47 protein-coding genes and 1 pseudogene (1 of these 48 running past the window's edge) are annotated in these 57521 nt (G+C 72.2%); 15 read left to right on the plus strand and 33 right to left on the minus strand.

The features are described from left to right. The 7 genes from ACWDYJ_RS13490 to ACWDYJ_RS13520 all read right to left on the minus strand — a co-directional run. Positions 1–152, minus strand: a 152-nt coding sequence (locus ACWDYJ_RS13490; RefSeq protein ID WP_451565729.1) for an adenosylhomocysteinase, incomplete at its 3' end; no start/stop codon positions are given. 257 nt (positions 153–409) lie between these two features. Beyond that, positions 410–1339, minus strand: coding sequence for a cation diffusion facilitator family transporter (locus ACWDYJ_RS13495; protein ID WP_451565664.1), 930 nt, complete (start codon positions 1337–1339; stop codon positions 410–412). A gap of 75 nt (positions 1340–1414) precedes the next feature. Continuing rightward, on the minus strand, positions 1415–2572 hold the full coding sequence (gene manA, locus ACWDYJ_RS13500; RefSeq protein WP_451565665.1) for a mannose-6-phosphate isomerase, class I: 1158 nt from the start codon (positions 2570–2572) through the stop codon (positions 1415–1417). Between the two features lie 45 nt (positions 2573–2617). Further along, the gene (locus tag ACWDYJ_RS13505; protein WP_451565666.1) at positions 2618–3751 is read right to left on the minus strand and encodes an SIS domain-containing protein; all 1134 of its coding nucleotides are present in this window, start codon (positions 3749–3751) and stop codon (positions 2618–2620) included. A 74-nt stretch (positions 3752–3825) separates the two neighbouring features. Beyond that, positions 3826–4011, minus strand: coding sequence for a Trm112 family protein (locus ACWDYJ_RS13510; protein ID WP_362883080.1), 186 nt, complete (start codon positions 4009–4011; stop codon positions 3826–3828). Positions 4012–4381: 370 nt separating this feature from the next. Further along, entirely contained in the window at positions 4382–5752 is a 1371-nt protein-coding gene (locus ACWDYJ_RS13515; RefSeq protein WP_451565667.1) for a phosphomannomutase/phosphoglucomutase, read from the minus strand. A 78-nt stretch (positions 5753–5830) separates the two neighbouring features. Then, positions 5831–6205, minus strand: a complete 375-nt coding sequence (locus tag ACWDYJ_RS13520) for a DUF3499 domain-containing protein (RefSeq protein ID WP_451565668.1) — start codon at positions 6203–6205, stop codon at positions 5831–5833. 219 nt (positions 6206–6424) lie between these two features. On the opposite strand from ACWDYJ_RS13520, the gene ACWDYJ_RS13525 reads away from it, so the two are divergent. Beyond that, complete coding sequence (locus tag ACWDYJ_RS13525; RefSeq protein WP_451565669.1) at positions 6425–6925, plus strand: metallopeptidase family protein; 501 nt, start codon at positions 6425–6427, stop codon at positions 6923–6925. On the opposite strand, the gene ACWDYJ_RS13530 is transcribed toward ACWDYJ_RS13525, so the two are convergent. From ACWDYJ_RS13530 to ACWDYJ_RS13540, 3 genes are all read right to left on the minus strand, one after another. Beyond that, a complete protein-coding gene (locus ACWDYJ_RS13530) occupies positions 6922–8403 on the minus strand; it encodes a DUF5719 family protein (RefSeq protein WP_451565670.1) in 1482 nt (493 codons plus the stop codon). The two genes, ACWDYJ_RS13525 and ACWDYJ_RS13530, sit on opposite strands and share 4 nt — an antisense overlap. Next, positions 8400–11990: a glycosyltransferase gene (locus ACWDYJ_RS13535; RefSeq protein WP_451565671.1), complete on the minus strand. Its 3591-nt coding sequence runs from the start codon at positions 11988–11990 to the stop codon at positions 8400–8402. Before ACWDYJ_RS13535 ends, ACWDYJ_RS13530 begins: the two co-directional genes overlap by 4 nt. Positions 11991–12220: 230 nt before the next feature. Beyond that, positions 12221–12484, minus strand: coding sequence for a WhiB family transcriptional regulator (locus ACWDYJ_RS13540; RefSeq protein ID WP_003983763.1), 264 nt, complete (start codon positions 12482–12484; stop codon positions 12221–12223). A 641-nt stretch (positions 12485–13125) separates the two neighbouring features. Between ACWDYJ_RS13540 and ACWDYJ_RS13545 the strand changes: the two genes are divergently transcribed. From ACWDYJ_RS13545 to ACWDYJ_RS13555, 3 genes are read left to right on the plus strand one after another with little or no spacing between them, the layout of a single operon-like run. Beyond that, entirely contained in the window at positions 13126–13692 is a 567-nt protein-coding gene (locus tag ACWDYJ_RS13545) for a cysteine dioxygenase (RefSeq protein WP_451565672.1), read from the plus strand. Positions 13693–13705: 13 nt separating this feature from the next. Next, positions 13706–14665 carry a 2-phospho-L-lactate transferase gene (gene cofD, locus ACWDYJ_RS13550; protein WP_451565673.1) on the plus strand — a complete coding sequence of 320 codons (960 nt, stop codon included), beginning with the start codon at positions 13706–13708 and terminating at the stop codon, positions 14663–14665. Further along, positions 14662–15966: a coenzyme F420-0:L-glutamate ligase gene (locus ACWDYJ_RS13555; RefSeq protein ID WP_451565674.1), complete on the plus strand. Its 1305-nt coding sequence runs from the start codon at positions 14662–14664 to the stop codon at positions 15964–15966. The genes cofD and ACWDYJ_RS13555 overlap by 4 nt, the downstream gene beginning before the upstream one ends. Positions 15967–16003: 37 nt before the next feature. Here ACWDYJ_RS13555 and ACWDYJ_RS13560 read toward each other — a convergent pair whose 3' ends face one another. Both ACWDYJ_RS13560 and ACWDYJ_RS13565 read right to left on the minus strand, forming a co-directional pair. Further along, complete coding sequence (locus tag ACWDYJ_RS13560; protein ID WP_451565675.1) at positions 16004–16939, minus strand: DNA-3-methyladenine glycosylase family protein; 936 nt, start codon at positions 16937–16939, stop codon at positions 16004–16006. Positions 16940–17130: 191 nt separating this feature from the next. Beyond that, positions 17131–18558 carry a peptidoglycan recognition protein family protein gene (locus tag ACWDYJ_RS13565; protein WP_451565676.1) on the minus strand — a complete coding sequence of 476 codons (1428 nt, stop codon included), beginning with the start codon at positions 18556–18558 and terminating at the stop codon, positions 17131–17133. Positions 18559–18697: 139 nt separating this feature from the next. Here ACWDYJ_RS13565 and ACWDYJ_RS13570 point away from each other — a divergent pair, with 139 nt between their 5' ends. From ACWDYJ_RS13570 to ACWDYJ_RS13585, 4 genes are all read left to right on the plus strand, one after another. Further along, a complete protein-coding gene (locus ACWDYJ_RS13570) occupies positions 18698–19447 on the plus strand; it encodes a TIGR03089 family protein (protein ID WP_451565677.1) in 750 nt (249 codons plus the stop codon). A gap of 142 nt (positions 19448–19589) precedes the next feature. Next, positions 19590–20822, plus strand: a complete 1233-nt coding sequence (locus tag ACWDYJ_RS13575; RefSeq protein WP_451565678.1) for an LCP family protein — start codon at positions 19590–19592, stop codon at positions 20820–20822. 222 nt (positions 20823–21044) lie between these two features. Then, complete coding sequence (locus ACWDYJ_RS13580; protein WP_451565679.1) at positions 21045–22778, plus strand: LCP family protein; 1734 nt, start codon at positions 21045–21047, stop codon at positions 22776–22778. 122 nt (positions 22779–22900) lie between these two features. After that, on the plus strand, positions 22901–24595 hold the full coding sequence (locus ACWDYJ_RS13585; protein WP_451565680.1) for an LCP family protein: 1695 nt from the start codon (positions 22901–22903) through the stop codon (positions 24593–24595). 69 nt (positions 24596–24664) lie between these two features. Here the strand turns inward: ACWDYJ_RS13585 and ACWDYJ_RS13590 are convergent, their stop codons facing one another. Further along, positions 24665–25705: a glycosyltransferase family 2 protein gene (locus tag ACWDYJ_RS13590; RefSeq protein WP_451565681.1), complete on the minus strand. Its 1041-nt coding sequence runs from the start codon at positions 25703–25705 to the stop codon at positions 24665–24667. Between the two features lie 186 nt (positions 25706–25891). Between ACWDYJ_RS13590 and ACWDYJ_RS13595 the strand changes: the two genes are divergently transcribed. Next, positions 25892–27379, plus strand: coding sequence for an LCP family protein (locus ACWDYJ_RS13595; RefSeq protein ID WP_451565682.1), 1488 nt, complete (start codon positions 25892–25894; stop codon positions 27377–27379). Between the two features lie 42 nt (positions 27380–27421). Here the strand turns inward: ACWDYJ_RS13595 and ACWDYJ_RS13600 are convergent, their stop codons facing one another. The 3 genes from ACWDYJ_RS13600 to ACWDYJ_RS13610 all read right to left on the minus strand — a co-directional run bounded on the left by ACWDYJ_RS13600 (position 27422) and on the right by ACWDYJ_RS13610 (position 30944). Next, a complete protein-coding gene (locus tag ACWDYJ_RS13600) occupies positions 27422–28945 on the minus strand; it encodes a glycosyltransferase family 39 protein (RefSeq protein ID WP_451565683.1) in 1524 nt (507 codons plus the stop codon). Between the two features lie 142 nt (positions 28946–29087). After that, positions 29088–30257 carry an acyltransferase family protein gene (locus ACWDYJ_RS13605; protein ID WP_451565684.1) on the minus strand — a complete coding sequence of 390 codons (1170 nt, stop codon included), beginning with the start codon at positions 30255–30257 and terminating at the stop codon, positions 29088–29090. Positions 30258–30407: 150 nt separating this feature from the next. Continuing rightward, positions 30408–30944: an acyl-CoA thioesterase gene (locus ACWDYJ_RS13610; RefSeq protein ID WP_451565685.1), complete on the minus strand. Its 537-nt coding sequence runs from the start codon at positions 30942–30944 to the stop codon at positions 30408–30410. Between the two features lie 106 nt (positions 30945–31050). On the opposite strand from ACWDYJ_RS13610, the gene ACWDYJ_RS13615 reads away from it, so the two are divergent. Then, the gene (locus ACWDYJ_RS13615) at positions 31051–32382 is read left to right on the plus strand and encodes an LCP family protein (RefSeq protein ID WP_451565686.1); all 1332 of its coding nucleotides are present in this window, start codon (positions 31051–31053) and stop codon (positions 32380–32382) included. Positions 32383–32451: 69 nt separating this feature from the next. On the opposite strand, the gene ACWDYJ_RS13620 is transcribed toward ACWDYJ_RS13615, so the two are convergent. After that, a complete protein-coding gene (locus tag ACWDYJ_RS13620; RefSeq protein WP_451565687.1) occupies positions 32452–33261 on the minus strand; it encodes a polyprenol monophosphomannose synthase in 810 nt (269 codons plus the stop codon). 24 nt (positions 33262–33285) lie between these two features. Then, a complete protein-coding gene (locus ACWDYJ_RS13625; protein WP_451565688.1) occupies positions 33286–34368 on the minus strand; it encodes a sugar phosphate nucleotidyltransferase in 1083 nt (360 codons plus the stop codon). Between the two features lie 187 nt (positions 34369–34555). Between ACWDYJ_RS13625 and ACWDYJ_RS13630 the strand changes: the two are divergent. Next, a pseudogene (locus ACWDYJ_RS13630) lies at positions 34556–34633 on the plus strand (DUF6879 family protein); the annotation flags it as partial. A gap of 263 nt (positions 34634–34896) precedes the next feature. Here ACWDYJ_RS13630 and ACWDYJ_RS13635 read toward each other — a convergent pair. Further along, complete coding sequence (locus ACWDYJ_RS13635; RefSeq protein ID WP_451565689.1) at positions 34897–36054, minus strand: acyl-CoA dehydrogenase family protein; 1158 nt, start codon at positions 36052–36054, stop codon at positions 34897–34899. Positions 36055–36258: 204 nt separating this feature from the next. On the opposite strand from ACWDYJ_RS13635, the gene ACWDYJ_RS13640 reads away from it, so the two are divergent. Both ACWDYJ_RS13640 and ACWDYJ_RS13645 read left to right on the plus strand, forming a co-directional pair. Continuing rightward, positions 36259–37608, plus strand: coding sequence for a UDP-glucose dehydrogenase family protein (locus ACWDYJ_RS13640; RefSeq protein WP_451565690.1), 1350 nt, complete (start codon positions 36259–36261; stop codon positions 37606–37608). Positions 37609–37963: 355 nt separating this feature from the next. Continuing rightward, positions 37964–39292 (plus strand): glycosyltransferase 87 family protein, encoded by a 1329-nt coding sequence (locus tag ACWDYJ_RS13645; protein WP_451565691.1) that lies wholly within the window; start codon positions 37964–37966, stop codon positions 39290–39292. On the opposite strand, the gene ACWDYJ_RS13650 is transcribed toward ACWDYJ_RS13645, so the two are convergent. The 4 genes from ACWDYJ_RS13650 to ACWDYJ_RS13665 form a co-directional block, all read right to left on the minus strand. Beyond that, positions 39289–40377 (minus strand): membrane dipeptidase, encoded by a 1089-nt coding sequence (locus ACWDYJ_RS13650; RefSeq protein WP_451565692.1) that lies wholly within the window; start codon positions 40375–40377, stop codon positions 39289–39291. The two genes, ACWDYJ_RS13645 and ACWDYJ_RS13650, sit on opposite strands and share 4 nt — an antisense overlap. 299 nt (positions 40378–40676) lie before the next feature. Then, complete coding sequence (locus tag ACWDYJ_RS13655; RefSeq protein WP_451565693.1) at positions 40677–41882, minus strand: dipeptidase; 1206 nt, start codon at positions 41880–41882, stop codon at positions 40677–40679. Then, positions 41879–42415 (minus strand): 5-(carboxyamino)imidazole ribonucleotide mutase, encoded by a 537-nt coding sequence (gene purE / locus ACWDYJ_RS13660; RefSeq protein WP_451565694.1) that lies wholly within the window; start codon positions 42413–42415, stop codon positions 41879–41881. The genes ACWDYJ_RS13655 and purE overlap by 4 nt, the downstream gene beginning before the upstream one ends. Next, the gene (locus ACWDYJ_RS13665; protein ID WP_451565695.1) at positions 42412–43665 is read right to left on the minus strand and encodes a 5-(carboxyamino)imidazole ribonucleotide synthase; all 1254 of its coding nucleotides are present in this window, start codon (positions 43663–43665) and stop codon (positions 42412–42414) included. The genes purE and ACWDYJ_RS13665 overlap by 4 nt, the downstream gene beginning before the upstream one ends. 41 nt (positions 43666–43706) lie before the next feature. Here ACWDYJ_RS13665 and ACWDYJ_RS13670 point away from each other — a divergent pair, with 41 nt between their 5' ends. Continuing rightward, a complete protein-coding gene (locus tag ACWDYJ_RS13670) occupies positions 43707–44252 on the plus strand; it encodes a GtrA family protein (RefSeq protein WP_451565696.1) in 546 nt (181 codons plus the stop codon). Between the two features lie 57 nt (positions 44253–44309). On the opposite strand, the gene ACWDYJ_RS13675 is transcribed toward ACWDYJ_RS13670, so the two are convergent. Together ACWDYJ_RS13675 and ACWDYJ_RS13680 are read right to left on the minus strand one after the other, a co-directional pair. After that, positions 44310–45575 carry an ATP-binding protein gene (locus ACWDYJ_RS13675; protein WP_451565697.1) on the minus strand — a complete coding sequence of 422 codons (1266 nt, stop codon included), beginning with the start codon at positions 45573–45575 and terminating at the stop codon, positions 44310–44312. Between the two features lie 34 nt (positions 45576–45609). Further along, positions 45610–46287 (minus strand): response regulator transcription factor, encoded by a 678-nt coding sequence (locus tag ACWDYJ_RS13680; protein ID WP_451565698.1) that lies wholly within the window; start codon positions 46285–46287, stop codon positions 45610–45612. A 458-nt stretch (positions 46288–46745) separates the two neighbouring features. Here ACWDYJ_RS13680 and ACWDYJ_RS13685 point away from each other — a divergent pair, with 458 nt between their 5' ends. After that, a complete protein-coding gene (locus tag ACWDYJ_RS13685) occupies positions 46746–48236 on the plus strand; it encodes a peptide MFS transporter (protein ID WP_451565699.1) in 1491 nt (496 codons plus the stop codon). A gap of 74 nt (positions 48237–48310) precedes the next feature. Here the strand turns inward: ACWDYJ_RS13685 and ACWDYJ_RS13690 are convergent, their stop codons facing one another. The 8 genes from ACWDYJ_RS13690 to hutU all read right to left on the minus strand — a co-directional run. After that, complete coding sequence (locus ACWDYJ_RS13690; RefSeq protein WP_451565700.1) at positions 48311–49627, minus strand: hypothetical protein; 1317 nt, start codon at positions 49625–49627, stop codon at positions 48311–48313. 14 nt (positions 49628–49641) lie between these two features. Next, on the minus strand, positions 49642–50679 hold the full coding sequence (locus ACWDYJ_RS13695) for a hypothetical protein (RefSeq protein ID WP_451565701.1): 1038 nt from the start codon (positions 50677–50679) through the stop codon (positions 49642–49644). Then, on the minus strand, positions 50676–51656 hold the full coding sequence (locus tag ACWDYJ_RS13700; RefSeq protein WP_451565702.1) for a COG1470 family protein: 981 nt from the start codon (positions 51654–51656) through the stop codon (positions 50676–50678). The genes ACWDYJ_RS13695 and ACWDYJ_RS13700 overlap by 4 nt, the downstream gene beginning before the upstream one ends. Before the next feature lie 18 nt (positions 51657–51674). Beyond that, positions 51675–52367 (minus strand): LPXTG cell wall anchor domain-containing protein, encoded by a 693-nt coding sequence (locus ACWDYJ_RS13705; protein WP_451565703.1) that lies wholly within the window; start codon positions 52365–52367, stop codon positions 51675–51677. Between the two features lie 138 nt (positions 52368–52505). Then, the gene (gene hutI / locus ACWDYJ_RS13710; protein WP_451565704.1) at positions 52506–53690 is read right to left on the minus strand and encodes an imidazolonepropionase; all 1185 of its coding nucleotides are present in this window, start codon (positions 53688–53690) and stop codon (positions 52506–52508) included. Between the two features lie 17 nt (positions 53691–53707). After that, a complete protein-coding gene (locus ACWDYJ_RS13715; protein WP_451565705.1) occupies positions 53708–55048 on the minus strand; it encodes a formimidoylglutamate deiminase in 1341 nt (446 codons plus the stop codon). Beyond that, entirely contained in the window at positions 55039–56229 is a 1191-nt protein-coding gene (locus tag ACWDYJ_RS13720; RefSeq protein WP_451565730.1) for an allantoate amidohydrolase, read from the minus strand. Before ACWDYJ_RS13720 ends, ACWDYJ_RS13715 begins: the two co-directional genes overlap by 10 nt. A 23-nt stretch (positions 56230–56252) precedes the next feature. After that, on the minus strand, positions 56253–57521 hold the 3' portion of the coding sequence (gene hutU, locus ACWDYJ_RS13725) for a urocanate hydratase (RefSeq protein WP_451565706.1). 414 nt of this gene lie beyond the right edge of the window; the window shows 1269 of its 1683 coding nt (coding positions 415–1683); the start codon falls outside the window, past its right edge; its stop codon occupies positions 56253–56255.

The following is a 57521-nucleotide window of genomic DNA, read 5'->3' on the forward strand; positions in this document are numbered from 1 at the left end:
TGCAGGGAGCCGGTGATGCGGGCGCCGGCCAGCGGCTGGGTCGCCGCGTACTCCTCGCGGATCGACATCAGGCCCGGCATCTCGTGCTCGGCCAGGGTGATCTCCTTGCGGCCGAACGCGGCAAGGGAAAGGTCTGCGACCTTGAAGTCCATGGGTGCTGCTCCTCATGGTTCGAGAGGGTGGGTACGGCTGAGCCGTGCACGGGCGGAACCCGTGCACCGAGCACAGTCCGTCGGGGGCCCTCTCTCCCCTCGGCCGGTCCAAAGGACCGCCCGACCGCCATCAGCAGCGACGCCTGACACTGAGGTCGAATCTACACCGATCGGCCCAGCGGGCCCCAGTCGGCAGGGAGACGAGTCTGGCTCGGTTTCGGCCTTCCGGCGGAACGGTCCGGGGCTTTGCGGCCCGGTCAGAGGGTCTTGGCGGCCTCGGGGTCGAAGATGTCCGGTTCCAGGTAGATCACGCGGGCGATCGGGACCGCCTCGCGGATGCGGATCTCCGCGGCGTTGATGGCGTTCGCCACGTCGACCGCCGTGTCCTCGTGGCGGATGGCGATCTTGGCAGCGACGAGCAGCTCTTCCGGACCGAGGTGGAGGGTCCGCATGTGGATGATGCGGGTGACGCTCTCCCCGTCGACGACAGCGGCCTTGATCTTCTCGACCTCGTCGATGTCCGCGGCCTCGCCCAGCAGCAGGGACTTGGTCTCCAGGGCCAGCACGACGGCGATGACGATCAGCAGGACGCCGATGCACAGGGTGCCGATGCCGTCCCAGACGCCGTTGCCGGTCACCAGGGCGATGCTGACGCCCGCGAGGGCAAGCACGAGGCCGACGAGCGCGCCGAGGTCCTCAAGCAGCACGACCGGGAGTTCGGGGGCCTTGGCCCGCTTGATGAACTGGCCCCAGGTCTGGTTGCCGCGGATCTCGTTCGACTCCCTGATGGCCGTACGGAACGAGAAGGACTCGGCGATGATCGCGAAGACCAGGACGCCGACGGGCCAGTACCAGTGCGAGATCTCGTGCGGGTGGTGGATCTTCTCGTAGCCCTCGTAGATGGCGAACATGCCACCGACGGTGAAGAGCACGATGGAGACGAGGAAGGCGTAGATGTAGCGTTCCCGCCCGTACCCGAAGGGGTGTTGGGGGGTCGCCTCGCGCTGGGCCTTCTTCCCGCCCAACAGCAGCAGACCCTGGTTGCCGGAGTCCGCGAGCGAGTGGACGCTTTCCGCGAGCATCGACGAGGATCCGCTGAAGAGGAACGCCACGAATTTGGCTACAGCGATGGCGAGGTTGGCGGCGAGTGCCGCCACGATCGCCTTGGTACCGCCCGACGCGCTCATGGGTGCTGGATGTCCCTTCCTAGCCACTGACTACGGCCGCACATTGTTGCAGGTGCCGGTGCGGTCGACGCTACGTCAGACCACTACGGTGGCGCGGAAGACGGTGCCGGTACCGGACAGTTCGGCCTTTTCGCCCGCCGGGACGAACACGGACTCGCCGGGGGCCAGGGTCAGTTCGCCGATGTGCGGAGCGCCCGCGGTGCAGAGCAGGATCTGCGGGGTGGTGTCCGGCAGGACGCGGGGGGCGCCGCCGGGGGCCAGGAGGAAGCGGGAGAGCCGGAATTCGTCGATGGGGGTCTCGTAGACCTCTTCGCCGTCGCCCTCGGGGCGCTGCACGGCCGGGTCGCCCGACTCGAACTTCACGATCTTCAGCAGCTCGGGCACGTCCACGTGCTTGGGGGTGAGCCCGGCGCGCAGCACGTTGTCGGAGTTGGCCAGCAGTTCGACGCCGAGGCCGTCGAGGTAGGCGTGCGGGACCCCCGCGCCGAGGAACATGGCCTCGCCGGGCTGGAGTCGTACGTGGTTGAGCAGCATGGCCGCGATCACCCCGGGGTCGCCCGGGTAGTCGTGGACGAGGGCGGCGTACGGCTCGTACGGGCCGCCCAGGCGCTCGGCGGCGGCCGCGGCCTCGGCGACGGTGTGCGCCATCTCCGTGCGGTCGGCGGTCAGTACGGCGGTGAGCACCTCGCGCAGGGCGGCCTCTTCGGGATGCGCGTGCAGCAGGTCGACGTACGGCTTGAGGGAGTCCACGTCCAGGCCGGCGAGCAGCTCGGCGGCCGCCAGCGGGGAACGGAATCCGCACAGCCCGTCGAAGGGGGTGAGCGCGCAGATCATCTCCGGCTTGTGGTTGGGGTCCTTGTAGTTGCGGTGGCCCGCGTCGATCGGGACGCCCCGGCGCTCCTCGTCCTCGAAGCCCTCCTTGGCCTGGGCCAGGTCGGGGTGGACCTGGAGGGAGAGCGGGGCGCCGGCGGCGAGCAGCTTGAGGAGGAAGGGCAGGCGGGGGCCGAACTTGGCGACGGTGGCGGAGCCGAGCTCGGCCACCGGGTCCGCGGCGATGACCTCCGCGAGGGTGGTCTCGCCGGCGCCGCGGTCGAGACGGGAGGGGGCACCCGGGTGGGCGCCCATCCACATCTCGGCCTGGGGCTCACCCGTGGGCTCGACCCCGAGGAGGGCGGGGATCGCGGTGGTGGATCCCCACGCGTAGGGGCGGATCGTGTTCGTCAGGCGGTCCATCGTCGTCTTCCTGGATCTGAATGAGGGCGGGCACGGGTGTGTGCCTCAGCTGTGTCCGCGGGAGGCCAGCGCCAGATATGCGGTGGCGAAGTCCGTGACGGCGAGGAGTTCGGCGAGCTGCTCCAGCTCTCCGCCCTCCTCCGGTTCGAGTTCGCTGACGGCCGTGTCGTGGCTCAGGGCGAGTTCGCGCGCCGCCGGGGCGGCGGAGAGGCCGCCGGTGGGCCGGTCGCGCAGCAGGACGATACGGGCGCGCAGGGCCTGGAGCTCCTCGACGCGGTCGCGGAAGAAGTCCTCGGGGTCGGCTCCGGCGGCGAGGGACCCGGCGAGCAGGACGCCGTGGGCGGGCAGCGCCTCGGGGAGTTCGGCCGCCAGCGCGGGGCGGCCGGCCAGCTCGGCGAGGGTGGCGGCGAAGCGGCGGCCGGCCGGGCCCGCGGCGGCGCCCTCGGTCCAGATGAGCGGGAGGGAGTCGGCGAGTTCGGCGGCGAGGGTCTTGGCCGGGTTGGAGTACGTGGCGATGGCGGGTCCGCAGCGCTCGGCGGTGCGGTCGAGCCGGTCGGCGACCCGCTGGAGGGAGTCGTGTGCGGCGACGACCAGCCCCAGCTTGTCGAGGAGGACCAGCAGCGGGGTCAGCAGGGCCCAGAGGGCGCCGGGCCCGGCCGCGGCGGACTCGTCGTACTCCTGGTACGGAGCCTTCGCCATCGGTACGAGCACCCCGTGCGCGCCGTCCACCGCTTCGCTCAGCGGTGAGCGCTCGGGCGCGACGGCGACCACCGTGCAGCCGCGCCGGTAGGCCTGCTCGGCGAGGAGCGCGAGGCCCGGTTCGGTGCCGTCGGTGGTGGCGATCAGCAGCAGGTCGACGGGGCCGGCCCAGCCGGGCAGCCCCCAGCGCAGCGCCCCGGCGGCGTGCGCGACGCCGGTGGGATGCAGGCGGGTGACCGGGGCGGCGGCCCCGGCGAGGGCGCCGAGGAGGTCGGCGACGCCGGTGGCGGCGGTGCCGGAACCCGCGATGAGCACGGCGCGGGGGCGCCCGTCGGGGCGCAGGTCGGCGAGACCCGCCTCGGTCGCGTGCCGGGCGGCGGTGCGGACTCTGGCCCCCGCCTCGGCGGCGCCGCGGAGCAGCCCGCGGCGGTCGGCACGGGCGAGATCGTCCGGTGCGTCGAGGAGTGACTCGTCGAGCATGGCGGCCTCCGGCGGTGTTGACGGACCCAGGGCGGTGGAATCGGTCTCAGCAGGTGTTGCGGGCGGAGCGGCGATCAGGCGGGGCGCCGGGCCTCGTCCACGAGGAGGACCGGGATGCCGTCGCGCACCGGGTACGCGAGGCCGCAGTCCTGGCCCGTGCAGATCAGCTCGGGTGCCGATTCGTCCGCCGACTTGTCCTCGAGGGGCGAGTGGCAGGCGGGGCAGGCGAGGATCTCCAGGAGGCCGGCTTCGAGCGGCATGGGGCGGTTCCCTTCGGGCATGCGGATTGGGCGTGGTCAGCGTACCGCCGAGTCACCTGCGGTGCGGCTTCGTGGAGCCGGTGGTGCCGCGGGTCGGGGCCCGGACCCGGTGGCGGGGCTCCGCCCCGGGACCCCCGGCTGCGCCGGGCACCGGGCTCCGCCCGGACCCGCGCCTCGAACTCCCCCAGCTACCTCCCCCAGACTCCGTCCGGGGGGACCCCCTCGGAGGGGCCCCCTGGCGGGGCTGGAAGGGGTCTGTGGGGCTGGAGGGAGCTGGCGGGGCGGTAGCCCCCTGCCGGCACTGCGCGGAGCGCGGGGGGCTGGGCCTGCGGGCCGGGATCGCGGGGCGACTGCGGCCCGGCGCGGTGGGTCAGGCGCGGATGAGGGTGAGGACCTCGTCGCGGATCTTGGTGAGGGTGGGCCGGTCGCGGGCCTCGACGTTGAGGCGGAGCAGCGGCTCGGTGTTGGAGGGGCGCAGGTTGAACCACCAGTCGGCGGTGGTCACGGTCAGGCCGTCGAGCTCGTCGACGGTGACGCCGTCCTGGGCGCCGTAGACGGCCTTGACCTCGGCGGTGCGGGCGGCCTGGTCGGCGACGGTCGAGTTGATCTCGCCGGAGCCGACGTAGCGGTCGTAGGAGGAGACCAGGTCGGACAGGGTGCCCTCCTGGCCGCCGAGGGCCGCGAGGACGTGGAGCGCGGCCAGCATGCCGGTGTCCGCGTTCCAGAAGTCCTTGAAGTAGTAGTGCGCGGAGTGCTCGCCGCCGAAGATGGCGCCGGACTTGGCCATCTCCTCCTTGATGAAGGAGTGGCCGACGCGGGTGCGCACGGGGGTGCCGCCGTGTTCCTTGACGACCTCCGGGACGGACCAGGAGGTGATCAGGTTGTGGATGACGACGCCGGAGCCGCCGTTGCGCTCCAGCTCGCGGGCCGCGACCAGGGCGGTGATGGCGGACGGGGAGACGCCCTCGCCGCGCTCGTCGACGACGAAGCAGCGGTCGGCGTCGCCGTCGAAGGCGAGGCCGAGGTCGGCGCCTTCGGCCTTCACCCGGGCCTGGAGGTCGACGATGTTCTTCGGGTCGAGGGGGTTGGCCTCGTGGTTGGGGAAGGTCCCGTCCAGCTCGAAGTACATGGGGACGAGGTCCAGCGGGAGGCCCTCGAAGACGGTGGGGACGGTGTGGCCGCCCATGCCGTTGCCCGCGTCGACGACGACCTTGAGCGGGCGGATGGCGGTGAGGTCGACCAGGCCCTTGAGGTGCTCCGCGTAGCCGGTCAGGGTGTCCTGCTCGGTGATCGTGCCGGGGACGGTACCGGCGGGGATCGCCGGAGCGCCCTCGTCGGTCCACTTCTCGGCGAGTTCGCGGATCGTGGAGAGGCCGGTGTCCTGGCCCACGGGGGCGGCGCCGGCGCGGCAGAGCTTGATGCCGTTGTACTGGGCCGGGTTGTGCGAGGCCGTGAACATCGCACCGGGCAGGTCGAACTTGCCGGAGGCGTAGTAGAGCTGGTCCGTGGAGCACAGGCCGATGAGGGTGACGTCGACGCCACGGGCGGCGGCGCCGCGGGCGAAGGCCGCGGACAGGCCCGGGGAGGAGGGGCGCATGTCGTGGCCGACCACGATCGCCTTGGCGCCGGTGACCTCCACGAACGCAGCACCGAACAGCACGGCCAGGGGCTCGTCCCACTCGTCGGGTACGACGCCACGTACGTCGTATGCCTTGACGATGTTCGAAAGATCTGCGGCCACTGCCTGCCCTCCTGAAGGTCCTGTGCGGTGGAGCAAACCTACCTTGTACGGAGAGCCGCTTTTCAGACGATCCGCGTGTCAGGAGTCCGGCGAACGCAGGACCCGCAGGTGTCCGCGACGCGTCTCGCCGGTCGTCTGCGCCCCGGAGCGGCCCCGGCCGGCCTCGGCGGCGCGCTCGGGCGGACGGGCGGCCTCACGCACGGCGTTGGCCAAGGCTTCGAGGTCATCGCCGCTGGGGCGTGACGGGCCGGAACCGTCCGACAGGCGTACGACGTCCCAGCCGCGCGGGGCGGTCAGGCGCTCCGAGTGCTCGGCGCACAGGTCGTAGCAGTGGGGTTCGGCGTAGGTGGCGAGCGGGCCGAGAACTGCGGTCGAGTCGGCGTAGACGTACGTCAGTGTGGCGACGGCAGGGCGGCCGCACGCGGTGCGCGAACAGCGACGTACAAGGCTCACGACGTTGGACGGTACCGCACTCTTGACCGGGCCGCGACGACTCTCCCGCTGGTCACTCCCCCGTGTCGTACTCCCCGGCGGTTGGCGGCGGGGGCGGCCGAGTCCGGAACGGTGCCCAACCTTGGCCGGATCGTTCAAGGTGTGACACCGGTGCGACACCAGGTCGTGACCGGATCGAGGCCCTGCCGGGCACCGGGCGGTGAGAGCTACCCTGCGAAGGTGACGGACAGCCCGCTTCCCCCCCGCCCCACACCCGCCCAGAGCTCCGGGAACACCACCGGCGCCGAGACCCCGCAGGAGCCCCGGACGCGGCGGCGCGACCGCCACGGGCGGGGGATGCGCGGCCCCCTGGCGCCGCCTCAGGTGCCGCTGTCGGCGAGCCGGGCGGAGTTGTTCGGGGACCTCGTACGGGATTCCGTGGAGCGGCTGGAGCGGCGATGGCCGCAGCTGGCCGAGGTGGAGTTCGTCATCGCGGACGTGCCCGGCCCGCCGGGCGGGCCGGACAGCGGCTGGAACGACGAGGCCGTCCCGCTGGGCGGGTTGGCGGAGGCACGCGACGGACGCGGGCCGCGGATCGTGGTGTTCCGGCGCCCGGTGGAGATCCGCGCCAAGACGCGGGACGAAAAAGCCCTGTTGGTGCACGAGATCGTGGTGGAGCAGGTGGCGGAGCTGCTCGGCCTCTCACCCGAAACGGTCGACCCCCGGTACGGGCAGGACTAACGGGTCAGGATCGAGGGGTCCTCGACGGCCTTGGGGACGGAGACGGTCGAGCGGTCGTCCGAGAAGGCCTGGACCGTGAACATCGGGATCCCCTCGTGCGGCAGGCCCAGGGTGCGGGCCGCGTGGACCGGGCCGCCGGACAGGGTCTCCACCGTCAGGGCGTACGCGCCCTTGCCGCCCGCCGGAGCGGGTGGCGGGGACACCGCGAGGGTGGTGCCCGCCTTGACGGTGAACTCCGAGGCCGCCGGTTCGCCGCCCTCGGTGCCCGGGGAGGCGGTGACGCGGACCTTCGCGTCGGCGCCGCCCGCTGCCGTGAGGGCCAGTGTGGTCGCCTTGGCGTCGATCCGGTTGTCCGCGATCGTCGCCCGCTCCCCCACCGGGGCGCTCGCCGGGATGAAGCCCAGCTCCTGCTTCGTGCCGGTGCCCCGGACCACCCGCAGGGCGGCGACGACCGGGACGGCCTTCTTGCCTTCCACCGGGGTCAGCAGGAGCGAGCCCGCCTCGCCGCGCGTCACGTCCTTGAGGTCCACGCTCGCCGTCATACCGGCCTTGACGTGCAGTTGTTCGTTGCCGGCCGGGCTGATCGAGCCGGTCGGGCCGGCGAGCCGCAGGGTGAGGTCGGCGTCGTCCTCGGCGGGGGTGAAGGCCACCAGCCGTACGGAGGTGGCGTCGGACGGGATGCCGGGCAGGACGAGGGATCCCGCCGGGCCGGTGGAGGCGGGCAGCCAGTCGGCGCCGATCCCCTCCTCGGCGATCTGCACGGAGGCTCCGACCCGGCCCGAAATGGTCGTCACATGGGCGGTGACGTCCGCGAGCTGGGCGTCGCGGGCCAGGTACGACAGCAGCACCTTCTCGCTGGAGCGGGGGCCGACGCTGATGACGGTGTCGACGGTTCCCGGCTTGTGCTTGACCAGGCCGTCCGGGCCGTAGAGCTTGACGGCCACCTCCGCCACGCTGTCGTCCGGGTTGGTGAGGTGGACGTAGTCCTGGCGGCCCTTGGCGGTACTGACGCCGGGGAACCAGAAGTCGGTGCCGGGCGCCGTGCAGGCCACTCCGAGCAGGCCCCGCGCCTGGCCGACCGAGACTTTGGTGGTCTGCTGGGCGGTCCAGCCGGCGGCCAGGATCCCGTCGGCGGTGCCCGTCAGCGCGGGCGCCTCGGCGCCGGAGGCGGTGGCCGTGACCGGCTTGCCGGGCTCCTTCGGCTCCAGGACCGCCTTGCCGTCCTTGGTCACCAGCCGGGCGGTGCCCTTGCCGGCGGTCTTGCCGGGCGTGAGGGAGGTGTACGTGGTCTCGGCGATGTCCGACGTACTGGGCGCCGGGCACACCAGCACCGACCGCTCCACCGGCAGCCGGGCGGCGGCCGCCTTCTTCGCGTCGGCGTCCGGGGCGGCGGCGGGGGCGGTGAGGAAGGCCAGGCCGGTGACGGCGGCCAGCGCCACCGTCACGGCCGCGAGCGAGAGGGGGGCGCGCTGCTTCACTGCTGGGGGCTCCCGTCCGGACGGCGCGGGTCGTGCTGTCCGTAGGCGTCGTAACTCTGCTGCTCGTGGTCGTACGGATAGGGCTGCTGCTGCGGGAACGGGGGCTGCCGCGGGTACGGGTAGGGGTCGGCGTACTCCGGGTAGGGCGGCTGCTGGTGCTGCTCGTACACCTGGGGCGCCGGGTAGGCGTACGCCTCCTCCCCGTACACCTGCTGCGCCGGGATCTGCGCGTACGGGTCGACGACCGCCTCGGCCGGTGCCGGCTCGGGCGCGGTCTCGGCGCGCAGCCTGCGGGCGCGGCGGCCCTGGCCGGCGTCGCCCGGTCCGGGCTCGCCCGGCTGGTCCCCGGAGGAGGCCGCGGCCTCCTCCTCGGGGAGATCGTCGTCGAGCCGGGCGCGGCGGCCCGGCAGGGCCATCACGAGCAGCACCAGGGCGAGCAGTCCCTGCGCCCAGTGCCAGGCGTCGCGGGTCAGCGAGTCCTGGTGGACGAGGTCGAGGCGCCCGCCCTCCTCGGGCAGTTCGAAGCCCTGCGCCCAGCCGTCCAGGGTGGTGGGGGTGAGCGGCTTGCCGTCGAGGGTGGCGCGCCAGCCGGGGTCGGCCCGGTCGGCGACGCGCAGGGTGCGGCCCTCTTCGCCCGCCGGGATCTTGGCGTGGGCCTCGACGGGGCCCGCGTCGACGGCGATCGGGGCCTGTCCCGGCGCGCCGGGGACGATGGCCACGCGGGCGGGCAGGCGCTGGACCTCCCAGACGGCGGTGCCGTCCTCCTGGTGGTGCTGCTTGAGGCCGGGGGTGCCGTCCAGGGTCTGGCGCATCGGGCGGGGGCCGCCGGGCGGGATCATCACGTAGCGGACGGCGAACGCGGCGAGCTGCTCGGACTGGTTGGCCCCGGAGCCGGAGACCAGGCTGGCGACCGTCTTGTCGAGGCCGGGCTCGCTGCCGGTGTGGGCGAGGAGTTCGGCGTCGCCGAGGCGTACGCCGGAGCCGCGGACCAGGGTGTAGGAGACGGTGGCGGGCGAGTCGCCGCCGAGGACGAGGGTGCGGGTGCGGTTGCTGTCGTCGGACTGGTCCGCGACGAAGGCCGGGACCTGGACGGGGTCTCGCCGTCCCAGCGGTCCGTCGGCCCCGGCGGCCATCCACGCGGCGGCGCCGAGCAGCGGTCCGACGGCGGCGGCGAGCGCGACGAGGGCGGCGAGCGGCTGGCGCCAGCCGAAGCTGCGGGCGGCGACCCGCTCCTTGGCGCCGTCCGCGCCGAGCACGGCGGCCGCGAGGAGGGCGAGTCCGTAGACGAGGCCGGCGGGTCCGGCCCAGCCCGTTCGGTTGAGCAGGACGGCGAGGAGCAGGCCGGCCAGGGCGGCGGTCCAGGCGGCGCGGACGGCGAACCGCCGGTCGGCGCGCAGCAGGGCGGCCAGGGCGGCGAGGACGGTGCCGGCCAGCAGCAGTCCGCCGAAGGTGCCGGGGCCGCCGGGGCTGAGGCCGATCAGGTCGAGGGGGGTGGCGGAGCCGGCCGCGGAGGGCAGGCCGGCCTCGCGCAGGAAGCGCCCGGGGTGGGTGAACAGACCGAGGGACCAGGGCGCGAGGACGAGGACCGGCACGGCGAGGGTGGCGAGCAGCCGCGGGGCGTACGTCTTCGCGTGCGCGCGGCGCGCGAGGAGGGCGGCGGCTCCGAGGACGGCGGCGAGCGGCCACACGACGGGGGTGAAGGCGGTGGCCAGGGCCAGCAGGAGGGTGTACGTCCACACCGCGCGCCAGGTGCCGCGCTGGTCGGCGCCCTCCCGGGCGGGGTGGGACGGTGCGGCCCCGAGGCCGAAGGCGGCGACGGCGGAGCGGGCGATGAGCGGCAGCAGCACGGCGAGGACGGCGGTGCCGAGGCGGCCTCCGGCGAGCGCTCCGGTCACGGCGGGCAGGACGGCGTAGGCGATGGCGGCCCAGGCGCGCAGCAGCCGGGATTCCACGAGCGGCCGGGAGGCGAAGTAGGCGGTGAGTCCGGCGAGCGGGACCGAGCAGACGAGGAGCAGGGTCACGGCGGCCTCGGCGGAGCCGGACAGCAGGACGGCGAGGGCGCCGAGGACCGCGAGGTAGGGGGGCGCTTCGGCGGTGGAGCCGATGCCGACGGCCTGCCAGTCGCCGGTGTAGGCGCGCCACAGGTCGAGGCCGCCGTCGGGGGCGGGGAGCAGGGCGCCGCCCATGAGGGAGCCGGCGCCGAGGAGGGCGCGGCAGGCGATGAGCGAGACGAGCAGGAGCAGCCCGAAGAGGACGGGAGCGGGTTTGTGGGCGATCCGCTTGAGCCGGCCGAACTGTTCGATCTCCAGGTAGTCGGCGTCGTCGCCGCCGGGGCCCGACTCGACGGCTCCGCCGTGCCGGCCGGCGGGAGCGGTGTCGGTGTCGCGGTCGGAGCCGAAGTATCCGGCGAGTTGTTCGGCGTTGGCGCGCAGGGTCGCGCCGGGCGGCGGGAAGGCGAAGCGCAGGTCGGCGTTGGGGACGGCGGGCCGACGGCGGCGTCTGCGGGCGCTGAGGATCCGGCCGGGGCGCAGGAGGGTGGCGAGCAGGCCGGTGATTTCGTCGACGGCCTGGCCGGGGGCCTTGCCGACGAGGTAGGCGAGGGTGCGCAGCAGGGTGCCGGCGACGAGGCGCAGGAGTACGTACGGCAGGGCGCGGCCGGAGGAGTTGGCCAGCATCGTGTAGACGGCGCCGGCCTTGTCGACGCGGTGGGGGCTGACGGCGGAGCGGCCGACGCAGTCGACGGTGCGGCGTTCGCGGGCGGAGGCCTCGGCGTGGCGCAGGACGGCGTCGGGGGCGACGAGGACCTCGTGGCCGGCGGACTGGGCGCGCCAGCACAGGTCGGTGTCGTCGCGCATCAGGGGCAGGCGGCGGTCGAAGCCGCCGAGGGCGTCGTAGACGTCGCGGCGCAGCAGCATGCCGGCGGTGGAGACGGACAGGACGCGGCGGACCTGGTCGTGCTGGCCCTGGTCCTGTTCCCGGCGGTCGAGGCCGGTCCAGCGGCGGCCGCTGCGGGCGATGGTGACGCCGGCTTCCAGGAGCTGCTTCTTGTCGTACCAGCCGCGGAGCTTGGCGCCGATGACGGCGGCTTCGGGGTTCTCGTCGGCGACGCGCAGCAGTTCGGTGAGGGCGTCGGGTTCGGGGGCGCTGTCGTCGTGGAGCAGCCAGAGCCACTGGACGGGTTCGCCGTGGGGGAGGTCGGGGAGGTCGTAGGCGTCGTCGTGCCAGGTGCGGCTGACGGGGTCCCAGCCGCTGGGGCGCTTGAGGTAGGGGAGTTCCTCGGGGGTCAGGACGCCGGCGGTGCGGACGGCTTCCTCGACGGCGGCGCCGAAGCCGGTGCGGCGGGCGAGGTGCAGGACGCGGTCGTCGCCGAAGGCCTCGGTGAGGAGGCGCGCGGAGTGGTCGGCGCTGCCGGTGTCGGCGGCGACGTGGTTCTGCGCGGGGCGTTCCTGGGCGAGGAGGCCGGCGAGGGTCTGGGGCAGCCAGCGGGCTCCGTCGTGGGCGACAAGGACCGCGGTGACGACGTGCCGGGGGAACTCGGGGGTGGCGGCTGCCTGGTGGGAGACCGTCGAGTTGCTGTGCAGGGACATCGCGGTACGGGCCCTCCGGCCGGGGATCCGGGGGTGGTGTGCCCTCGGAGGCTGCTGGACAGCGGCCACACTAACGGCTGGCAAGACGACGGTCCGCCTCCTGCGGGGAAGGTGCGGGAGGCGGACCGTTTGCTCTGCTGGATGCTCTGCGGGTGGTGCGGTGGATATGTCGTACGACGCCTTGTGGCTGTTCAGCGCGTGGGCGCCCCGGCGGGAGCGCTCTGGGCCTCTCAGACCGCTGCCTTTTTCAGCCGACGGCGTTCGCGCTCGGACAGACCGCCCCAGATGCCGAATCGCTCGTCGTTGGCGAGGGCGTACTCAAGGCATTCGGAGCGGACTTCGCAGGCGAGGCAGACCTTCTTCGCCTCGCGGGTGGAGCCGCCCTTCTCGGGGAAAAAGGACTCGGGGTCGGTCTGGGCGCACAGCGCGCGCTCCTGCCATCCGAGCTCTTCGTCCGCTTCCTCGACCAGCAGTTCCTGAAACAGCTCGGTCATGTGCGCCCCTCGCTCTGTCTGTGCGTCCCCGTGATGTTGCCGTTACTGATCGCTACGTAACGACACGAGTGAAATTACAAGTGCGACGCTCCTGCGCAGTCAAGCCGAGATCTGCTATTGGGCGCCTTATTCACTCGGCGGAACCAAGCGTATGCAGAAAGTGTTGATATGGCCAAAAATCGTGACACATGCCACGCACACCCCACAGGCCCCACTCTCTGCCGTAGACGACGCGTCACTCGGGGGTGGGGATGCGATTCAGCCGAAGATGCGGCGCGGATCACATTCCGGTCACGAGTGGCGCCGACTGGTTTGAGGCGGCGTCGGCACGATGTGGAGCGGCACATCCCCTGACGGAGACTGCACAAACCTTTCTCCGCGCGCAGTAACCGGATGAGGTGAAACTTTTCGCCCGAACCCGACATTGGGTTGACAGTGCAGCCCCTCGCCCGGTCTCCTTGTCTGCATGTCAGCGCCCGCAGTCGCCACCCGGACCCCCATTCGTGGGTTCCTGAGCGCTGCCCAGGTTCGCTGTTGCTGTTGTAGCTGTTGATGCCTCCGGAGCCACGGCTCCGTCTGAGCACCGGCTACCCCACCGCAACCGCCCGGCACGACTGACATCCGTCGAGGACTCCCCCACGATGAACAGCTCGCACGCAGCCCCCCGCACCCCCGTCGCCGCCCCGGCCGTCCCCGCCCCGGCCGTCGCCCCGGCCGTCGTCGAGAGCGACCTCCAGATCGGCGGGGACATCCTCGCCGTCCAGCACCTCCTCCAGCCCGCCCGCGAGCACCCGGCCACCGTCGCCGAGTTCGCCGGCCTCGCCCGGTCGATCGCCGACGACCGCGCGAGCTGGGAGCACCTGGTCCGCTACGACGCCACCACCCGCTGGTACCACCGCCTGCGCACCGGCCCCGGCTACGAGGTCTGGCTGCTCAGTTGGGTCCCCGGCCAGGGCAGCGGCCCCCACGACCACGGCGCCTCCTGCGGCGTCATGACCGTCCTGGACGGCACGCTCACCGAGCACCGCGCACGCGGCCCGCTCACCCTGGGCGCGGGCTCCCAGCGCGTCTTCGGCCCCGGCTACGCCCACGAGGTCCTCAACGACACCCTCGACGGCGCGGTCAGCCTGCACGTGTACTTCCCCGGTCTGACCGAAATGCCGATGCACAGCTGCTCCCCGGCTCGCGAGGAGCACGTACCGGCCTGACAGACTGCGACGCATGCGCATTGTTGTTCTGGCCGGCGGTATCGGCGGCGCCCGTTTCCTCCGCGGACTCAAGTCGGCGGTCCCCGAGGCGGACATCACGGTCATCGGCAACACCGGTGACGACATTCACCTGTTCGGGCTCAAGGTGTGCCCCGATCTGGACACGGTGATGTACACCCTCGGCGGTGGCATCAACGAGGACCAGGGCTGGGGCCGTGCCGACGAGACCTTCACCGTCAAGGAGGAACTCGCGGCGTACGGGGTCGGACCCACCTGGTTCGGCCTCGGCGACCGCGATTTCGCGACCCACATCGTCCGTACGCAGATGCTCGGCGCGGGCTTCCCGCTCAGCGCGGTCACCGAGGCCCTCTGCGACCGCTGGCAGCCCGGCGTCCGGCTGCTGCCCATGTCCGACGACCGGGTCGAGACCCACGTCGCGATCACTGACCCCGCCTCCGGCGAGCGCAAGGTCGTCCACTTCCAGGAGTACTGGGTCCGGATGCGCGCCGCCGTGGACGCGGAGGCCGTCGTCCCCGTCGGGGCCGAGCAGGCCAAGCCCGCACCGGGCGTACTGGAGGCCATCGCGGCCGCCGATGTGATCGTCTTCCCGCCGTCGAACCCGGTCGTGTCGATCGGGACCATCCTCGCCGTGCCCGGCATCCGCGAGGCCGTGGCCGCCGCCGGGGCGCCCGTGGTCGGCCTCTCCCCCATCGTCGGGGGCGCGCCCGTGCGCGGGATGGCCGACAAGGTGCTGGCCGCCGTCGGCGTCGAGTCCACCGCCGCCGCCGTCGCCCTGCACTACGGGACCGGGCTGCTCGACGGCTGGCTCGTGGACACGGCCGACGCGGACACCGTCGCCGAGGTGGAGGCCGCCGGGATCACCTGCCGTGCGGTGCCGCTGATGATGACCGACCTCGCCGCGACCACCGCGATGGCGCGGGCCGCCCTGGAGCTGGCGGAGTCCGCCCGGTGACCGGCGAGCACGTGCCCTCGTACGAGGTACGGGCGATCGGCGGGATCCCGGAGGTCCGGCCGGGTGACGACCTGGCCGGGCTGATCGCGGCCGCCGCGCCCGACCTGCGCGACGGAGACGTCCTGCTCGTGACCTCGAAGATCGTCTCGAAGGCGGAGGGCCGGATCGTCCGCGCCGACTCCCGCGAGGACGCCATCGACGCCGAGACCGTACGGGTGGTCGCGCGCCGGGGCACCCTGCGCATCGTCGAGAACCGCCGGGGCCTGGTCATGGCGGCGGCGGGCGTGGACGCCTCGAACACCGAGCCCGGCACCGTACTGCTCCTGCCCGAGGACCCCGACGCCTCGGCGGCGGCGATCCGGCGGGGCCTGCGGCAAGCCCTGTCCGTGGACGTGGGAGTGATCGTCACCGACACCTTCGGACGGCCCTGGCGCTCCGGGCTGACGGACGTGGCGATCGGCGCGGCCGGCGTACGGGTGCTGGACGACCTGCGCGGCGGCGTGGACGCGCACGGGAACCCGCTGAGCGCGACGGTCGTCGCGACCGCCGACGAACTGGCCGCCGCCGGGGACCTCGTCAAGGGCAAGGCCGCCGGGCTGCCGGTGGCCGTCGTGCGGGGACTGGGACACGTACGCGCGGAGGGCTCGACCGCCCGGGACCTGGTGCGCTCACCGGCCGACGACATGTTCCGCCTGGGCACCTCCGAGGCGGTACGGGAAGCCGTGACGCAGCGCCGGACGGTACGGGCCTTCACGGACGAGCCGGTGGACCCGGGCGCGCTGCGGCGGGCCGTGGCGGCGGCGGTGACGGCCCCGGCGCCGCACCACACCACGCCGTGGCGGTTCGTCCTGCTCGAATCGGCGGCGGCCCGCCGGGACCTGCTGGACGCGATGCGGGACGCGTGGATCGCGGACCTGCGGCGCGACGGCAAGTCCGAGGAGTCCATCGCGAAGCGGGTACGCCGCGGGGACGTGCTGCGCGGCGCCCCCTGCCTGGTGGTGCCGTGCATGGTGACGGACGGCGCGCACGACTACGGGCACGCCCGGCGGGACGCGGCCGAGCGGGAGATGTTCGTCGTCGCCATGGGCGCCGGCGTGCAGAACTTCCTGGTCGCGCTGGCCGGTGAGCGGCTGGGCTCGGCGTGGGTGTCCTCGACGATGTTCTGCCGGGACGTGGTCCGCAAGGTGCTCGCGCTGCCGGACCACTGGGACCCGATGGGAGCGGTGGCGGTGGGCCACGCGGCCGCGGCTCCCGTGGAACGGGCGGGGCGGGCGGCGGAGGACTTCATCGAGGTCCGGTAGTCGTTTCAGAGGTTCAGAGGTTCAGAGGTTCAGAGGTTCAGAGAAGGCCGATGTCCGTACGGGGCATCTTCGGGGTGCGGCGGGGCGGGACGCGGCCCGCGAGGAGGATCAGGCGGGCGGCGCGGTGGCGCTGGCCCGCGTACGGGGCGAGGAGCTCCAGCATCTCGGCGTCGTCGGCGTCCCGGTTGCCCGCGAGGGCGTAGCCCACGATCCGCGGCAGATGCAGGTCGCCCGTGGTCACGGCGTCGGCGGCGCCGTTGCTGCGCTGGAGCGTCTCGGCGGACGTCCAGGGGCCGATGCCCGGAACGGCCTCCAGGCGCGCGGCGGCCTCCGGCAGGTCCATCGCGGCGGCCTCCTCCAGCCGGGCGGCCACCCGGGCGGCGCGCACGATGGTCGCGGACCGCTTGGCGTCGACCCCGGCCTTGTGCCAGTCCCAGGACGGGATCAGCGCCCAGGCGCGGGCCGTGGGCATGACGTACAGGTCCTGCGGACCCGGCGCGGGCTCCCCGTACTGGCGGACCAGGCGGCGCCAGGCGCGGTAGGCCTCGTCGGTCGTGACCTTCTGCTCCAGCACGGACGGGATCAGGGACTCCAGCACCAGCCCGGAGCGGGTGAGGCGCAGACCCGGGCGGCGGCGGTGACTGGCGTGCACGAGCCGGTGGCGGGGGACGAACGCGGCGGGGTCGTCCCCCGCGCCCAGCAGGGCGGGCAGCTGCCCGAGGGCCCAGTCGGCGCCGGGGCCCCACGCCTCGGCGTCGCCGTGCGGGGTCACCCGGAGGGTGGCGGGGCCGTCGGGGGTCCGGCTGGCGCGCCAGACCGAGCCGTCGGGGGTGGTGCGGAAGGTGGGGTCGGCCGGGCCGCGTCTGAGGGGGCCGAGGGTCAGGGCGATGTCGACGGGGCCGTCGATCTTGCCGGCGCCCGCGGGCATGCCGGTGGGGGCGGTGCGGGTGAGGGGGTCGAAGCGGCCGGCCATGCGTTGAGCGTAGCCCGCCGGGGTTCGGGGGCGGGTGCCGCTGCGCGGGGCTTCTCCCCGCCCCGCCCTTCCTCCGTTCCCGCCTCCGGCGCGGCTTCAAGACCTGGGGCTCCGCGCCTCAAACGCCGGCGGGGCTGGGTTTGGCGGCCGGTCAGGGCAGCGGTGCGGGCAACTCCCCGGACCGCCGGAGGCTACGGGCGGCCCTGGAGTTTGGCTGACGTCGTGCGGGTCGGGGGGAGTTGGTCGTAGAGTTGGCGGCCGGGGCATTCCGTCGCGAAGCCGTCGCGGTGGCCCGAGATGACGTTCAGGCGGACGTTGCGGCCCTTCGCGTACAGGTTGCCGCCGCCCGACTTCAGGGTGGTCTTCCCGCGCGGGTTCGCGCCGAAGAGGCCGAGCTTCCAGGCCGTGAGGCGGGCCACCGCGCTCACGGCGGCCGCCGGCGGGGGCGTCGAGGAGTACGAGCCGATCACCGCGATGCCCATGCTGTCCGTGTTGAACCCCATGGTGTGCGCGCCGAGCACGGCCTTCGCCACGCCGCCCGCCCGGCCTTCGTAGACCGTTCCGCACTTGTCGACGGCGAAGTTGTAGCCGAGGTCGCGCCAGCCGCTGCTGACGACGTGGTAGCGGTACAGGCTGCGCAGCACCGCCGGGGCGTCCTCGCAGGCGTAGTTGTTGCCGGAGGCGCTGTGGTGGACGAAGGCCGCCTTGACGGTCTTGGTGAAGACGAGGCCCTTCTCGCGCAGGCTCTCGTCCGCGCCCCACCCCTTTCGGGTGACGATGCGCGGGCGCGGGCCGATGTAGGGGGCGGCGGCCTGGCTGAGGGTGCCGTCGCCGGCGAGGATCGCGTCGGCGGTCGAGTCGGCCTTGTTGAGCTCGGAGATCTCGTTGGCGCCCAGCGGGGCGAGCGGGACGTTGGCGGAGGAGGCTTCCGCCATCTCCATCGTCATGCCGGGCACTCCGGCCACCGCGTCGCCCTTGTCGTCGCCCCCCGGGCCGCTGTTCTTGCCGTCGCCCGGCGGGGCGGGCTGGGCCGATCCCGGGTCGACGAGTTCGATGCGCATGCCCGAGGGAAGGCGGCGGCTCGCGGCGCGGGTGTTCGGACCGCCCGCTTCGGCCTGGACGCGGACCTCGACGGCATCGGACGCGCCGACCCACAGCGGGGCGGTGCTGCCGCGGACGCGTCCCGAGCCGCGTTCCGCCGCGTCGGGGTCGGCGGCGTGTTCGCTGTTGTGGGTCTCGACGTCCTGCCAGTCGGACCAGGTCGCCGTCTCCGTGGAGCGGGTGCGGACCTGGACGTGGCCGAACAGCTCGGTGCTCGCGTCGTCCCAGACGACGCCGACCAGTGAGAACGTCTTGACCTCCCGCGCGGCCAGCCCCCGTGTCTCCGCCACGCCCGGCGAGGCGCTCATGCCCGGGACGCCGGGGACCCGGCCGGCCGACGGTCCCAGCGGGATGAGCGGCAGGGACTGGGTCGACCCGGCGGGGGTCACGGGGGCGGCCGCGTCCATGGACGCGGTCGCCCGGGTCGAAGTGGCCAGGGCGGGAGCAGGCAGCGCGAGCGGCAGGGCCAGTGCGGCAGCCGTCGCGACGCCGATCGAGGAAGGAAGGAATCCACGCATGCAATGGATGCTGGGGAGTCCCACCACGAAGCGCCATCGGAGAACTGACGATCCGTCCGGTGGGCGGCGGACGCCCTTCCCCCGGACGGCCGAGCCCACGCCCTCCGTACGGGGGAAGGGCCCGCGTACCCTGTGGCGGGTGAACGCCACTGACCGCACCCCTGCCGACCTGCTGCGATCCGCGCTCGCCGCCGATCCGGGCCGCCCGCTCGTCACCTTCTACGACGACGCCACCGGCGAGCGCGTCGAATTGTCCGTCGCCACCTTCGCCAATTGGGTGGCCAAGACCGCCAATCTGCTCCAGGGCGACCTGGGCGCGGAACCGGGCGACCGGCTCGCGCTGCTGCTCCCCGCGCACTGGCAGAGCGCGGTGTGGCTGCTCGCGTGCGCCTCCGTCGGCGTCGTCGCCGAGGTGGGCGGGGATCCGGCCGGCGCGGACCTGGTCGTCAGCGGGCCGGACACCCTGGAGGCGGCCCTGCGCTGCTCCGGCGAGCGGGTCGCCCTCGCGCTGCGCCCCCTGGGCGGGCGGTTCCCGCAGCCGCCGGCCGGGTTCGCGGACTACGCGGTGGAGGTGCCGGGGCAGGGTGACCGGTTCGCGCCCTTCGTCCCGGTCGACGCCGACGGCCCCGGCCTGGTGGTCGGCGGCGAGGAGCTCTCGTACGCGGCGCTGGTCGAGCGGGCCCGTGAGGACGCGGCGAAGCGGGGTCTCGGCGAGGGCTCGCGGGTGCTGTCGGGGCTGGGCTACGAGACCTGGGAGGGGCTCTCGGCCGGGCTCTTCGCCGCCCTGGCGGCGGGCGGCTCCGTGGTCCTGTGCCGCCATCTCGACCAGTTGTCGCGGGCGGCCCTGGCCCAGCGGGTCGAGAGCGAGCGCGTCACCCACACCGTCTAACGGCGATAACGGGCGATCTGTCACCCGAATGGCCCTTTACACGCCCCTGCCCCCGGGCCGCTCGGGCCGCCCGGGGGCACGATCGGCTCAGGCCGTGCCCACCCGTACGGCCGTTCCCGAGCGCCGAGGGGAGGGAACGCGAGTGACGGACAGCGCGGGCATACCCGGCAAGCCACCCCCTGGGCCTCCGCGCGGCCGCAGGCGCCGACTGCTGCGCTGGATCGGGCTCGGGATGGTCCTGCTGCTGCTCTTCGGAGCGACCGGGGGCTGGTGGCTCTACACCAAGCTCGACGGCAACATCACCTCGGACACCTCGGCCGCCGCCGAGCTGGAGCGCTACGAGCGCGAGCGTCCGGGGCACTTCGCCGTCGGCGCCCAGAACCTCCTGCTGATCGGCTCGGACTCGCGCTCCGGCACCGAGAACGCCCGGTACGGCGAGGACCGCGGCGGCAGCGGCAGCCAGCGGTCGGACACCACGATCCTGCTGCACCTGCCCGCGGACCGGAAGAGCGCGACGGCCGTCTCGATACCCCGGGACCTGATGACGGACGTCCCGAGCTGCCTCAAGGCGGACGGGTCGCGCACCGGGGAGCGGTTCGCCCAGTTCAACTGGGCCTTCCAGTGGGGTGGGGCCGCCTGCACGATCCGTACGGTGGAGAAGCTCACCGGGATCCGGATCGATCACCACATGGTGCTGGACTTCGGCGGGTTCAAGCGGATGGTCGACGCCATCGGCGGGGTGGAGATCTGCCTCAAGCGCCCGGTGGACGACACCGAGGCGCGGCTGAAGCTCCCGGCGGGCCGCCAGCTGCTCCGGGGCGAGCAGGCCCTCGGCTTCGTGCGCGCCCGCCACAGCCTGGGCAACGGCAGCGACACCGAACGGATGGAGCGCCAGCAGCAGTTCCTCGGCTCGCTGGTGAAGAAGGTGCAGAGCAACGGGGTCCTGCTGAATCCGGCGCGGCTCTATCCGCTGCTGGACGCGGCGACCTCCTCACTGACGACGGACCCGGGGCTGGCCTCGCTGCGCGGACTGTACGAACTGGTTCGGGGCGTACGGGACATACCGGCCGAGCAGGTCAAGTTCCTGACGGTGCCCCGCCGTCCGTACGCCGCCGATCCGAACCGGGACGAGCTGGTGGAACCGGACGCCGCCCGGCTGTTCCAGCAGCTGCGGATGGACCGGCCGCTGACGATCACCCCGCCCGCACCCAAGTCCGGGACGGGGAACGGGCGCGAGGACGGACAGGACGGGACGGGCGCAGGGACGAGGACTGGACGCGAGAGCCGCTGGACCGCCGAAAGCGGAACCGATGTCGGCCCCGCACCCGTCCCGACTTTCACCGGAACCACGGCGGCCGCGGCCGACTGCCGGTAAAGCAATCCAAAAAGCCGGGACCCGACATGACGGGTTGGGTGGTTTGACCTGGTATGGGGTGAGTGGATTTTGTCACCAGCATGGTTTGCGGCCGACCTGGCCGGATAAGGTGAGCGATCCGGTGCACGGTCGGCAAAGAGGCCCTGCACCAGCAGCCGGATCGTTGACCGCGCGCCTGGGGGGAGGCGCGTCGTGAGGCACCGACGGAGGATTCGAGCAACCGTGGATGCGCAAAGCCGTGGGCGGGCAGACAAGATCGACCCCGCAGACCAGTGGGTCCTCAATTCCCGCACTGGCAACTACGAACTGCGACTGGATCATTCCGCTGCGCAGCAGCCTTCCGTCGCCTCCCCCCGCAGATCCCGCAGATCCTCTGCGGCTCCCCCCGCACCCGTCACGCCGTCGCCCGCGGTACCGAGGCCCCGCCGCGGCGACGGCCCGCCCGGAGGCCGTCGGGGCGGCCGCTCCCGCAAGGGCGGTGGCGGCAACCGGCGCCGCCGGAAGGCCCTGCTCGTCACCGGCGGAACCCTGGCGTTCCTGCTGGTCGGCGGCTCGCTGGGGACGTACCTCTACTTCGAGCACCTGAACGACAACCTCAACGTCATCGACACCGGGCACTCGGGCAGCTTCAAGAAGGACCAGGCGATCAACATCCTGGTCATCGGCACCGACAAGCGCAGCGGCAAGGGCAACGAGGGGTACGGGGACAAGGAGAGCGTCGGTCACGCCGACACCACGATCCTCTTCCACGTGGCCAAGGACCGGTCCAACGCCACCGCGCTGTCCATCCCGCGCGACCTGATCACCGACATCCCGGTCTGTCCGACGAAGGTGGACGGTTCGGTGAAGGACATCCCCGCCACCAAGGGCACCCGCTTCAACAACAGCCTGGGCCAGGAAGGCCGCGACCCGGGCTGCACGATGCGGACGGTCAAGGAGCTCACCGGGATCGAGGTCGACAACTTCATGATGGTCGACTTCAACGCGGTGAAGAGCCTGAGCACGGCGGTCGGCGGGGTGCCCGTCTGTGTGGAGCGGGACGTCAAGGACACGGCCTCCAAGCTCGACCTGAAGGCGGGTGAGCACCGGCTCCAGGGCGAGCAGGCGCTGGCCTTCGTACGGACCCGGCACGCCTTCGGCAACGAGAGCGACCTCGACCGGATCAAGACCCAGCAGCAGTTCCTGGGCGCGATGATGCGCGAGATGAAGTCCAAGCAGACGCTGACCAGTCCGAAGAAGTTCTTCTCGCTCGCGGAGGCGGCCACCAAGTCGCTGACCGTGGACCAGGGGCTGGGGTCCATCGGCAAGCTCACCGATCTCGCGGGTGAGTTGAAGAACATCGACCTCAAGAACGTGACCTTCACGACCTTGCCGGTGCTCGACAATCCCGACGAGCCGCCGAACCGTAAGGCGACCGTCGTGGTCAACCCTTCCCAGGCCGAGCCGCTGTTGGAGATGATCCGTGGGGACGTCTCGCTCACGGAGGTCGAGAAGAAGGAGGCGGCCGCGAAGCAGGCGGCCGACACCGAGGCGAAGAACAAGCAGGACGCGCTGCTCCAGGGCGAGCGCGCACTCGCCGGAGACATCCGGGTGAACGTCTACAACGGCGGCGGCCCTTCGGGGTCGGCGTCCACCACCATGGCCTGGCTGCGGAACAGCAAGGGCGTGTACCGGGCCGACAACCACGGCAACGCCCCCGTGAAGCTCGGCAGTACCCAGCTCGAATACGCTCCCGACCAGGCCGCCCAGGCCCGGGCGCTGGCGGACATGATGGGGCTGTCGGCCTCGGCCATGAAGATCGCCGAGGCCGACGCGGGGTCGAAGACCCCGATGAAGCTGACGCTGGGCGCCGACTTCAAGGAGCCGGGGGCGCCGCTCGGCGCACCGTCCACTCCGCAGCAGGCGCCCGAGGGGCTCCAGCGGATCGAGGCGGACAAGGCGGTCTGCGCGCGGTGAGCGCATGAGCTCAGACGGCGGGCGCCGGTGAGCGGCGCCGCGCTCAGACCGACCGTCGCGTGACGGTCGGTGGCCGGCAGGACCGGCACGATACGACAACAGTGATCTTGAGGGGGGTACGCGTGAGGCACAGCAGCGTGCGGGGGGAGGGGGCGCCCGACCGGGCCGCCGATGGCATATCCGGCGGCGGGACGGGCGCGTCCGGCGCGATACCCCCACCCAGGGCGGGCTCGGGCGGCTCCCGGTCCGCGGGGGGCGGCGGGCGTCCGGTCCGGCGCAGACGGCGGCGGGTGCTGCTCTGGGCATCGTCCGTCCTGGCGTTCCTGATCCTGGCCACTTCGGCGGCCGGGTACCTGTACTACCGCCATCTCGACGCCAACATCCGCAGCGGGCAGCGCCTCAGCGGGGACAGCGGTGTCGAGAAGTCCCAGGCGAACGCCAAGGGCCAGCGCCCGCTGAACATCCTGCTCCTCGGCTCCGACAGCCGGAACAAGCCGGAGAACCTGGAGCTCGGCGGCAACCGCGACAGCGTCGGGAATCCTCCGCTCGCGGACGTGCAGATGCTGCTGCACGTGTCGGCCGACCGGGAGAACGCCTCCGTGGTCAGCATTCCCCGGGACACCCGGGTCGACATACCCGAGTGCACGGACCCGAAGACCGGCGAGAAGTTCAAGAAGACCCACGCGATGATCAACGAAACCCTCGGGCGCGGGGGTCCCGGCTGCACCCTGGCCACCTGGGAGAAGCTGACCAACGTCTACATCGACCACTGGATGATGATCGACTTCTCCGGGGTCGTGCAGATGGCCGACGCGATCGGCGGGGTCGACGTCTGTGTCAAGGACAACGTCTGGGACCGCTCGCTCACCACCAACACCGGCGGCTCCGGACTCAAGCTCAAGGCCGGCACCACCAAGGTCAAGGGTGAGCAGGCCCTCCAGTGGCTGCGTACCCGCCACGCCTTCAGCAGCGACCTGGGCCGGGCGCAGGCCCAGCACATGTACATGAACTCGATGATGCGCGAGCTCAAGGGCCAGAGCGCCTTCGCCGACGCCGGCCGGATCACGGCCCTGGCCGAGGCGGCCACCAAGGCACTGGAGGTCTCCGAGGAGATCGGTACGGTCAAGAAGCTCTACAACCTGGCGATGCAGCTCAAGGACGTCCCGACCAACCGCATCACGATGACGACGATGCCGACGCTCCCCGACCCCCGCGACAGCGACCGTCTCGTCGTGCACCCGTCGGACGCCGAGAAGCTGTGGCTGATGGTCCGCAAGGACGTGGCCTTCGACAAGAACGGCAATCCGCAGGCCCCGGCGGGCTCCCCCGGCGCGACGCCGGGTGCGTCGGCCCCCGCGCCGGGCACGCCGAGCCAACAGCCCTCCACGGCGCCGGTCACGGCACCCGACAAGATCTCCGTACACGTGGTCAACGGCACGGCGGCCGGCAAAATGCCGCTGACGCCCGGGCGCGCGAGCGCGGTCACGGAGGCGCTGGTCGCCAAGGGCTTCACCGCCGCCAAGGCGGACAGCGCGCTCATCCCCGAGAAGACCACCGTCCTGCGCTACCCGGGCGCGGACCTGGCGGACGAGGCACAGAGCGTCGCGGCGGCCCTCGGCATCCCGGCGAGCTCGGTACAGCAGTCGGCTGCGGTCTCCCGTATGACGCTGATCGTGGGCGCCGACTGGCGCGAGGGCGCCGCCTACCCGCAGCAGGCGCCGCCCGAGGCCGGTTCGGTGCCGGACACGGCGGACGCCCTCAACGGCTCGGACACCGGGGCCTGCATGGACGTGTACAAGCCGTACCGCTGGAGCTGAGCCGCGGCGGGGCACCACGCGGAAGGGGTGACCCGGTCCACGAGGACCGGGTCACCCCTTCCGCTGTGCTCAGACTTCCGAGGGATCCGTGCGCACCGACGGGCGGCGGCTGGCGATGACCTTGTCCGCGAGCGCGCGCGGGCTGGTCAGGAAGCCGAAGCCCCAGCACATGTGCATGGTGGCGAGGGCGACCGGGATCTGTGCCCGGGCCTTCAGCGAGAGGCCCTTGCCCGCCGGGAGGGACCCGGCGGTGATCGCCGCGAGGTAGCCGGCCGGGACCGCGAAGGCCCACGGGGTGAGGGCGAAGCCCGCCACCACGCCGGCCGCGATCGCGCAGACGGCGGTGGGCGGGGCCAGGTAGCGCAGGTTGATCGAGCCCGGGTGGTAGCGGGCGACCACGTGCCGCCAACGGCCGTAGTCCTTGTACTGCTTGGCCAGCGCCCGTACGGAGGGACGCGGGCGGTACTGGACCTTCAGCTCGGGCGAGAACCAGATGAGCCCGCCGGCCTCGCGGATGCGGAAGTTCAGCTCCCAGTCCTGGGCGCGGATGAACTCCTCGTTGTAGCCGCCCTGCTGCTCCAGCGCCTCGCGGCGGAAGACGCCGAGGTAGACGGTCTCGGCGGGGCCCGCCTGGCCGCCGGTGTGGAAGGCCGCGTTGCCGACGCCGACCTTGGAGGTCATCGCGGCGGCGACGGCGTCCTCCCAGGCGTTCTCGCCCTCGGCGTGCATGATGCCGCCGACGTTCTGGGCGCCGGTCTCCTCCAGGAGCCGGACGGCGGTGGCGATGTAGTTCGGCGAGAGCATGCCGTGGCCGTCGACGCGGACGACGATCGGATGGCGCGAGGCCTTGATCGCGGCGTTGAGGGCGGCGGGGGTGCGGCCGGTGGGGTTCGGGACGGTGTGGACGCGCGCGCGTTCGCTGGAAGCGGTCTCGCGTACGAGTTCGGCGGCGATCTCATCGGTGCGGTCCGTGGACGGCCCGAGTGCGATCACCACCTCCATCTCGCCTGCGTACTCCTGTCCGAGGATGTGCCGGACGGAGTCACGCAGATGGCGCTCCTCGTTGAGCACCGGCATGATCACCGAGACTGCGGGCTGCTGGGTGGGCATGTCGTCCTTCACGGTCGGGTATCGGTGTCACGTTACCGCGTACGGGGGAACCGGTTGCGCGCCGGACGAGCGGTACGGACAGACGCTGATCGTATGGGCCTACTGTTCTGACGGATCTGAAGCGTCTGCCGGCCGGCCCGGCTGCTCCCCGCTGTTCCCCTGCTGTTCCCCGCGGAGGTGTCCCTCGTGCCCCAGCCGCACCGTCCCACCCGACCCGCCAGGCCCACCCAGCCGCAGCGTGCGCGGCGGGGCGGCGGCCGTCAGGCCCGGCGCCGGGGAGACAAGCCGCGGTGGGGGCTGCGGATCGCGGCCGGGCTGTCGGTGGTGGTGCTGGGCTCCGGCGCGATCGGGCACGCCGTCATGACCGGCCTGGACACCGGGATCGACCGGGTGGACCCCTTCAAGGACATGAAGAACCGTCCGCAGGCCGGGCACGGGCTGAACTTCCTGCTCGTCGGCACCGACGGCCGCGAGAAGATCAGCGCGGACGAGAAGCGCGAGTACCGGCTCGGCGGGGCGCCGTGCAACTGCACCGACACGATCATGCTGGTGCACCTCTCCGCCGACCGGAAGCGGGCGAGCGTGATCAGCCTGCCCCGCGACAGCTACGCCGAGGTCCCCGCCCACCAGGACCTGGTGACCGGCAAACCGCACAAGGCGCACCCCGTGAAGCTCAACGCCGCCTACGCCGAGGGCGGGCCGAACCTGACCGTGCGCACCGTCGAGAACATGACCCGCGTGAAGATCGACCACTACCTGGAGGTGGACTTCACCAGCTTCATGAAGACCGTCGACGCCATGGGCGGCGTGGAGATCTGCACCACCAGGACCATGCGCGACAGCCACAGCGGCCTCGACCTGCCCGCCGGCACCCACCGGCTCAGCGGCGGCCAGGCCCTGCAGTACGTGCGTTCCCGCCACGTCGACGGGGCCTCCGACCTCGGCCGGATGCAGCGCCAGCAGCGGTTCGTCGCCGCCCTGATCAAGCAGGCCACCGGGAGCGGGGTGCTGCTGAACCCGGTGAAGTTCAAGCAGGTCAGCTCGACCCTGCTGGGGTCGGTCCGTGCCGACAAGGGCTTCGGATCCGAGCAGATGCTGGCGCTGGGGCAGGCCATGCGGGACTTCAGCCCCTCCTCCTCCGAGTTCGCCTCGGTCCCGGTCGGCAACCCCTCGTACCCGGTCAAGGGCATCGGCTCGACGGTGAAGTGGGACGAGCCGAAGGCCGCCAAGCTCTTCGAAGCCCTGCGCCAGGACCGCCCGCTGGCCCCCGCCCGGCCCGGGACGACCGGCCGGCCCACGGCGGTGCCGGTCGACGTGCCCCCGCGGCAGATCAAGGTCCAGGTGGAGAACGGTTCCCGGATCGACGGGCTCGGCGGCCGGGTCGACGCGGCGCTGCGCGCCACCGGCTTCGACACCACCGGCGCCCCGGGCAACGGCGCCGGCCGCGACGTCAAGCGCACGGTGGTCTCGTACGACCCCCGGTGGGACCGGTCCGCCCGTACGGTCTCCACGGCCCTGCCGGGCAGCGAGCTGCGCGCGGTACGGGGCCAGGGCAGGACGGTGGTGGTGATCGCCGGGGCGGACTACAAGAAGGTCGTGCCGGTACGGGCGCAGGACCCGTACCAGGGCGAGTTCGGCGTGGTCAGCGGCGACCAGGTGATCTGCGGGAAGTAACCGCGCCCATCCCGTCCCGCCCGCGCACCGTGGGTGGTACCGCTAGCGGACGCGCTCCACCAGGGAGACCTGGAGGCCGTGCACCTTCGTCTTCTCGACGAGCTTGTAGTGCTTCTCCAGCGCGTCGGCCTGCTCCTTGGGGAGCTTGTGGTACGGGTTCGGCGTACCGCTCCAGGTGACCACCCACAGCCGCTGGGTGGTACCGAGGCACTGCTCGGGCCGCTCGCACTCCACCGGGAACAGGTCGTCGCTCGCCACGGCCGAGCGCTGCGCGAACACGTCGCGCAGCTTCACCCGCTCCGGCAGGGAGTACGCGACCTGGAAGTCGACCATGAACACGCTGTCGCCACCCCGGACCGGCACGAAGCCGTCACCGGGCCGGTAGCCCTTGGCGATGATCCGCGCGGCCTCCTCGCCCTCGCGGCCGCTCTTGACCGTCTCCGTGCGGATCTGGCGCTGGTCGGAGAGGCCGAGGAGGATCACCGCGGCCAGGCCGGCCACCCCGAGCGGCCGGGGCCGCAGGGCGGCCAGACCGGCGGCGGCGAGGACCACCCAGGCGGGCATGGTGAAGAGCAGGTAGCGGTCCATGAAGTAGGAGGTGCTGCCCTGGGAGACCACCCAGGCGGCCGCGATCGGGGCCGCGCCGACGAGCACGAGTTCCACGGCGGGCCGACGGCCGCGGGTCCACGCGAGCGGGAGCAGCGCGAGCGCCGCGAGGGCGAGCGCGACGAGCGGCGAACCGAAGAGGGTGTCCCAGACGTCCGCGATGCTGCGCAGGTGCGGGGTCTTGATCCAGCTGATCTGCCGGCCCACCTGGCGCTGCCCCAGCAGTACCAGCGGAACCACCGGGACCAGGGCGACGGCGACCGTCACCGCGAAGCTGACGACGGTGCGCCCGCGCCGGTCCTGCCACCAGCGCAGGAGCACGATCAGGACGTGCGGCAGCAGGAACAGCAGCGAAACGATGTGGAACAGCCCGGCCGCCGCCACCGCGACGGCGTACGGTGCCCAGCGGGCCGGAGCCGAGCGGTCCAGCGCCCGCAGCAGCAACCAGGTCGCGGCGGTGACCGCGAGCACCGCGAAGGCGTAGGAGCGGGCCTCCTGGCCATAGCGGGTGACGGACGGCAGCAGGGCGAAGAGGAGGCCTGCGAAGAGGGCGGTGCGGCGGTCGAACGCCTTGCGGGCGGTCAGCACGACGAACGCGGCGGCGCCGGCCATGGCGATGGCCGAGGGCATCCTCAGCATCGTCGCGGAGTCGCCGAAGACGGCGACCCAGCCGTGCAGCAGCAGGTAGTAGAGCCCGGAGACGGCGTCCACGTTGCCCAGCATCTCGACGAGGTCGCCGGTGCCGCGGATGGCGGCGTTCCAGCTGGCGAGTTCGTCGCGCCAGAGGTTCGGGGTGCCGCTGCCTATGCAGGCCACGGCGAAGGTCAGCACGGCGGCCCACAGCCAGTCGAAGCGGGCCCGGCGCGTCGCGCGCGAACCGCCGCGGTGTCCCGCCCCGTCGTTCTCGGCGGGGCGGCCGGAGCCGGCCCCGGCCACGACAGCCGTACTGCTGGTGGTCATTGCACGTACCTTCCGGATCCATCAAGGGGCAGCTGCGCGAGTGGCCCCGGCGCATGGGGGAATCCGGACCGGGCTCGACGTGTCAGGGTAGATCAGTGCCCGGGGCGGCAACCACTCCCGCACGGCGCCCGCCACCCGTGGTTCACCTGGGGCGGACCGGCGGATCGCTCTTGGGCAGCGAGACCTTCGCCCCGTCCAGCAGCCGCTTGAGCAACGCCGACAACGGCCGCTCGGCGAAGCGGTGGACGAGCCAGGAGAGCAGCAGGATGACGGCCAGACAGATGGCCAGCAGCTGGAACGGGGCGATGCCGTGGTCGCGGCCCCAGCGGATCATCGCCCAGCCGAGCTCCTGGTGGAGCAGGTAGACGGGGTACGTGAGGGCGCCCGCCACCGTGAGCCACTTCCAGCGGATCCAGTTGAGGGCGCCCATCGCGGCGGCGAGCATGACGAGGAAGGCCCCGGCGGAAATGACGGCCATCACCGGCCAGGACAGGGTGTGGTGCACCTCGTACTCGTAGCCGCCCACGGTGATGTGCAGCCGGTTCTGCGCGTACAGCCAGGAGAAGCCGACCACCCCGAGGAGCATCGGGTTCGCACCGAACCGGTAGATGAGGTACATGGCCACGCCCGCGATGAAGTACGGGGCGTCCTGCGGCATGAAGACGGTGTCCATCAGCTTGCTGTCCGTACCCGGCGTGATCACCGCGAGGATCGTCCAGATCCCGCAGAAGGCCAGCACGCGGCGGTAGGTCAGCCCCATCACGGCCACGATGGCGAAGAGCAGGTAGAAGCGGAGCTCGATCCAAAGGGTCCAGTACACGCCGTCGGCCTCGGTCACGCCGAGGGGGCGCTCCAGCATCGTGAGGTTGGTCAGCACGTCGCTGATGCTCATCGGTTCGCGGGCGGCGCGGACGGTCGCCGCGAAGTTCACCACGAGGGTGGTGATGATGATGCCGACCCAGTACGCCGGGTAGAGCCGCACGACCCGGGAAGTGAAGTAGTCCCGGGGGGACCGGCCCCAGCACGACATGCAGATCACGAAACCGCTGATCAGGAAGAACAGTTGGACGCCCATCCACCCGTACGAGGCGACCCGGTGCACGCTCGGCATCAGGTTCTGCGGGGTGTTGCCCCAGACCTCGGGGTGGATGTTGACGCCGGCCCAGTGGAAGGCGACCACGGAGAGCGCCGCTATCAGGCGCAGCCCGTCCAGGACGTAGAGCCGGGGGCGGCGCGGGCCGCCTCCGGCCGGACGGGCCGACTGCGCCGGCACGGCGTCACGCACGGGCAGGGGTGGTATGACAGCTGACATGGGGGCACGACTCCGCGATGTGTCCGGCTCAGGATCTGACGTCACATCTGCTGGCGGGTACACCCGGACGTCGCACGCCACCTTACGGGGGGCTCACACCGGCTCACGGCCCTGCGGCGGATCCGTGATCCGAAACACGCGTACGCGTGGTCAGTCGTCCAGGCCCTCGGCGGAGCGGCGCTCGCGCAGTTCCATGATCGCCTGGCGCCGGGCGAGCCGGTGGGTGCGGCGGATCTGGGCCTCCTGGTAGCGGCGCTCGTCCCGCTCGCTCTCCGGGAGCACGGGCGGGACGGTGCGGGGCTTGCCGTCGGCGTCGACCGCCGTGAAGACGAGGTAGGCGCTGCCGACCTGGGTGGCGGGGGTGGACTCGTTCCACCGCTCGGCCAGGACCCGTACGCCGATCTCCATGGAGGAGCGGCCGGTCCAGTTGCACTGCGCCCGGACGTGGACGAGGTCGCCGACCCGGACCGGGGCGAGGAAGGCCATCTCGTCCATGGACGCGGTGACGGCGGGACCGCCGGAGTGGCGGCCGGCCACCGCGCCGGCCGCGTCGTCCACCAGCTTCATGATGACGCCGCCGTGCACGGTGCCGAGGAGGTTGGTGTCGTTGGCGGTCATGATGTGGCTGAGGGTGGTCCGGGAAGCCGAGGTCGGCTTGCCCGGCAGCTCGCCCGGTGTGTCTGTCATACAGCCACCTTAATTGGGTATTGCAGGCATCAGGTCTGCAACAGCACTGGCACGAAGCCCGCACCGGGGTGTCGGGCGACGCGCGCGGCCAGGCATCCTTGTCCGCATGAGTGACTGGGACGGGTGGAGCGGCGAGCGCGACGAGCGCGGGCGCCGCGATGACGGATACGGGCGCGGCAGCGGGCAGGCCCCGGCGGACGGACCGCAGCGGATGCGTCACATCCGGCGGCAGGCAGCACCGACCCGGCCGCCGGTCCCCCCGCAGTCGCCGCCGCCTCCGGCCGGCCCGCCCGCGTACGGAGTGCCGCCGCAGGGGCAGGGCCCCGACGCGCACGGCGGCTTCGACAGCGGCTACAACACCGGCCAGGTCTACGGGGCTCCCGCGGGCCCCGGCGGCCCCGGCCGGCGGCCGGGCGGCCCCGGCGGACCGGGCGGTGGCCCCGTCCCGGTCCGGGTCGTCGTCGACTGGCGCAAGCGGATCAAGATCGGCTCGATCGTGCTGGTCTCCGCGCTGCTGGTGACCACGGTCTCCACCTACTTCTGGGCCGACTCCAAGGTGCGCCGGGAGGTGGACCTCTCCAAGGTGATCGAGCGCCCGAAGGAGGGCGACTGCACGACGTACCTGATCGTCGGCTCCGACAGCCGCGAAGGTATGTCCGACGCGGAGAAGAAGAAGCTCCACACGGGCTCGGCCGAGGGCAAGCGGACCGACTCGATGATGATCCTGGCCAAGTGCTCCAGCGGGAACACGATGATCTCGCTGCCGCGCGACTCGGACGTGGAGATCCCGTCCTTCGTCGGGTCGCAGTCGGGCAAGAAGTTCCCCTCCCAGGGGAGGCGGGTCAAGCTCAACGCGGCGTACGCGGAGGACGGACCGGAGCTGCTGGTGCGGACGGTGGAGTTCAACACCGGCCTGCGCATCGACCACTACGCGGAGATCGGCTTCGCCGGCTTCGCGAACATCGTGGACGCGCTGGGCGGCGTGGAACTGGACATCGAACAGGGCTTCAAGGACGAGAAGTCGGGCGCCGACTTCAAGGCCGGCAAGCAGACCCTGAACGGCGAGCAGTCGCTGGCCTTCGTACGGACCCGGTACGCCTTCGCCGAGTCGGACCTCCAGCGGACGAAGAACCAGCAGAAGTTCCTGTCGGCGCTCGCCAGCCAGGCGGCGACCCCGTCCACCGTCCTCAACCCGTTCGAGCTCTACCCGCTGCTGGGCGCCGGCCTGGACACCCTCGTCGTGGACAAGGACATGGGCCTGTACGACATGGGCCAGATGTTCTTCGCGATGAAGGGCGTCAACGGCGGTGACGGCGTGTCGATGAACATGCCGATCTCCGGGCAGCGCGGCGGGAACCTCGTCTGGGACAAGGCGAAGCTGCAGCAGCTGGTGAAGGAGATCCAGAACGACGAGAAGGTCACCGTCCGCGGACAGTGACCGGCGTACGGGAAGGGGGCACCCCGAGGGGTGCCCCCTTCCCGTACCGCGATCCCGTACTGCGGGTGGTCAGCGCTTGGCGGCGCGGGCGCGGAGCTTCCACGGCATGGCGATGGACTCCAGCTGCACGGCGAGGTTCATCTTGGACTCGCCGACGGTGCGGTCCTCGAAGTGGATCGGGACCTCCATCACCTGGAAGCCGCGGCGCAGCGCCTTGAACTTCATCTCCACCTGGAAGCTGTAGCCCGCGCTGCCGATCGAGGCGAGGTCGACCGCCTTGAGCGCCTCGGCGCTCCACAGGTTGAAGCCGCCCGTGATGTCGCGGACGCGGGTGCCCAGGATGGTGCTCGCGTACGCGTTGGCCCAGCGGGACAGCAGCTTGCGGTGCGCGCCCCACGCGTCGGACAGGGTGCCGCCCGGCACGTAGCGGCTGCCGACGACGAGACCGGCGCCGGTCGAGCGGGCGACGCCCAGCATCTCGGCGATCTTGCCGGCGGGGTGGGAGCCGTCCGCGTCCATCTGGAGGACGTACTCGGCGCCGTTCTCGACGGCCTGGGCCATGCCCGCCGCGTACGCGCGGCCGAGGCCGTCCTTCGCGGTGCGGTGCAGGACCGACATGCGCGGCTTGCCGTCCTCGGTGAGGAAGCCCTCCGCGAGTTCGTCGGCGATCTTGCCGGTGCCGTCGGGCGACGAGTCGTCGACGACCAGCAGGCGCAGGCCCGGCTGGTCGAGGCCCATGAGCAGCTCGACCATGCCCGGCAGGTTGCCCGCCTCGTTGTAGGTGGGCATGACCACGGTGAGCGGCGTGTGCGCCCAGGTGTCGGGGAGCTTCGTGGTTGCGACGTCGGTCGCGCGGGGAGTCTGCTGCTCGCCTATCACAGGGTTATGCCTCACTGAAGTTGGTCACCGGTCAGAGGAAAAACGGACTGAGGCGGCGGGCAGTTCAGCCTCGCACCACACCCGCACCCCTGCGCGAAGTTCGTTGTCAGCCCCTACGACGGCGCCGTCACCGATGACCGCGCCGTTCACCACCGTGCGAGAACCCACCGAAGCACCGGCGCCGATGAGACTCGCGTTCACCACCGTGTCCGGGCCGAGGATCGCACCGTCCAGCACGATGGAGCCCTGGACGACCGCGCCCGCTTCGATGCGGGCGCCGGCCCCCACCACGGTACCGCCCGAAAGCTTGGCACCCTCCGCCACGTGGGCGCCCGGGAGTACGAGGAACTCACCGCGCCGTCCGGGGACGGCCGGGGAGGAGACGACACCGCGCACGAGGTCGGCGGAGGCCTGGACGAAGGACTCGGGCTTGCCGAGGTCCAGCCAGTACGTTTCCTCGGTGACGCCGTGCAGCTTGGCACCGGAGGCGAGCAGACCCGGGAAGGTCTCGCGCTCGACGGATACCGAGCGACCGGCCGGGATGGAGTCGATGACGCTGCGGCGGAAGACGTAGCAGCCGGCGTTGATCTGGTCGGTGATGATCTCTTCGGGGGTCTGCGGCTTCTCGGTGAAGGCCAGCACCCGCCCCTCGGAGTCCGTGGGCACGAGGCCGAAGGCGCGCGGGTCCTCGACCCGCACCAGGTGCAGTGAGACGTCGGCGTCGGCCGCCTGGTGGGACCGGACCAGGCCGGCGATGTCCAGGCCGGTGAGGATGTCCCCGTTGAAGACGAGGACGGAGGAGTCCGGACCACCCGTCAGGCGCTGGGCGGCGTTGCGGATAGCGCCGCCGGTACCGAGGGGCTCGTCCTCGACGACGTATTCGAGGGTGATACCGAAGGCGGATCCGTCGCCGAAGTAGGGCTCGAAGACCTCGGCGAGGTAGCAGGTGGCCATCACGATGTGCGTGACGCCGGCGGCGGCGGCCCTGGCTATCTGGTGGGCGAGGAACGGCACTCCTGCGGCCGGGACCATCGGCTTGGGGGTATTGACCGTCACGGGGCGCAGTCGCGTCCCCTGCCCGCCAACCAGCAGGATCGCTTCCGTCATTGTCTTCTCCCCAACCGGTTCGGGCGTACGAAGGTCCAAATTTAGCCCATCCGGGGGCGGGCGAAGGCTGGCGGCATCCCCGCCAGGGCCGCCTCCGGCCACGTTCCGGTCACGGCAGGTTCTGTGCGATGAGGATGCCTCCCCGGATTCCGCGTGATCGCCGGGGGCCCCGCCCCGGTCGGGCTGGATCGACTGGGACGACCGGTCGTCGTGGTGGCGAGGGTTCCAGGACCAGGACGCCGAGGCGGTCGCGCGCGGCGTATCCGTCCGCCGGGTCAGAATCGTTAGCGAGCCGGTATGGGAAGACGTGCGCCGGGAGCACTGCACCACCTGCGCTGGATGGACGAGCACGCTCTCGACGGGACGGCCTCGCGCGACGTCATTCACGGCATCGCCCGCCAACTCTGAGGAGCTCGACCATGACTGACACCGACTGGGCGGACGCCTTCGTGCCGGGGCCTGCTCCGATCGCGCACGCGTGGCGGCCCCCGGCGGAGTGCCGGGGGCCGCCGACCTGCGAAAGACCTGTTACGGCAGGTTGCGGGCCATGACGATGCGCTGGATCTGGTTCGTGCCTTCATAAATCTGGGTGATCTTCGCGTCGCGCATCATGCGCTCCACCGGGTAGTCGCGCGTGTAGCCGTAGCCGCCCAGGAGTTGGACGGCGTCCGTGGTGACCTCCATCGCCACGTCCGAGGCGAAGCACTTGGCCGCGGCACCGAAGAAGGTGAGGTCGGCGTCGACGCGTTCGGACTTGGCGGCGGCCGCGTACGTCAGCTGGCGGGCGGCCTCGATCTTCATGGCCATGTCCGCGAGCATGAACTGCACGCCCTGGAAGTCGCCGATCGGCTTGCCGAACTGCTTGCGCTCCTGGACGTAGCCCTTGGCGTAGTCCAGGGCGCCCTGCGCGATGCCGAGGGCCTGGGCCGCGATCGTGATGCGGGTGTGGTCCAGGGTCTTCATCGCGGTGGCGAATCCGGTGCCCTCGGCGCCGATCATGCGGTCGGCGGGGATCCGTACGTTGTCGAGGTAGACCTCGCGCGTCGGGGAGCCCTTGATGCCGAGCTTCTTCTCCGGGGCGCCGAAGGAGACGCCCTCGTCGGACTTCTCGACGACGAAGGCCGAGATGCCCTTCGAGCGCTTCTCCGGGTCGGTGACCGCCATGACCGTGTAGTAGTCGGAGACGCCCGCGTTGGTGATCCAGCGCTTGACGCCGTTGAGGACCCAGAAGTCCCCGTCGCGCACCGCGCGGGTCTTCATGCCGGCCGCGTCGGAGCCCGCGTCGGGCTCGGAGAGCGCGTACGAGAACATCGCGTCGCCCTTGGCCAGCGGGCCGAGGTACTTGGCCTTGAGCTCCTCCGAACCGGAAAGGATCACCGGGAGGGAGCCGAGCTTGTTCACGGCCGGGATGAGGGAGGAGGAGGCGCAGACGCGGGCCACCTCTTCGATGACGATCACGGTGGCGAGGGCGTCCGCCCCGGCGCCGCCGTAGGTCTCGGGCACGTGGACGGCGTGCAGGTCGCTGGCCACCAGGGCGTCGAGGGCCTCCTGCGGGAAGCGGGACTCCTCGTCGACCGCCGCCGCGAACGGCAGGATCTTCGCCTCGGCGAGCGAGCGGACGGACTCGCGGAGCATGTCGTGCTCCTCGGCCGGGCGGTACAGGTCGAAGTCGGCAGAACCCGCCAAGATCTCTCACTCCCCAGGGTGATGCGTGATGCTAACTACCGTTAAGTAACCGAAGCTTAGTGTCCGCCGCCCGGGCAGCGATATGCGGCGCGTACGTGAGCTTCGTGACAGCGGGGGCGCCGGTGGTGCCTTACGGGAAACCTCCCCGCTCACGGGCCCGACTATGCTCGGTGCCGCACACGGCCCCGCACCTCTGGAGCACTCATGGCCCCCCTCAAGATCACTGTGATCGGCACCGGCTACCTCGGCGCGACGCACGCCGCCGCGATGGCCGAGCTCGGTTTCGAGGTGCTGGGGCTCGACGTCGTCCCGGAGAAGATCGAGATGCTCTCGGCCGGCCGGGTCCCGATGTACGAACCGGGGCTGGAGGAGCTGCTCGGCGCGCACGTGGCCGGACTGCCGGGGTCCTCGGGGCGGCTGCGGTTCACCACCTCCTGGGAGGAGGTGGGCGCCTTCGGCGACATCCACTTCGTGTGCGTGAACACTCCGCAGAAGCACGGCGAGTACGCGTGTGACATGTCCTACGTCGACTCCGCGATGTCATCCCTGGCCGCGCACCTGACCCGGCCGGCCCTCGTGGTGGGCAAGTCGACCGTGCCGGTGGGCTCCGCCGAGCGGCTGGCGGCCAAGCTCGTCGCCCTCGCCCCGGCCGGCCACGACGTGGAGCTGGCCTGGAACCCCGAGTTCCTGCGCGAGGGCTTCGCCGTCCAGGACACGCTGCACCCCGACCGGATCGTCATCGGCGTCGGGCCCGAGGGTGAGCGGGCCGAGAAGCTGCTGCGGGAGGTGTACGAGACGCCGATGTCGGAGGGGACCCCGCTGGTCATCACCGACTACCCGACCGCCGAGCTGGTGAAGACCGCCGCCAATTCGTTCCTGGCGACGAAGATCTCCTTCATCAACGCGATGGCGGAGGTGTGCGAGGCCGCCGGCGGTGACGTGGTGAAGCTGGCGGAGGCCATCGGCTACGACGAGCGGATCGGCGCCAAGTTCCTGCGGGCCGGGATCGGCTTCGGCGGCGGGTGCCTGCCGAAGGACATCCGGGCGTTCATGGCGCGGGCGGGTGAGCTGGGCGCCGACCAGGCGCTGACGTTCCTGCGCGAGGTGGACTCCATCAACATGCGGCGTCGCGGGCACATGGTCGAGCTCGCCCGCGAGGCGGTGGGTGGGTCGTTCCTCGGCAAGCGCGTCGCGGTGCTCGGCGCCACCTTCAAGCCCGACTCCGACGATGTGCGGGATTCGCCCGCGCTGAACGTGGCCGGGCAGATCCACCTTCAGGGCGGACAGGTCACGGTGTACGACCCCAAGGGCATGGACAACGCCCGGCGGGTCTTCCCCACGCTGGGGTACGCGGACTCCGCGCTGGACGCGGCCCGCGGCGCAGAGGTGGTCCTCCACCTCACCGAATGGCGCGAGTTCCGCGAGCTCAACCCGGCCGGTCTGGGCGAGGTCGTCACCGACCGTCTCATCCTCGACGGCCGCAACGCCCTCGATCCCGTCCTCTGGCGGGCCGCGGGCTGGACGTACCGGGCCATGGGCCGACCGCACGCGTAGCGAACCCCACCCGGCCACCCGACGGACGGAGTCCGGCGCAGCGGCACGAAGCCCGGAAGGCCCCCAGGGCCGAACGGCGCGAGAGCCGCGTCAAGAGGGTGACCCCGTCCTCCGGCGGGCCGCCGGGTGGACCTACCGGGCCATGGGCCGCCCGCACGCGTAGCGAACCCCACCCGGCCACCCGGCGGAGAGAGGGCCGCGTCCGAGGGTGCTTCGGTGCGGTGGGGGCCACCGCGGGCTGGACGTACCGGCCATGGGGCGACCCACGCCTGACCCCCGCCCGGCGCGTCGACAAGCAATGGCCCGCCGGGGCCGAGCCGTGCGAGCGGCGCGTCAAGAACTACACTTCGGGCCGATGACCACGACCAGCAGCCCTCGGACCAACTCCGGCGCATCCGCGGCGGCGGGGCCCGCCGCGCGTGAGCGGCGGGGATCCTTTGACGCGGCCATGCGAGGACGCGGCGCCCTGCTGGGCATCGCGGGTTTCTGGCTGGCCACTCGAGCCGCGATGCTCTACATGCTCGTCAACAACGTCTTCAGCTCCAACGTCGTCCGCGTAGAGGTCACCGCGACCTACCACAACTGGTACGACGTCCTGGTCACGTGGACGATGCCGCCGAACGACATCATGTGGCAGTACCCGCCGGCGGCCGCGGCGATCTTCCTGTCGCCCGACCTGCTGCCCTTCCTCACCTACTTCCAGGCCTTCGTCGCCCTGACGGTGCTCTGCGACGCGGTGATCCTGATCGGCCTCCAGCGTGCCGCCCGGCGCAACGACGGCAGCATGGCCGGCGCCGTGCTGTGGCTGGTCTCGCTGCCGCTGCTGATGGCCACTCCGTTCGCCCGCTACGACGTCCAGGTGACCCTGTTCGCCGTCGCCTCGCTGCTCTGCCTGCGCTACCGCGCGAGGCTCGGCGGTGTCATCGCCGGCATCGGCGCCATGGTCAAGGTGTGGCCGCTGCTGGCCCTGCTCGGCACCCCGCGCGGAAAGTCGACGCGGGACGCCGTCGTCGCGGCGGCGCTCTCCTGCGTCGCGCTGCTCGCCGTCTTCGCGGCGCTCTTCCGCGACAGCCTCGGCTTCCTGGGCAACCAGGGCGACCGCGGCGTCCAGATCGAGTCCCTCGGCGGTTCCGCGCTGATGGCGGCCAAGCTCCTCGACCTCTGGCCCGGCGAGATCACGTTCCAGTACGGCGCCTTCGAGTACGTCGGCCCGTACGTGCCGGCAATCGCGCGGGCCTCCCTGGGCCTCACCGTGATCGGCTTCCTGCTGCTCCTGCTGTGGCGCGTCAAGGCCGGCCGCTGGTCGAACGCCACCCCGTTCGACGCCGCACTCTGCGCCATCATGCTGTTCACGGTCACCAGCCGGGTCATCAGCCCGCAGTACATGATCTGGCTGCTCGGCCTCGCGGCCGTCTGCCTGACCTCGCGGCACACCACCCAGCGCCCGATCGCGTGGCTGCTGGTCGTCGCCACCGTGCTCACCACGCTGATCTTCCCAGTCTGGTACGGCGAGGACATCCTCGCCACCACCACGCTCGGCACCGTCCTGCTGTGCGCGCGCAACGGCATCCTGCTCTACGCCACGGTGTGGTCCGGCCTGCGCCTGTGGAAGGCCACGGTCGTGCCGAAGCACGAGCTGTCGGTGCCGCGGTCCGCGTCGGCGAAGGTGTCCGCCTCCGCCTAGGCCCTGTCGTAAGCGGTGCGATGGTGCTGTGCGGCGCGCGAGGTGAACTCCGCGTCGCGCAGCACCCTCTGGGCGTTGCCCCAGGTCAGCAGGGCCAGGTCGGACTCCGGCCAGCCCCGGTCCAGCAGTTCCGCGATCAGCCTCGGGTAGCCCGAGGGGTCGGTCAGACCGGCCGGCCGCGGGTTCCCCTGCTCGGCGCCGAAGGTGGCGCCGAGGCCGACGCCGTTCGGGCCCGCGAGCGCCCGTACGTGGTCCACGTGGTCGGCCACCGCGTGCAGGGAGTCCCCGGTCCGCGCGGTGTCGAAGGTGACCATCGCCAGTCCGTTCGCCGCCCGCAGCGCCAGCAGCACCTCGTCCGTGACGTTTCCCGGATGCGGGTTGAGCGCCGCCGCGCCCGTGTTCGAGATGATCACCGGCGCCTTGGAGGCGGTCGCGAGCTGACAGGCCGCCACCGCGGAGCAGCCGGTCAGGTCCAGCAGCATCGCCAGCCGGTTCATCTCGATGACCACCTCGTGGCCGAAGTCCGTCAGCTCCTCCCGCGCCCAGGGCGCTCCCGCGGGCGCGACGATCCGTACGCCGAGCGCGTGGAAGGCGCGGAGCGCGCCCAGCGAGCCGGTCAGCGTACGGCCGGCCACGGGGCCCAGGAAGGAGGCGATCCGGCCGCGGTTGCGGGCGTCGGCCATGTCGTCGGCGGTCAGCGCGAGGGAGAGGTGGTCGGGGTAGCGGCGGATCAGGGTCCGCGCCACGTCGATCTGTTCCAGGGTCTCGGAGACGGCCTTGTCGTCGCCCGCGGCCGCCTGCGGGGGAAGCAGCGACCAGAACTGCGTGCCCACGCCGCCGGCGCGCAGCCGGGGGATGTCGGTGTCGACGCCGGAGTCCGGGGTGTCGATGTCGTGGTACGGGCTCTGGCGCAGGGTCCGGACCAGGGTGTTGCACCCGTCCGCAACGGGATGGACCGCAAGGAGCGCGGCGGCCCGGTCCAGGGCGGCGGCCGGCGGCGCGGCGGGGGCGTCCTCGGCGCCCAGCGAGCCGGGGGCCTCCGGGGCGGTGGGGGCGTCGTGCGGGTCTTCCTGCAGGTCGGCCATGTCGTTCGCTCCGGTCTCGGCGGCGCGGGGAGATGGTGCCGGTGGTGCCGGTGGTGCCGGTGCCACCGTGACATGGGGGACCGCCGGGTCGCCTGGCGGATGTGGCGTTCGGGTGGACGGGGGTGGGGGGCCGCTGCGCGGAGGCTCTCCCCGCCCCGCCCCTTCTCCGATTCCGCCTCAGACGCCGGCGGGGCTCAAAGACCCTGGGGCTCCGCCCCAGACCCCGCGCCTCAAACTCCCCCAGCTACCGCTGGGAGGTGCCCCCTGGCGAGGCTGTAGGGGCGCGGGGCCCCGGAGGGTCAGAGGCAGGCGTTCGAGGGGCCGCGGGATGCCGTGAGGTCTCGGGAGACCGCTTCCGCGTCGCGCAGCGCCCGTACCGCGTTGGACCAGGTCAGCTTCGCCAGGTCGTCCCGCGACCAGCCTCGCTCCAGCAGCTCCGCGATCAGGTTCGGGTAGCCGGAGACGTCGTCCAGGCCGGACGGGGTGAAGGCCGTGCCGTCGTAGTCCCCGCCGATGCCGATGTGGTCCACGCCGGCCACCTCGCGCATGTGGTCCAGGTGGTCGGCCACCGTCGCGGCCGTGGCCGCCGGGCGCGGGCGCCGCGCCTCGAAGGCCCGGTGCAGGGCCATCGCCTCGGGGCTGGTGTCGAGGTGGTGGAGGCCGTGGGCACGCAGGTTCTCGTCGGCGGCCAGGGTCCAGTCGACCGCCGCCTGGAGGACGAACTTGGGCACGAAGGTGGCCATCGCGACCCCGCCGTTGGCGGGGAGCAGTGCCAGCACGTCGTCCGGGATGTTGCGCGGGTGGTCGCAGACCGCCCGCGCGGACGAGTGCGAGAAGATAACCGGCGCGGTGGAGACCGCGAGCGCGTCGCGCATGGTGGTGGCGGCCACGTGCGAGAGGTCGACGAGCATGCCGACGCGGTTCATCTCGCGCACGACCTCGCGGCCGAAGTCGGTGAGGCCGCCGTGGCGGGGCTCGTCGGTCGCCGAGTCCGCCCAGTCGATCGTGTCGTTGTGCGTGAGCGTCATGTAGCGCACGCCCAGCTGGTGCAGCGCGCGCAGGGTGGCCAGCGAGTTGTTGATGGAGTGGCCGCCTTCGGCGCCCATCAGCGAGGCGATCCGGCCCTCGGCGCGCGCCGCCTCCATGTCGTCCGCCGTCAGCGCCCGTGCGAGGTCGCGGGGGTAACGGTCGATCAGCTGGGCGACGGCGTCGATCTGTTCGAGGGTGGCGCTGACCGCCTGGTCGCCGGCGTAGTCGGAGCGTACGTAGACGGACCAGAACTGCGCGCCGACTCCGCCGGCGCGCAGCCGGGGGATGTCGGTGTGCAGGTGGGCGGACTGGTCGCCCGCGATGTCGCGGTGGTCGAGGTCGTAGCGCACCTTTCCCCTGGCTCCCGCCGGGGAGACCCCACTGCGCAGCGCCCAGGGGAGGTCGTTGTGGCCGTCCACGACGGGGTGTTCCGCCAGCAGCTCACGCGCCTCGTCCAGGCGCTGCGCCGCGCTCACTTGCCGAATCCGAAGGGCTCGGTGCCCGCGACCTTCGCGCGCAGCCGCTTGCCCTTCTCGGTGGCCTGGTCGTTCAGCTCCTGCTGGAATTCGCGCATCCGGGCCATCAGCTCCGGGTCGTGCGCGGCCAGCATCCGTACGGCGAGCAGGCCCGCGTTGCGCGCGCCGCCGACGGAGACGGTGGCGACGGGAACTCCGGCGGGCATCTGGACGATCGACAGCAGGGAGTCCATGCCGTCGAGGTACTTCAGCGGCACCGGTACACCGATGACCGGCAGCGGGGTGACGGAGGCGAGCATGCCGGGCAGGTGGGCGGCTCCGCCCGCGCCCGCGATGATCGCCTTCAGGCCGCGCCCGTCGGCCTGCTCGCCGTACGCGACCATCTCGCGCGGCATGCGGTGGGCGGAGACGACGTCGACCTCGTACGGGATCTCGAACTCGTCCAGTGCCTGGGCGGCGGCCTCCATGACCGGCCAGTCGGAGTCCGAACCCATGACGATGCCGATGACGGGACCAGCGGTGGGGGTGCTCATGCCGTGATCGTTCCTCTGAGGTAGCCGGCTGCGTGACGTGCGCGCTCCAGCACATCGTCCAGGTCGTCGCCGTAGGTGTTGACGTGGCCGACCTTGCGGCCGTGTTTCACGTCCTTGCCGTACATGTGGATCTTCAGCTGCGGATCGTGGGCCATGCAGTGCAGGTACGCGCCGTACATGTCGGGGTAGTCCCCGCCGAGCACATTGGCCATGACCGTCCAGCGGGCGCGCGGGCGCGGGTCGCCCAGCGGGAGGTCCAGGACCGCACGGACGTGGTTGGCGAACTGGGAGGTGACGGCGCCGTCCTGGGTCCAGTGGCCGCTGTTGTGCGGGCGCATGGCCAGTTCGTTGACCAGGATGCGGCCGTCGGTGGTCTCGAAGAGCTCCACGGCCATGTGTCCGGTCACGCCGAGCTCCTGGGCGATGCGCAGGGCCAGGGCCTGGGCCTCGCCCGCCAGCTTCTCGGAGAGGTTCGGGGCGGGGGCGATCACCGTGTCGCACACGCCGTCGACCTGGATGGACTCGACGACGGGGTAGGCCACCGCCTGGCCGTGCGGGGAGCGGACGATGTTGGCCGCGAGCTCGCGGACGTAATCGACCTTCTCCTCCGCGAGGACGGGGACTCCCGCCTTGAAGGGGGCCTCCGCGTCCTCCGGGGTGCGGACGAACCACACGCCCTTGCCGTCGTACCCGCCGCGCACCGTCTTGAGGATGACGGGGAAGCCGCCCACCTCGTCCGCGAAGGCCGCCGCGTCCGCCGGATCGCGCACGATCCGGTGGCGGGGGCTGGGCGCGCCGATCTCGTCGAGCTTGGCGCGCATCACCCCCTTGTCCTGGGCGTGCACCAACGCGTCGGGCCCCGGGCGGACGGGGATGCCGTCCGCTTCCAGGGCCCGGAGGTGCTCGGTGGGTACGTGCTCGTGATCGAAGGTGATCACGTCGCAGCCGCGCGCGAAGGCGCGCAGCGTCTCCAGATCGCGATAGTCGCCGATGACGACGTCGCTCACGACCTGGGCCGCCGAGTCCTCTGGGGTGTCACTGAGGAGCTTGAATCTGATGCCGAGGGGGATGCCCGCCTCGTGGGTCATGCGGGCGAGCTGTCCGCCGCCGACCATGCCGACTACCGGGAACGTCACCTCTCCAGGGTATCCGGCGGTATTGCGCCATCCGGACGTGGCCCGGAGGGCTCGGTGTGCCGTGCGTCGCACGGGGGTGAAGGAACGGCCGGACGGTGGAGGCCCACTTACCATGGATGGGTTGACGTCTTCCACGGACAGGACTGGGCCATCACATGAGCACGCCGAAAGCAGCACGGCTGTCCGAGCGCCTCCGCGGCCTGGCCCGGGAGGTCATCAAGTTCGGCGCGGTCGGCGGACTGGGCGTCCTCGTCAATTTCGGCATCTTCAACCTGCTCCGCAGCACGACCGAGCTGCAGACCGTGCGCGCGAACGTCATAGCCATCGTGGTGGCCATCGTCACCAATTACATAGGTTTCCGCTACTTCACGTACCGCGACCGGGACCTCGGCAGCCGCAGGCGCGAGATGACCCTCTTCGTGGTCTTCAGCGGCATCGGCATGGTCATCGAGAGCGGCGTGCTCTACGCGGCGACGTACGGCTTCGGCTGGGACAGCTCGCTGCAGAACAACATCTTCAAGTTCCTCGGCATGGGCATCGCCACCGTCTTCCGCTTCTGGTCCTACCGGACCTGGGTCTTCACGGCCCTGCCGACGCCCGCCGCGCCCTCGCTGGTCGTCGAGCAGCACGATACGGCGGACGCCCTGGCGGTACCGGAGGCCCCGGTCGGCCCCCGCGCCCCCGAGCCCGCCGCCAAGTAAGCCCCTCGACCGAACCCCTCGGCCGAGCCCCTCAACCGAACCCCTCGGCCGAGCCCCTCAGCGCACGGTCCGCTCGGGGTCCGTCCGCTCGGGCGTCGTACGACTGAGGAAGAGGGCGAACACCGGCGGCTTGGTCTGGAGCAGCTCCAGCCGCCCGCCGTCGGCCTCCGCGAGGTCCCGGGCCACGGCCAGGCCGATCCCGGTGGAGTTGCGGCCGCTGATGGCCCGCTCGAAGATCCGGTTGCCGAGGTCCGGCGGGACGCCGGGCCCCTCGTCCGTGACCTCCAGCACCGCCTGGTTGCCGGTCACCCGGGTGCGCAGCGCGACCGTGCCGCCCCCGTGCATCAGGGCGTTCTCCACGAGGGTCGCCAGGACCTGAGACACCGCTCCCGGAGTGCCCACGGCGCGCATGCCCGTCTTCCCGGAGCGCACGATGGCCCGTCCGGCGCTGCGGTAGGCAGGCCGCCACTCCTCCACCTGCTGTTTGACGACCTCGTCCAGGTCGAAGGAGACCGCCGAGCCGGTCCGCGGGTCCCGCGAGTTCGTCAGCAGCCGCTGCACCACGTCCGTGAGCCGCTCCACCTGGGTGAGGGCGATCGTCGCCTCCTCCCGTACGGTCGCCAGGTCCTCGGCGACCGTGATCTCCTCCAGCCGCATCGAAAGGGCCGTCAGCGGGGTCCGCAGCTGGTGCGAGGCGTCCGCGGCGAGCCGCCGTTCGGCGGTGAGCATCCGGCCGATCCGCTCGGCGCTGGCGTCCAGTACGTCCGCGACCCGGTCCAGCTCGGGAACCCCGTAGCGCTTGTGCCGGGGCCGCGGGTCGCCCGATCCGAGCCGCTCGGCCGTCTCGGCGAGGTCGGTGAGCGGGGAGGCCAGCCGGTTGGCCTGGCGTACGGCGAGCAGTACGGCCGCCACGACGGCCAGCAGCGCCACCGCGCCGACGACGGCCAGGGTCCGCCCGACCTCGTTCGTCACGGTGGAGCGGGCTTCCTCGACGACGACCGTCCGGCCCCGTTCGCCGTGTGCGGTGCCGCGGATGACGCTCTCGTCGATCTTCTTGCCGACCTCGACGTCCGGCTGCCCGGGGACGGTGATCCGGGCGTACGTGCCGTGGTCCAGCAGCTCGGCGAGCGCGGCGGCGTCGACGGGTCGGCGCTCCAGCGCGTCGGTCTCGACGATGCCCAGCAGCCGCACCGCCTCGGACTCGATCCGGTCCTGGGCGCTGCTGGTGATGGTCCGGGTCTCCACGATGACCAGGGAGACCCCGAACACGGCGATCACGACGAGCACCACGGCGAGCGTGGAGTTGATCAGGCGGCGGCGCATGGCGTGGAGGACCTCGGAAAGCCTTGGGAGTGGGTCAGCTCTTCTCGAAGCGGAAGCCGACGCCCCGGACGGTGGCGATGTAGCGCGGGTTGGCGGCGTCGTCGCCCAGCTTCTTGCGGAGCCACGAGATGTGCATGTCGAGGGTCTTGGTGGAGGACCACCAGGTGGTGTCCCAGACCTCGCGCATCAGCTGGTCGCGCGTGACGACCCGGCCGGCGTCCCGGACCAGGACGCGCAGCAGGTCGAACTCCTTGGCCGTGAGCTGGAGCTCCTCCTCCCCCATCCAGGCACGGTGCGACTCGACGTCGATGCGCACGCCGTGGGTGGCGGGGGGCTGGGCGGCCTCGGCGGCGCCGCGCCGCAGCAGGGCCCGTACGCGGGCCAGCAGCTCGGCGAGGCGGAAGGGCTTGGTCACGTAGTCGTCGGCGCCGGCGTCCAGGCCGACGACCGTGTCCACCTCGTCGGCGCGGGCGGTCAGGACCAGGATCGGGAAGCCGTGGCCCTCGGCGCGCAGCCGCCGGGCGACCTCCAGGCCGTCCATGCCGGGCAGCCCGAGATCCAGGACGACGAGGTCGATGCCGCCCTGCAGTCCGGCGTCCAGTGCGGTGGGGCCGTCCTCCCGCACCTCGACCTCGTAACCCTCCCGGCGCAGGGCGCGGGCCAGGGGCTCCGAGATGGATGCGTCGTCCTCGGCGAGCAGTACACGCGTCATGTGGGTGATGGTAGTCCGCGGCGACCGAATCGAGGGGCCTGCCCTCGGAGCCCTCCGGATCTGGGCTTATGGACGCATGCAGCCTTCGAACAGGGGGCAAACGGTTCCCTGGAAGCCTGTGATCCATATCTCAAGTCCTTCCATATGCCGCACTGTCGTGTCGTATGGTGGCGAGACGCCTGATGCACTACCGAGGGACCTTTATGCCGAAAAACGAGCTGAAGGTCTCTTCATTCTGTCCTGGCCGGTTTGGCAGCCCTGACGGGCTGACCTGACGGACTGCCCTGTCCGGCCGCGATGACGGTGATTGACCAGTGGGCCGGGCCCTTCGCGCGAACGATGCGTGACGGGCGTGGATCCCGGTGACGGATCAGACCGTCGCCGGTGCCGGCCACCCCTCCCCGGGCGCTGATGGAGCTCACGAAGCGAAGCGCGTCCCGAGCAAGCAAGGATCGACGATGGCTTCCAGCCTGACGAAGGACTCGGCCGGTACCGGCGAGAAGACCTTCCTCGGCCACCCCACCGGCCTGGCCTTCCTCTTCATGACCGAGATGTGGGAGCGGTACAGCTTCTACGGCATGCGCGCTCTGCTCGTGCTCTACCTGGCCACGAACGTGGCCGACGGTGGTCTCGGGATGAATGACGCGACCGCGGTCGCGATCTACTCCGTCTACAACGCGATGGTCTACCTGCTCGCCCTTCCGGGCGGCTGGCTGGGCGACCGCGTCTGGGGTGCCCGCAAGGCCGTGGCCGTCGCGGGTGTCGTCATCATGACGGGCCACTTCCTGCTCGCGGTGCCGGCGACCGTCTCGTTCTTCATCGGCCTGGCGCTCATCGCCGCCGGTTCCGGTGTGCTGAAGGCCAACATCTCCACGATGGTCGGCCAGCTGTACACGGACAAGAACGACCCGCGTCGCGACGGCGGCTTCACGATCTTCTACATGGGCATCAACCTCGGTGCCTTCGTCGCCCCGCTGACCATCGGCTGGGTCGGCCAGAAGGTCGACTGGCACCTCGGCTTCGCGATGGCCGGTGTCGGCATGGCCATCGGCCTCCTCTGCTACTTCATCGGCTTCCGCCACCTGAACCCGGTCTCGAACCAGGTCCCCTCCCCGCTGAGCGCCGCCGAGAAGTCCTCGGTGCTCAAGAAGGGCCTGATCTGGCTCGGCGTCGCCGCCGCCGCCTACGCGATCATCGGCCTGGCCGGCATCTTCACGATCAACTACGCCCTGTGGCCGCTGACCATCGCGGGCCTCGTCCTGCCGGCGTGGGCGATCATGCGCATCAAGCACGACAAGGACCTCTCGACGGTCGAGCGCTCGCGGATGTCCGCGTACGTGTGGTTCTTCGCCGCCGCCGCGATCTTCTGGGCGATCTACGACCAGACCGGTTCGACGCTGTCGCTGTTCGCCAAGGACAGCACCGAGAGCAGCCTGTTCGGCTTCAGCTTCCCGGAGAGCTGGTTCCAGTCGCTGAACCCGCTGTTCGTGATGGCGCTGGCGCCGCTCTTCGCCTGGTTCTGGGTGGCGATGAACCGCCGCGAGAAGGAGCCGAGCACGCTCGCGAAGTTCTCCTTCGCGCTGGTCGTCATCGGCTTCTCGTTCGGCATCATGATGATGGCCCAGGGCCTGGCCGCCGACGGCAAGGTCAGCCCGATGTGGCTGGTCTCGGTCTACTTCGTGCAGACCGTCGGCGAGCTGTGCCTCTCCCCGGTCGGCCTGTCGCTGACCACCAAGCTGGCCCCGCAGAAGTACGCCTCCCAGATGATGGGTGTCTTCTTCCTCGCGGTCACCGCCGGTGACTCCACCATCGCGCTGCTCCAGCTGCTCGGTGCCCCGACCGACACCCAGGGCTGGTTCGCCAGCCAGGGCGCGCTCGCCGTGCTCGCGGGTATCGCGATCTACATGTACCGCAAGAAGGTCCAGCCCCTCATGGGCGGCGTGCACTGACGCGACCCCTTCGCGCGAAGCGGCCCGGCACACCCTTTGGGGTGTGCCGGGCCGTTGTCGTTTCCGTTCCGGCGCTACCGCGTGCCGCGCAGGCGGCGCCACGGGGTGAACGTGAAGACCGCGCCGCCCAGCAGGATCACCGTGCCGGCGACCAGGGCGAGGGCCTGGACGCCGCCCTCGTCGTCCGCGCCGGTATCGGCGAGGCCGCCGCCGGTGGCGGCGCCCGAGGTGCCGCCGGACTGGCTGCCGCCCGCCTGGGCGGTGGTGTCCAGCTCCAGCGAGACGCCGCTGCTGTTCGCCTTGCAGGGGACGACGATCGGCGTCGCGCCGGGGGCCATCGTGACGTCGATCGTCAGCTGGTCCGGGCTCAGCGTCACCTTGCCGGTCTTGCCGGGCTTGTAGGTGCCGGTCATGTCGCTGAGGCTGACCGGGGCCTTGTCCGGGATCGGCTCCGCGTTGGCCGGGCCGGAGACCTTGACCGTGCCGCTGTCGGCGCCGCCGAGCTTGATCTGCATCGAGGGCTTGAGGGCCCCGGCGGGCAGGGCCATGGGCGCGGCCATCGCGCCCTTGGCGGTCTTGACGGTCAGGTCGTAGCTTCCGCCGTTCTTCTTGGCGTTGATCGTGACCGGGGTCTTGATGCCCCCGGGGACGACGGCGCCGCAGTCGTAGGCGACCTCGACGGGCTTGCCGGGGAAGTCGGTCTGGCCGCCGCCGCCGCCGGTGGTGCCGGTGGTGCCGCCGCTCGTGGAGCCGCCGCTGGTCGTACCGCCGCTCGTGGAGCCGCCGCTGGTCGTACCGCCGCTGGTGGAACCACCACTGGTCGTACCGCCGCTGGTCGTGCCGCCGCCGCTCGTCGTGCCGCCGTTCGTACCGCCGCCCTCGGTGACCTTGATGGTGGCGCCGACGCCGACCGTCTCCTTCGGCGAGCACTTCGTGATGAAGCCGCTGAAGTCCACGTCGTACTTGCCGGGCGTGATCGTGACGTCCCCGGCCTTGGTCAGCTTGATCTTGCCCTTCATGTCGGACATGACCATGGGGGCCTTCTTGGGGATGGGCGGGTTCTTCCGCTCACCCTCCAGCTTCACCTCCGTCGTCAGCGCGCCGCCGAGCTTCACGTAGCCCGTGGGCTTGACGGTGTCCTTGCCCAGGTCCATGAGGTCGGTGTTGTTCGAGGCGGGTTTGACGGTCTTCCAGACCACCTCCACCTCGTCACCTACCTTCGCGGTCGCCGGCGCCGTGATCGAGACGGTCGTCGTGCCCTGGACCGGGCCCCCGCCTCCGGCCGGCGGGATGCACTCCACCTTGTAGGAGACCTCGGCCGCCTGGGCGGGGCTCGCCGCCAGCAGGATGCCCGCGCCGCCGAACAGCAGCGCGACCGTGGCCGCACTCACCCTCCGTTGGGTCTTCACGCCTGTCCCTTCGTCGTCGGACTGTTCTCAGACGGTGCGGACGTCTGTGGTGCGTGTGGTGCGTGTGGTGCGAACCACGGCAGAACCGCCGTGGTGGTCCGGGTGGGTTCCGCGGTCGGCGCGTCGAGGGCCGGGGCCTTCGCGTGCCGGCTGCCGGCGCCCGCGGCGCGCGGGCGGACCCTGTCGACGACGGCCATGCCGATACGGAAGACCGCGGTCGGGATCACCACCAGCAGCAGGCCCCAGAACAGCAGCACCCCGTACGGGCGGTCCACGCCCCACGGCTGGGTGGCCACGACCGTGTCGCCGTACTTGAGGGAGACCGTGTAGTCGCCGTGGGCACCGGCCGACAGCGCCACGTCCAGCTCGATCTCGGCCTTGCCGCCGGGCGCGATGGTCCCCTTCCACCGGGCCTCCTCCCACACCGGGGCGTAGACCCCGTGGGCCGTGCCGAGCTGGAAGACCGGGTCCTTGACCGGAGCGGAGCCGAGGTTCCCGACGGTGACGGTGAACCTGCGGCTGGGCGGCGCGCCGAACCAGGTCAGCACCCCGTCCTCGCCCCTCAGCCGGACCCCGGTGAGCATCGCGAGCCGGGCCGTCCCGGACTCGGCGGGCAGTTCGGCCACCGGATGGTCGGTGATCTTCAGCGGGATGGCGACGGTGGACTGGTCCCCGTTGACGGAGGTCACGTTCACGACGCAGGGGCAGGGCTTGGGCGGGGCCACCACCGGCAGCTGGGCGGCGAAGCGGCCGTCGTCGGCCACCGCGACGGCGACGCCGTCGGCGTTGGCGCAGCTGTTGGTGCCGCCGATCATGTTCTGCCCGCAGACCAGCAGCATCACCAGCGTCCTGGGCCGCCAGCCGGTGCCGGTGACGGTGATCTCGGTGCCCTTGGCGGCCTCCTGGAGCGAGAGCGCCGCTGCGGCCTTGCCCTCGTCGGCGGCGGCCGGGGCCCCGCCGGCAACCGCCAGGGCCAGGGCCAGGGCGATCGCGGCGAGGAGGGATGGGGCCTTCGCGCCGGCCGTGCGGCTCACCTGGATGCTCCCGTCAGCTCGTCGTGCGGTGCCCGGACGTGTTCGCCTGCGTCCGCGTGTTCCACGGGGCCCCCGTCCGTACGCCGGGTCCGTACGAGGAGCAGCGCGGCCAGCGTGGTCCCGCCGAGCGCGAGCAGCCCGCCGCCGGTCCAGGCCGCGATCCCCCAGGGCACGAACCACGCCGAGGCGGTGGCGGTGGCCCGGGCGCCGCCGGGGGCGGTGACGGTGAGGGTGAGGTCGGCCTCGTCGAAGACCGGTGCGCCGGGCCAGGGTTCGGTGAGCCCGACCCGCTGGCCGGGCAGCAGCTCCACCGGCAGGGCGCGGGCGGCGCGGCCGGGGACCTTGCCGAAGCGGCCGTCGGCGCGGACGGCGAGTTCGGGCGCGAGGGCCACGTTGCCCCGGTTGACCAGGGTGTAGGCGATGACGGTGGCCGCGCCCCTGCCGCGTACGGAGACGTCCTCGACGGTGAGGGCGGCCAGCGTCGGGCCGCTGACCCGCAGGTGGACGCGTACGCCCACCTCTCGGCCGCCTTCGGCGGCGACGACGGCGGCCGGGTGGTCGCCGGGGGCGGAGGAGGGCGGCACGGTCACGGTGAAGGGGACCGTGGCGCGGGTGCGGGGCGGGATCCGGACCGTGGCGGCGCCGCCGAAGCTGATCCAGGAGCCCGCGCCGCTCGATTCCGCGGCGGGGCGCACCGCGAAGGCGCCGTCCTCGGTGTTGTGGGCGTCGGCCCCGCGCAGGGTGACGGTGCGCTCCTGGTCGGTGGTGTTGGCCAGGGTGAGGCGGTCCTCCAGCACGGCGGCGGGGTGGCCGGCGAGGTAGAAGTACGGGCGCGCGGCGCCGGGGCGCCCGGCGGCCGGCTCGGCGGTCCAGCCGGGCTCGTCGGCGCCGGCCGCGGGCGCGGGCGCGGCGCCGTACAGGACGGCGGCGGTGACCAGTACGGCGCCGAGCCGCTGGAGGGTGTGGAGCAGGGGCATGGCCGGGGCTGCTCCGTTTCAGGACCGGGTCCGCTGGGCCTCCCGGCCGCGCCGGGTCAGCCAGAGCACGCCGGCGGCGCCGGAGAGCAGCACGGTGGCGCCGAGGGTGCCGAGGGCGAGGGCGGAGTCGGCGGGTCCGGTCTGCGGGAGGGTGCCGCCGGTGGCGGCGCCGGGCCGCGGGGCCGTGTCCCCGGCTCCGCCGGCCGCGGTCACGTCCAGCTCCAGGGAGGGCTTGGGGCTGTTGCCGGGGGTGCAGGTGGTGGTGGTCCCCATGGCCTTGATGGTGAGGACGCCCGCGGTGAAGGTGACCTTGCCGCTCTTCTTGGGCGTGTAGGTGCCCGAGAGGTCGGTGATCTTGATGGGGGTGTTGGCGGGGGCGGCCTCGGGGTTGGGCGGTCCGGAGACCGGGACCGGGACCTTCTCGGCGCCGTCGGCCATGATGACGGCGCTGGGACTCATCGCGCCCTTGCCGAGCTCGATGGGGCTGGAGGAGACGCCCTTCTGGAAGGACATCGTCAGCTTGTAGGCGTCGCCTTCCTTGACGGCCTTGATGTCGATGGGCGAGACGGCCGACTTGTCCCCGATCGGGGTCTTGCAGTCGTACGCGACGTCGACCACGTCGGCGTGGGCCGCGGGGGCTGCCAGCAGGACCGCCGATCCGGCCAGCGCGGAGGCCAGTGCGAGCGCGGTGGAGCGTTTCCGGTCGGACACCTTCGTCTTCCCCTCGGGCCACAAGTTACTGACGACACATCAGATGGGTGGCTCAAGGTACGCCCGGGACCTTGTGGAGGGAAGACAAAGGACGCGCCGTATCGGAGGGGCCTCAGGCGGCCCGGTCAGGGCGCCCGGTCAGGCGGCGCGGACCCCGCGCTGCCAGACGGCGGAGACGAGCGGGACGCCCGGACGGTAGGCGAGGTGGACGTGGCTGGGGGCGTCGAGGAGGGCCAGGTCGGCGCGGGCGCCGGGGGCGACGCGGCCGATGTCGGTGCGGCGCAGGGCGCGGGCACCGCCGGCGGTGGCGGACCACAGGGCTTCGTCGGGGGTCATCCGCATGTCACGGACGGCGAGGGCGATGCAGAACGGCATCGAACTGGTGTAGGAGGAACCGGGGTTGCAGTCCGTGGACAGGGCGACGGTGGCCCCCGCGGCGAGCAGGCGGCGGGCGTCGGGCCAGGGGGCGCGGGTGGAGAACTCGGCGCCGGGCAGCAGGGTGGCCACCGTCGTGGCGGCGGCCTGGCCGAGGGCGTCGACGTCGGCGTCGGTGAGGTGGGTGCAGTGGTCGGCGGAGGCGGCCTCCAGCTCCACGGCGAGCTGCACGCCGGGGCCGTGGGAGAGCTGGTTGGCGTGGATGCGCGGGATCAGCCCGGCGGCGGCGCCCGCGGTGAGGATGGCGCGGGCCTGGTCGCCGTCGAAGGCGCCCTTCTCGCAGAAGACGTCCACCCAGCGGGCGTACGGGGCGCAGGCCGCCAGCATCTCGCCGGTGACGAGGGCTACGTATTCCGCGGCCCCCGCCGGCCTCTCGGCGTAGTCGGGGGACACGATGTGCGCGCCGAGGTAGGTGACCTCCTCGGTGTGCGCGGCGGCGATGCGCAGGGCGCGGGCCTCGTCGGCGACGGTCAGGCCGTAGCCGGACTTGGTCTCGAAGGTGGTGGTGCCCTGGCGGCGGGCCTCGTGGAGGTGGCGCAGCAGGTTGGCTTCGAGTTCGGCGTCGGTCGCGGCGCGGGTGGCGGCGACGGTGGTGCGGATGCCTCCGGCGGTGTAGCCGCGTCCCGACATCCGGGCGTTGAACTCGGCGGTGCGGTCGCCCGCGAAGACGAGGTGCGAGTGGGAGTCGACGAAGCCCGGGATCAGGGCCCGGCCGGTGGCGTCGAAGGCGTTGTCAGTGGCGGGTGCTTTGCTGGAAGCACCGACCCAGGCGATGCGGTCGCCGTCGATGACGACCGCCGCGTCCTGGATCAGACCGAGGGGAGAACCGTCACCGAGGGAGGGGTCGTTGGTGACCAGGCTGGCGATGTTGGTGATGACCGTGGTCATGGGGGTCCTGTACTCCTTCAGCCGCGGACGGCTGCGATGGATTCGGCCAGGGCTGCGGGGACGTCCGGGACCAGGGTGTGCGCCCCGTCGCGGACGATGTGACGGCCCGCGACCACGGTGTGGCGTACGTCGGCCGCGGAGGCGGCGAATACGGCCGTCTCGGCGCCCAGCTGGGGCAGCGGTCCGGCCGTCCTGACGGAGTCCAGGGCGATCGTGGTGAAGTCCGCGAGCGCGCCCGCCTCCAAGCGGCCCGCGCCGGGGCGGCCGAGGGCCGCGTGGCCGTCGGTGGTCGCGGCGGCCAGCAGGGCGTTCGCCGTCCAGTGGCCTCGGGTGCGGCTGCGCAGGCGCTCGTTCAGCTCCATCGCGCGGGCCTCTTCGAACAGGTCGATCACGGCATGGCTGTCGCTGCCCAGCGAGAGCGGGCTGCCCGCGTGCTGGAGCCGGGTGGCGGGGCCGATGCCGTCGGCGAGGTCGCGTTCGGTGGTGGGGCACATGCAGGTGCCGGTGGTGGTGCCACCGAGGAGGGCGATGTCCGTGTCGGTGAGGTGGGTGTTGTGCACGCCGGTGGTGCGCGGGCCGAGCACGCCGTGGTCGGCGAGGAGCTGGGTGGGGGTGCGGCCGTGGGCGGCCTCGCAGGCGTCGTTCTCGGCGGTCTGCTCGGAGAGGTGCACGTGCAGGGGGGCCCGGCGCTCCTCGGCCCAGGCGGCGACGGTGGCGAGCTGTCCGGCCGGCACGGCCCGCACGGAGTGGATCGCGGCGCCGATCAGGGCGTGTTCGCGGGGCTTGAGGGCGCTCACGCGCTCGGCCCAGGCGTCGGCGGTGCCGTCGCAGAAGCGCAGCTGGTGCGGGTTCGGGGCCTCCCCGAAGCCCGCGGACAGGTACGCGGTGTCCAGCAGGGTGATCCGGATGCCGGCCGCCGCGGCCGCCTCGATCAGGGCCTCGCCCATGGCGTTCGGGTCGGCGTAGGGGGTCCCGCCGGGGGCGTGGTGGACGTAGTGGAACTCGCCGACGTTGGTGATGCCGGCCAGGGCCATCTCGGCGTACACGGCGCGCGCGAGCGCGAAGTAGCTGTCCGGGGTGAGGTTCTGGGCGACCTTGTACATGATGTCGCGCCACGTCCAGAAGGTGCCGGAGCCGACCTGGACGCTCCCCCTCAGCGCGCGGTGGAAGGCATGGCTGTGGGCGTTGGCCAGGCCTGGGATCGTCAGGCCGCGCAGGGGCTCCGCACCCGGCGGCGGGGTGGCCACGCCGGTGCACAGGTCGGCGATGTGGCCGTCGGCCGACACGGCCAGGGCGACGCCCGGCTCGACGTGGGTGCCGAGCCAGGCGTGTTCCAGCCAATACGTCTTCAGCGGCACGCGAGTCCTTCCAGTACGTCGGCGAGGGCGAGGACGCCGGCCACGCAGTCGTCCTCGGCGGCGAACTCCCTCGGCGAGTGCGAGACGCCGGTGGGGTTGCGTACGAACAGCATCGCGGTCGGGACGGCGGCGGAGAGGATCCCGGCGTCGTGTCCCGCCCCGGTGCCGAGGACGGGGACGGCCCCGCCCAGGAGCCGGTTCAGCTCGTCGCGCAGGGCGTGCTCGAATTCGACGACCGGGGTGAAGGACTCCCGGACGATGTCCAGGTCGATGCCGTCCTGGTCGGCGCGCTCGCGGGCGGCCTTCTCGACGGCGGTGACGACCGTGTCGAGGGTGGCCTGGTCGGCGGCCCGGGAGTCGAGCCAGCCGCGCACGAGGGACGGGATGGCGTTGACCCCGTTCGGTTCGACCGCGATCTTCCCGAAGGTGGCGACGGCCCCGGCGAGGGCCGCCTCCCGGCGGGCGGCCAGGACGGTCGCCGCGTACGTGAGCATCGGGTCGCGGCGGTCCACCAGGCGGGTGGTGCCCGCGTGGTTGGCCTCTCCGCGGAAGTCGAACCGCCAGCGGCCGTGCGGCCAGATCGCGGAGGCGATGCCGACGCGGTCCCCCGACAGGTCGAGCGCGCGGCCCTGTTCGACGTGCAGCTCGACGAAGGCGCCGATCCGGCCCAGCCGTTCGGGGTCGGCCCCGATCGTCTCGGGGTCGTACCCGGCGGCCTCCATGGCCTGGGGCAGCGTGATGCCGTCGGCGTCGCGCAGCGCGTACGCCTTCTCCTTGGTCAGCTGTCCGGCGGCGAGCCGGGAGCCGACGCAGGCGAGGCCGAAGCGCGCCCCCTCCTCGTCACCGAAGTTGGTGATGGCCAGCGGCCTGGAGAACTCCACTCCCCGCCCGCGGAGTTCGTCCAGGGCAGCGAAGGAGGACACCACCCCGAGGGGGCCGTCGAAGGCCCCGCCGTCGGGGACGGAGTCCAGGTGCGAGCCGGTGACCACGGCGTCGCCGGCCAGGGGGTCGCCGAGCCAGGCCCACTGGTTGCCGTTGCGGTCGGTCTCGTACGTCAGACCGCGCGCCTCGGCCTGCGCCTGGAACCAGGTCCGGCAGTCGGCGTCGGCGCCCGTCCACGCGTACCGGCGGTACCCGCCGGAGTCCGCGTGGCGGCCGATGGGCGCGAGCTCGGCCCACATGCGGTGGAAGGAGGGACCCTCATTCACGCGGTGTCACCCTCGCGCATGGGGATGCGGACGTCGCGCTCGGCCGCCACCTCTTCGGCGATGTCGTAGCCGGCGTCGACGTGGCGGATGACGCCCATGCCGGGGTCGTTGGTCAGGACGCGGCGGATCTTCTCGCCGGCGAGCGGGGTGCCGTCGGCGACGGTGACCTGGCCCGCGTGGATCGAGCGGCCCATGCCGACGCCGCCGCCGTGGTGGATGGAGACCCAGGAGGCGCCGGAGGCGACGTTCACCATGGCGTTGAGCAGCGGCCAGTCGGCGATGGCGTCGGAGCCGTCGAGCATGGCCTCGGTCTCGCGGTACGGGGAGGCCACCGAGCCGCAGTCGAGGTGGTCGCGGCCGATGACCAGCGGGGCGGCCAGCTCGCCGGAGGCGACCATGTCGTTGAAGCGCTCGCCGGCCTTGTCGCGCTCGCCGTAGCCGAGCCAGCAGATCCGCGCGGGCAGGCCCTGGAAGTGGACCCGCTCGCCCGCCATCTTGATCCAGCGGTGGAGGGACTCGTTCTCGGGGAAGAGTTCGAGAAGCGCCTTGTCGGTCTTGTGGATGTCCGAGGCCTCGCCGGAGAGCGCCGCCCAGCGGAAGGGGCCCTTGCCCTCGCAGAACAGCGGCCGGATGTAGGCGGGGACGAAGCCGGGGAAGGCGAAGGCGCGGTCGTAGCCGGCCAGCTGGGCCTCGCCGCGGATGGAGTTGCCGTAGTCGAAGACCTCGGCGCCGGCGTCCATGAAGCCGACCATGGCCTCGACGTGGCGGGCCATGGACTCGCGGGCGCGGGTGGTGAAGCCCGCCGGGTCCTTGGCGGCGTAGGAGGCCATGTCGTCGAAGTCGACGCCCGTGGGGAGGTAGGCGAGCGGGTCGTGCGCCGAGGTCTGGTCGGTCACGATGTCGATCGGCGCGCCCTCGGCCAGCATCTGCGGGAGCAGGTCGGCGGCGTTGCCGAGCAGGCCGATGGAGAGGGGCTTGCGGGCGTCGCGGGCCTCGACGGCGAGCTGGAGGGCGTGGCGCAGGTTGTCGGCCTTCACGTCCAGGTAGCGGTGCTCGATGCGGCGGTCGATGGCGCGCGGGTCGACGTCGACGCAGATCGCGACGCCGTCGTTCATCGTCACGGCCAGCGGCTGGGCGCCGCCCATGCCGCCGAGTCCGGCGGTCAGGGTGATGGTGCCGGCCAGAGTTCCGTTGACACCTTTGCCAATTGAATGCAGCTTGGCCGCGACGGCCGCGAAGGTCTCGTAGGTGCCCTGGAGGATGCC

The organism is Streptomyces sp. NPDC003042, from assembly GCF_053591315.1.

Excerpts from the sequence above, each read along its gene's own strand:
- ACWDYJ_RS13625 (WP_451565688.1), bottom strand. The coding sequence starts at position 34,368 with ATGACGGAAGCGATCCTGCTGGTTGGCGGGCAGGGGACGCGACTGCGC.
- ACWDYJ_RS13545 (WP_451565672.1), top strand. The coding sequence starts at position 13,126 with ATGAACAGCTCGCACGCAGCCCCCCGCACCCCCGTCGCCGCCCCGGCC.
- ACWDYJ_RS13590 (WP_451565681.1), bottom strand. The coding sequence starts at position 25,705 with ATGCCCACCCAGCAGCCCGCAGTCTCGGTGATCATGCCGGTGCTCAAC.
- ACWDYJ_RS13645 (WP_451565691.1), top strand. The coding sequence starts at position 37,964 with ATGACCACGACCAGCAGCCCTCGGACCAACTCCGGCGCATCCGCGGCG.
- hutI (WP_451565704.1), bottom strand. The coding sequence starts at position 53,690 with ATGACCACGGTCATCACCAACATCGCCAGCCTGGTCACCAACGACCCC.
- ACWDYJ_RS13510 (WP_362883080.1), bottom strand. The coding sequence starts at position 4,011 with ATGCCGCTCGAAGCCGGCCTCCTGGAGATCCTCGCCTGCCCCGCCTGC.
- cofD (WP_451565673.1), top strand. The coding sequence starts at position 13,706 with ATGCGCATTGTTGTTCTGGCCGGCGGTATCGGCGGCGCCCGTTTCCTC.
- ACWDYJ_RS13700 (WP_451565702.1), bottom strand. The coding sequence starts at position 51,656 with ATGCCCCTGCTCCACACCCTCCAGCGGCTCGGCGCCGTACTGGTCACC.
- ACWDYJ_RS13600 (WP_451565683.1), bottom strand. The coding sequence starts at position 28,945 with ATGACCACCAGCAGTACGGCTGTCGTGGCCGGGGCCGGCTCCGGCCGC.
- ACWDYJ_RS13670 (WP_451565696.1), top strand. The coding sequence starts at position 43,707 with ATGAGCACGCCGAAAGCAGCACGGCTGTCCGAGCGCCTCCGCGGCCTG.
- ACWDYJ_RS13615 (WP_451565686.1), top strand. The coding sequence starts at position 31,051 with ATGAGTGACTGGGACGGGTGGAGCGGCGAGCGCGACGAGCGCGGGCGC.
- manA (WP_451565665.1), bottom strand. The coding sequence starts at position 2,572 with ATGGACCGCCTGACGAACACGATCCGCCCCTACGCGTGGGGATCCACC.
- ACWDYJ_RS13565 (WP_451565676.1), bottom strand. The coding sequence starts at position 18,558 with ATGCGTGGATTCCTTCCTTCCTCGATCGGCGTCGCGACGGCTGCCGCA.
- ACWDYJ_RS13610 (WP_451565685.1), bottom strand. The coding sequence starts at position 30,944 with ATGACAGACACACCGGGCGAGCTGCCGGGCAAGCCGACCTCGGCTTCC.
- ACWDYJ_RS13535 (WP_451565671.1), bottom strand. The coding sequence starts at position 11,990 with ATGTCCCTGCACAGCAACTCGACGGTCTCCCACCAGGCAGCCGCCACC.
- ACWDYJ_RS13685 (WP_451565699.1), top strand. The coding sequence starts at position 46,746 with ATGGCTTCCAGCCTGACGAAGGACTCGGCCGGTACCGGCGAGAAGACC.
- ACWDYJ_RS13605 (WP_451565684.1), bottom strand. The coding sequence starts at position 30,257 with ATGTCAGCTGTCATACCACCCCTGCCCGTGCGTGACGCCGTGCCGGCG.
- ACWDYJ_RS13650 (WP_451565692.1), bottom strand. The coding sequence starts at position 40,377 with ATGGCCGACCTGCAGGAAGACCCGCACGACGCCCCCACCGCCCCGGAG.
- ACWDYJ_RS13505 (WP_451565666.1), bottom strand. The coding sequence starts at position 3,751 with ATGCTCGACGAGTCACTCCTCGACGCACCGGACGATCTCGCCCGTGCC.
- purE (WP_451565694.1), bottom strand. The coding sequence starts at position 42,415 with ATGAGCACCCCCACCGCTGGTCCCGTCATCGGCATCGTCATGGGTTCG.
- ACWDYJ_RS13680 (WP_451565698.1), bottom strand. The coding sequence starts at position 46,287 with ATGACGCGTGTACTGCTCGCCGAGGACGACGCATCCATCTCGGAGCCC.
- ACWDYJ_RS13665 (WP_451565695.1), bottom strand. The coding sequence starts at position 43,665 with ATGGTAAGTGGGCCTCCACCGTCCGGCCGTTCCTTCACCCCCGTGCGA.
- ACWDYJ_RS13720 (WP_451565730.1), bottom strand. The coding sequence starts at position 56,229 with ATGTGGGCCGAGCTCGCGCCCATCGGCCGCCACGCGGACTCCGGCGGG.
- ACWDYJ_RS13640 (WP_451565690.1), top strand. The coding sequence starts at position 36,259 with ATGGCCCCCCTCAAGATCACTGTGATCGGCACCGGCTACCTCGGCGCG.
- ACWDYJ_RS13675 (WP_451565697.1), bottom strand. The coding sequence starts at position 45,575 with ATGCGCCGCCGCCTGATCAACTCCACGCTCGCCGTGGTGCTCGTCGTG.
- ACWDYJ_RS13560 (WP_451565675.1), bottom strand. The coding sequence starts at position 16,939 with ATGGCCGGCCGCTTCGACCCCCTCACCCGCACCGCCCCCACCGGCATG.
- ACWDYJ_RS13495 (WP_451565664.1), bottom strand. The coding sequence starts at position 1,339 with ATGAGCGCGTCGGGCGGTACCAAGGCGATCGTGGCGGCACTCGCCGCC.
- ACWDYJ_RS13540 (WP_003983763.1), bottom strand. The coding sequence starts at position 12,484 with ATGACCGAGCTGTTTCAGGAACTGCTGGTCGAGGAAGCGGACGAAGAG.